The sequence below is a fragment of the Streptomyces sp. NPDC088116 genome (genome assembly GCF_044741745.1).
In the GTDB taxonomy this organism is placed as follows: Bacteria; Actinomycetota; Actinomycetes; order Streptomycetales; family Streptomycetaceae; genus Streptomyces.
This window is the reverse complement of sequence record NZ_JBIUTF010000007.1, coordinates 1-57,671: the sequence shown is the minus strand read 5'-3', so window position 1 is coordinate 57,671 and position 57,671 is coordinate 1. Positions and strand designations below refer to the sequence as shown.

Genomic DNA, 57,671 nt, shown 5'->3' with positions numbered 1-57,671 from the left:
CCCTCGTCGCCGCGCATCGCGCCGGGCCCCGCGCCCGAACCGAAGGTGTTGGACTTCCCGCTCCCCCCGCCGGGCACCATGGGGCCTCCCGAGGAATACGCGCGACTGCGCGAGAGCTGCCCCGTGGCCAGGGTCGGGATGCCGATGGGCGCCACCGCCTGGTACGTCACCCGGTACGGCGACGTCCGGGACCTGCTCGCGGACCCCCGGCTCACCAGACCGACCATCAACGACTGGCCACCCCGACCCGACGAACCCACCGACCAGGGCCCCGCCCTCATCACGATGACGGAACTGGACGGCCCCCGGCACGCAGCGCTGCGCAAGGCGGTGGCCCCGGTGTTCAGCGCCAGGGCCGTCCGCGACCGCCTGCCGCGCATCCGGGAACTCGCCGATCAACTGCTGGACCGGCTGCCGCAGGAGTCCGCCGACGGGGCCGGCCACTGCGACCTGATCGCCGGATTCACCCGGCCGTTTCCCCTGCTCGTGATGTGCGACCTGGTGGGCATCCCCTACGAGGACCGCGACTACTTCCTGCCCGTACTGGACGACGCCCTCGCCGGGATGGTCACCTCGCAGGAGGGACGCAGGGTCACCGATCTGCTGCGCGAGTACGTCGCCGCACTGATCACGCGGAAGCGGAGCGCGCCCGGCGACGACGTCCTGACCCGGATGATCCAACTGTGCGAGGGCGGCGAGCTGCCCCATGAGGACGTGATGACCTTCGGGCTGTCCATGCTCGCTGTCGGCTTCGGCATCAGCGACATCTTCCTGGCCAACTCGCTGCATACCCTGCTGTGTGAGCCGGAGCGGTACGCCCGCCTGCGCGACGATCGGCGGATCCTGCCCGGTGCGGTGGAGGAATTCCTGCGCTACATGCCCGTGATGAACGGAGTCGTCATCCTCCAGGCGGCCGAGGACATCGAGTTGCACGGCCGTACGATCCGCGCGGGCGAGGCCGTACTCCCCGTGATCGCCTCCGCCAACCGCGACGACACCACATTCCCCCACGCCGACCGGCTCGACCTCAACCGCACAGGCAACAACCACCTCGCCTTCGGCCGAGGAGCCCACAACTGCCCCGGCTCACACCTCGCACGCGCCGAACTCACCGTAGGACTCGAAGCACTCCTCGACCGCTACCCCCACCTCCACCTCACCAAAGAACAACCACCCACCTGGGACGACGAATCCCTGACCAAGTCACCGCTGACCCTCCCGGTCAGCTGGTGAACCCGGCCACCGGGTCCAGCGGCGAAGGACCGCGACCGGACCCCGCCGTGAGCGGTACCCGACAACTGCCCGGAGAGCCGCCGGTTCCCCTCGTCGAACCGCCAGAACCCGTGATCGACATGCCCGTCCCGCCCCCGGGAAGCATGGGACCGCCCGAGGAATACGAGCGGCTGCGCCGCGAGTGCCCGGTGGCCAGGGTCCGGCTCCCGATGGGCGCCACCGCCTGGTACGTCACCCAGTACGGCGACGTCCGGGACCTGCTCGCGGACCCCCGGCTCACCAGACCGACCATCAACGACTGGCCACCCCGACCCGACGAACCCACCGACCAGGGCCCCGCCCTCACCACCATGATGGAGCTGAACGGCCCCCAGCACATGGCACTGCGCAAAGCCCTGGCCGAGCCGTTCAGCGTCCGGACCATCCAGCGCCGGCTGCCACGCATCCGGCAGGCCGCCGACCGCCTGCTGGACGCGTTCGCCGACGGCGGCCGGCCGGGCGAGCTGGTCGGCGGATATCTCGAACCCTTCCCGCTCCTGGTGATGTGCGAGCTGGTGGGCATCCCCTACGAGGACCGCGAATACTTCCTGCCCATGGCGGACGCCGCCCTCGGCGCCCTGGTCACACTGGAAGAGGGACGCGAGGTCACCCACCGGCTACGCGAGTACGTCCGCGCGCTGTTGGACCGCAAGCTGCGCGAGCCGGGCGACGACATGCTCACCAAGCTGGTCCGTGAGTGTGAACCTGACGCTCTGCGCGAAGAGAGCGTGCTGAGCTTCGGACTCTCCATGCTCGTCGCCGGGTACCGGACCAGCACGATGTTCCTGGGCAACGCCGTGGTGACCCTGCTGACCAAGCCAGGACGGTACGCCCGGCTGCGCGACGACCGCGCCCTCATGCCGGCCGCCGTCGAAGAACTCCTGCGCCACATACCGGTGATGAACGGAGTCGTACTCCTTCAGGCCGTCGAGGACATCGAGTTGCACGGCCGGACGATCCGCGCGGGCGAGGCCGTACTCCCCGTGATCGCCTCCGCCAACCGCGACGACACCACATTCCCCCACGCCGACCGGCTCGACCTCAACCGCACAGGCAACAACCACCTCGCCTTCGGCCGAGGAGCCCACAACTGCCCCGGCTCACACCTCGCACGCGCCGAACTCACCGTAGGACTCGAAGCACTCCTCGACCGCTACCCCCACCTCCACCTCACCAAAGAACAACCACCCACCTGGGACGACGAATCCCCGAGCAAATCGCCGCTGACCCTCCCGGTCGACTGGTGACCATTCGGGAAGCTGGCGACTACTCGCCTTCTCCTTGAGGATTGTGCGGCCGGGGCCACAGGATGTCCGGAGGAAACGGGCGAGGTGGCGCCCCTCCGCCCGCAGGACGATGGTGGAAGAGGAGAGGGCCGTATCCGTACATCCGTATATCCGTACGGAGAACAGCGACATGAGGACACAGAGTCACAAGGACACGCAGTCACGGGACACGGAGGCCGGAGGCGCGGTGGCACTGGAGTGGACTGATCACGACGTGGACGGGCTGCTGGTCCGCGAGGTGCGCGACCCCGCGGTGATCGAGGAGCAAGGCCGAATAGTCCTGGTGCCCGGCTCGCTGCACGGCTGGTGGGCCTTCGAACGGTGGATGCCGATGTTCGCGGAGTCGGGCTGGACGGCGCTCGCCATGTCCCTGCCGAACCACACCGGCTCCCGTACCCTGGCCGACGCGGAGTATCTCGCCCGTACGCCCGAGGACTACGCGACCGACGTACTGACCGTCCTGGACCACGCGGCCCCGCCGGCCGTCCTGCTCGGCCACAGCATGGGAGGCCTGGTCGCACAGCTCGTGGCGGAGCGGCACCCGCTCGCCGCGCTGGTGCTGGTCTCATCCGTCGGGCCCGGCCAGCTGGGGCCGATGCGCTCGACGTCGTTCCCGACGGACCGGCCGGTGACCATCACCCGCGAAGAGGCGCGTGAGCAGTGGTTCCAGCACATATCCGAAGCGGATCTCGACACCGTCATGGCCCGCCTGAGCCCTGAGTCCCCCACCGTGGTCAACGACTACAGCTCGGGGACGATCCACATCGACACGGGTTCCATCCACTGTCCGGTACTGGTCGTCGGCCCCGAGAAGGACCACACGCCGGTTCACGACACACGGAGTGTCGCGAGCCTGTACGGGGTAACTCCCGTGCTCGTACCGGACGTCGGCCATGACCTGATGCTGGAGGACGCGGGTCTCCCCACGGCCTCCACGATCACGCACTGGCTCGACGGCCACGCCCGACGCTGAGGGACGGGCTCTCGGACCGGTGCGGGGACCGCTGGATCACCGGCGACCCGAAGCGGGAGGGCGGCTTTCCCTCCGGAGCCTTTCTCGTGTCACACCGAGGAAGGCCACAGCATGCGGAGACACAACACTGGCGACTACAGGCCGGCCAAGAGAGCCGCGACCTGGGGCGCGATACCGGCTACCGCACCAAGCAAGATCCCGACCACACTGTCGAGCAAACCGCCAATGACGGGCAGGCCCATGACCACTCCTTCAGATTGTCACTTCACCATTACCGACGGTGAACATACCTGCTGAATCGACCCTCAAGGCCGTGTCGCCGAACCCACTGGACTATTCGGCCGCCGCGACGGCCATCACGACACGGGAGTGGTCGAACGCACGGGGAACCGGACGTTGGTGCACCGGATGTGGGGCCATCGCCCCGCCCGTCGGACCCCCGGGGCTCAAGCCCCGCGCTCCGAGCCCTCTTTGTGAGGATCGGTAGGAGGGTTTCAACCCACCCACCCTCCCTGCCCCGGCTGTTGACTTTTCGTGACCGGCTTGCCACGCAGGGTTGCGACGCTCTAGCGTGCCCACGGGACGAGAACCAGAAACCAGGGTTCGAGCAAGCCCGCGCAACAAATCAGCCCCCGCCGGTGCGCCAAACACCTGCGAGGGCCTGACCAACAAGATCAACGCCTACACGAAAGGCGATCCCATGGCTGTCACCCAGCCTAGTGCCGCCCCGCGCCCCGCGCACGTACCTCCGCCGATGTCCCACCCGATGGCCAGCCCCGGCTACGGCAAGCGTTCGACACCCGGCCAACTGCCCCGTACAGCAACCGATTTCGCGCACCTTCCGCCCCGCGAGGCGGCCGTCGCCGCGTTCATCGACCGGCTTCCGGACGGTACGGACATGTCGGTGAAGGCCCTCGCCAAACTGCTCCCGTACGGCCAGTGCGCCCTGCGTACCGCCCTGCGCCACATCCAGACCGCCGGTCATCTGCGGCGCGGCAGAGAGCACTTGACCGGCTCGGGCAGCGCGCTCTGGGTGACACGGACGTGGTTCTCCCGGACCGCGCGCGGCAACGACTGGTGGGCGGCGTTCACTTCGGGCGCCGTCCCGGACGAGAGCGCGGGCGACGTACGGGACGGGAGTTCAGGCACGGTGCCGGACGGGACCGCCCCGTCACCTCGGCCGCCAACACAAGCCCCGGCCCCCACCCGCTCCCGCGCCTTCATCCTGCTCGCCGCGCTCGGCCGCAGCGTGCCCGCCATGTCGCTGTCCGCCGCCGACTGCGTGGCCCTGGAGCCGCTGGCCGCCGCCTGGTTCGAGCGGGGCGCCACCGAGAAGGACGTCCTGAACGCCCTCACCGCCGGACTCCCCGTCCCCGTCCACCACGCGGCCTCGCTCGCCCGCTCCCGGCTGACGTCCAAGCTCCCGCCCGAGCCGATCCGCGTCCCCCGCCCGGCGCTGCGCGTCCTGGAGTGCGCGAAGTGCGGCGTCCCCGGGCGCCCCGAGGCACTTCTGGACGGCGAGTGCGCCCCCTGCCGTGGCGAACCGGCCCCCGCACCCCGTACCACCGCACTCCCACCCACCCAGGTCCGCACCCTGGCCGCCGAGGCCCGCGCGGCCGTCCGCCCCGTTGTCCGCCCACCCGAAAGGACTCGCGTATGACCGTTCAGTCCCCCAGCACTGCTCGGCGCGCCCAAATGTCCACCGAGGACTTCGAGCAGGTCGCCCGTACAGCCCCCGAGACGGTGAAGTTCGAGTTCATCAATGGAAGGGTCGAGGTCAAGCCCATGTCTGACCAGCTCCATAAGGCCATGATCATGTGGCTGTTGACGCAGTGCATGCGGCAGCGTCCGGAGCTGCTCATCGACCGCGACACGGAAGAACTCGTGCTGTACAGCGATCCGCGAGAAGGCGTATACGAGAGCCGCACCTTGCATGCGCTCGGCGCCACGGTCAAGCTCCCGGACCCGGTCCTGATCACCCTGGAAACCGAGAAGCTCAAGGACTACACCCGCTGACGAAGCCGCCGAAACGCCCGAAGGCGGCACCCCCGTAACAGGGGTACCGCCCTCGGTCACTTCAGACCATGGACCAGGTCCGAGCCGTCAGGCTCAGAAGTCCATGTCACCGCCCGGCATGCCGCCGCCGGCCGGGGCCGCGCCGGCCTTCTCCGGCTTGTCGGCGATAACAGCCTCGGTGGTGAGGAACAGCGCCGCGATGGAGGCCGCGTTCTGCAGAGCGGAACGGGTCACCTTCGCGGGGTCGATGATGCCCTCGGCGATCATGTCGACGTACTCGCCGGTCGCAGCGTTCAGGCCGTGACCGACCGTCAGGTTGCGGACCTTCTCCACGACGACGCCGCCCTCAAGACCACCGTTGACGGCGATCTGCTTGAGCGGGGCCTCCAGCGCGAGCTTGACGGCCTGCGCACCGGTGGCCTCGTCGCCTTCGAGCTCCAGCTTCTCGAAGACCGAGGACGCCTGGAGCAGAGCCACGCCACCACCGGCGACGATGCCCTCCTCGACGGCGGCCTTGGCGTTGCGCACCGCGTCCTCGATGCGGTGCTTGCGCTCCTTCAGCTCGACCTCGGTCGCGGCACCGGCCTTGATGACGGCCACGCCGCCGGCCAGCTTCGCGAGGCGCTCCTGGAGCTTCTCGCGGTCGTAGTCCGAGTCGCTGTTCTCGATCTCGGCGCGGATCTGGTTCACGCGACCGGCGACCTGGTCGCTGTCACCGGCACCGTCGACGATGGTGGTCTCGTCCTTGGTGATGACGACCTTGCGGGCGCGGCCCAGCAGGTCCAGGCCGGCGTTCTCGAGCTTGAGGCCGACCTCCTCGGAGATGACCGTGCCACCGGTGAGGATGGCGATGTCGTTGAGCATGGCCTTGCGGCGGTCACCGAAGCCCGGGGCCTTGACGGCGACGGACTTGAAGGTGCCACGGATCTTGTTGACGACCAGGGTCGACAGCGCCTCGCCCTCGACGTCCTCCGCGATGATCAGCAGGGGCTTGCCCGACTGCATGACCTTCTCCAGCAGCGGAAGGAGGTCCTTCACGTTGCCGATCTTGGAGTTGACGATCAGGATGTACGGGTCGTCCAGGGACGCCTCCATACGCTCCATGTCGGTGGCGAAGTACGCCGAGATGTAGCCCTTGTCGAAGCGCATACCCTCGGTGAGCTCCAGCTCCAGACCGAAGGTCTGGGACTCCTCGACGGTGATGACGCCTTCCTTGCCGACCTTGTCCATCGCCTCGGCGATGAGCTCGCCGATCTGGGTGTCGGCGGCGGAGATGGAGGCGGTCGAAGCGATCTGCTCCTTGGTCTCCACGTCCTTGGCCTGCTCCAGCAGGGCGCCGGAGACGGCCTCGACGGCCTTCTCGATGCCGCGCTTGAGGGCCATCGGGTTGGCGCCGGCGGCCACGTTGCGCAGGCCCTCACGGACGAGAGCCTGGGCGAGCACGGTCGCGGTGGTCGTACCGTCGCCGGCGACGTCGTCCGTCTTCTTGGCGACTTCCTTGACCAGCTCGGCGCCGATCTTCTCGTACGGGTCCTCGAGCTCGATCTCCTTGGCGATGGAAACACCATCGTTGGTGATCGTGGGGGCGCCCCACTTCTTCTCAAGGACGACGTTGCGCCCCTTGGGACCAAGGGTGACCTTGACGGCGTCGGCGAGCTGGTTCATCCCGCGCTCGAGACCGCGCCGTGCCTCCTCGTCGAACGCGATGATCTTGGCCATGTGAAGTGGTCCTCCCGGACAGATGGGGTCTCCCCTGCTCGAGTTGAGCTGAGAGCTTGGGGAAGGATTGCTCCGGACCGCGCTGGCGCCCGCGACGGACGGCCTGAGAGCCTGTGGTTCCTTGCTCCACCGGCTCTTCGGGCCTCACCGACCCGGTCCTTAAGTTGTCACTCTCACTTGCAGAGTGCTAACCAATAATTAGCACTCGACCCCCGAGAGTGCAAGCGCCTCGCAGAGGCATCGTCGAGGGGTGGTGGCCGGGCGACGGGTGGGCGCAAGCGCCTCGCAGAGGCATCGTTGGGGCGCGGGGGCTCGGCACGCGGGGCCGGGAACCGGGACGGGAACGCACGAGGGGTCCGTACCCCATGTGCTGGGATACGGACCCCTCGGCGTGAGTGCGTCGGTGGCCGATCGCGCCGGGATCAGACGGCGAGCTTGACCATGTCCGCCTGCGGACCCTTCTGGCCCTGCGAGATCTCGAACTCCACTCGCTGACCTTCTTCAAGGGTGCGGTAGCCGTCCATCTGAATCGCGCTGTAGTGGACGAAAACATCCGCACCACCGTCTACCGCGATGAAGCCGTAGCCCTTCTCCGCGTTGAACCACTTGACGGTGCCCTGAGCCATGCCTAACTCCCCTAGTACTGGCCCTCGGGAGGGCCACACTTCGCGCCGTAACGCGTCGACCGCGGCTGAATGTATCCGCCCAACTGCCCTCTGCAACAGGTCAATCGGACGAGAAATCCGGGCATGGCTGAACACGCATAGTGATCAATTCACTGCGTTCCGGGGCAAGTCGGGCCGGGCAAAGTGCACGTACGGCACAAAGGGCACCAGGACTTCACCCCGATGTTGTCGCGTTCTCGATTGCGCTCGGGGCGAGAAAAATGGGGGCGTTCCCATACTCTACCGTGCTCAACCATTCAGAATGGCCCCCTCCGCTTCTCGTGCGGAGAGGGCCATTCCGGTGGTGCGACACCGCGCCAGGAGGCGTCGGGTCAGCCTCCGGCGACCGCCGGGATGATCGAGACGCCGGCGCCGTCCGGGGTGGCGGTCTCCAGGCCCTGCTCGAAGCGGACGTCGTCGTCGTTGACGTACACGTTCACGAAGCGGCGCAGCTTGCCCTGGTCGTCCAGGACGCGGGCGGCGATGCCGGGGTGGTCCTTCTCCAGGGACTGGATGACCTCGGAGAGGGTCGCGCCCTCGGCCGCGACCTCGGCCTGGCCACCGGTGTACGTACGGAGGATGGTGGGGATGCGGACCTTGACGCTCATGGTGGGGCCTTTCTTCAGTACGAGGTGCGAGTGCGGGGGCGCGGCCACGAAGGTGGCCGGCGGCGAACGGCGCCGGCGCTCAGTGGGCCAGACCGGCGGCGCGGAACGCGTCCAGGCTCGGGCGGATGGTCGCCGAAGGCCCGGTCGTCGGTGCCACGGCGTCCAGCGTCTTGAGCCCGTCGCCGGTGTTGAGGACCACGGTCGTCAGCGTCGGGTCGAGCAGACCGGCTTCGATCAGCTTCTTCGTCACGCCGACGGTCACACCGCCCGCCGTCTCCGCGAAGATCCCCTCGGTGCGCGCCAGCAGCTTGATCGCGTCCACGATCTGCTCGTCGTCGACGTCCTCGACCGCGCCGCCGGTGCGGCGGGCGATGTCCAGGACGTACGGGCCGTCGGCCGGGTTGCCGATCGCCAGGGACTTGGCGATGGTGGCCGGCTTCTGCGGCCGTACGACATCGTGGCCCGCCTTGAAGGCGGTGGACACCGGGGAGCAGCCCTCGGCCTGCGCGCCGAAGATCTTGTACGGCTTGTCCTCGACCAGGCCCAGCTTGATCAGCTCCTGAAGACCCTTGTCGATCTTCGTCAGCTGCGATCCGGAGGCGATCGGGATGACCAGCTGGTCCGGCAGCTGCCAGCCGAGCTGCTCGCAGATCTCGTACGCGAGGGTCTTGGAGCCCTCGCCGTAGTACGGGCGGAGGTTGACGTTGACGAAGCCCCAGCCCTCGCCCAGCGGGTCGCCGATGAGCTCGGAGCAGAACCGGTTCACGTCGTCGTAGTTGCCCTCGATGCCGACCAGCTCACCGCCGTAGACGGCGGCCATGACGACCTTGCCCTGCTCCAGGTCGTGCGGGATGAACACGCAGGAGCGGAAGCCGGCACGGGCGGCGGCGGCGCCGACGGCGCCGGCCAGGTTGCCCGTGGAGGAGCAGGAGAGCGTGGTGAAGCCGAAGACGCGGGCGGCTTCGACGGCGATGGCGACGACGCGGTCCTTGAAGGAGTGCGTCGGGTTGCCGGAGTCGTCCTTGATGTGCAGGGAACCGGTGACACCCAGCTCACGGGCCAGGTTGTCGGCCTTGACGAGCTTGGTGAAGCCGGGGTTGATGTTCGGCTTCGTGGCCACATCGGCCGGTACGGGCAGCAGCGGGGCGTAGCGCCAGATGTTGTCCGGGCCCTCCGCGATGCGCTTCTTCAGCTCTTCGGGGCTGCCGCTCGGCAGGTCGTACGCGACTTCGAGCGGCCCGAAACAGCTGGCGCAGGCGAAAATGGGACCGAGGTCGAAACGCTCTCCGCATTCGCGGCACGAGAGGGCGGCGGCGGGTCCGAGATCGACGGACGCTTCGTTGTTCGCGTCGGTGTTGTCGTTGGGGACAGTCTGCACAGCCATGGAGGCGAGGCCCTTTCTCCTCATCTTCCTCGCGACGTACTTCGCCACAAGACGGAATTGGCACCTTCCCCACCGTGACCTCTGCATGGTCGGCGGGAGGGTTGCCGGGACTTCAACGGGCCGTTCCCTCAGTCCCTCTGGATGAGCGCTATGGCACCGGAACCTGGATCCGATGCGTTTTTGGCGTGATGACCCCGGCATGCGGTGGTCATACGCGTTGTTCAAGACTGTAACCGAAGGGGCGGAGGGTGGAGCTAGTCGTCCGCACCGCGAGATGGATCACGTTCATGGCACACGCTCAGGGAGTTTCGATCGTGCTGGAAGAGGTGGAGCACTGGCTGACCAGGCGTTCCTGGTCAGCGGCTGACCGTACGCTCGACCGGCTTCTGGCGGCGAAAGCCGCGCGCGGCACCACGGTGAGCGTGGTGCTGCCTGCGCTGAACGAGGAGGAAACGGTTGGCGAGATCGTCTCCGTCATCCGGCGCGAGCTGATGGAGAGGGTGGCGCTCGTCGATGAACTGGTAGTGATCGATTCGGGTTCCACCGACCGTACGTCCGAGGTCGCCGGGGCGGCGGGCGCGCGGGTGGTGCACCGGGACGGCATCCTGCCCCGGCTGCCCGCGCTCCCGGGCAAGGGCGAGGTGCTGTGGCGGTCGCTGCTGGTGACGAGCGGTGACATCGTGTGCTTCGTGGATGCCGATCTGAAGCGGTTCTCGCCGGACTTCGTGTCCGGGATCGTGGGGCCGCTGCTCACGGATCAGGACGTGCACTTCGTGAAGGCGATGTACGACCGGCCGCTGGGCGGGCCGGGTTCCCCCGCTTCCTCGGGTTCTCCGGGTTCTCCGGGTTCTCCGGGTTCTCCGGGTTCTCCGGGTTCTCCGGGTTCCGCGGGGGTTGCGAACGGGCAGGGCGGGCGGGTGACCGAGCTGATGGCACGGCCTCTGCTCAATCTGCACTGGCCGCAGCTGGCCGGCTTCGTACAGCCCCTGGGCGGGGAGTACGCGGCTCGGCGCTCGCTGCTGGAGCGGCTGCCGTTCCCCGTCGGCTACGGCGTGGAGCTGGGGCTGCTGGTGGACACGCTGCACACGGTGGGGCTGGACGCGATGGCGCAGGTCGACGTGGGCGTACGGGTCCACCGCCACCAGGACGACCGGGCGCTGGGGCGGATGGCCGCGGCGATCTACCGTACGGCTCAACTCCGGTTGTCCCGTGGGCACTTGATACGTCCGGTGTTGACGCAGTTCGAGCGGGGCGAGGACGGTTTCGTACCGCGTACGCATTCCGTGGACACGGAGGAACGGCCGCCGGTGAGGGAGATCGCGGAGTACACGGCCGGGCGCGCGGCGTAGGGAGTACGCCACTGCTCGGGCGCGGGCCCGGCGCCGTATGGGCGGACTCACGCGCACCGGGCAGCGCCCGTACGTTTGAGCGTTTCCCGGACGGGCTAGGTTTCGGCACATGGCCTCAGAGCAAGCCGCCCAGGTTCTCGTCGCGTCCAACCGCGGCCCGGTCTCGTTCACGCTGCGTGACGACGGTGAGCTGACCGCGAAGCGGGGCGGAGGCGGGCTGGTGTCCGGCCTGTCGGCCATCGGGCCCGATACGGACGCGGTGTGGGTGTGCGCGGCGCTCGGGGACGGCGACCGGGAGGCCGTACGGCGCACGGGCGGCCGGCTCGACACCGCCGACACGGGCGGACAGCGCGTCCGCATGCTGGGCATCGCGCCGGACGTGTTCGCCGACGCCTACAACGGGGTCGCCAACTCCACGCTCTGGTTCGTCCACCACCTGCTCTACCAGACCCCGCTGGAGCCGTCCTTCGGCCCGGAGTTCCGCGCGCAGTGGGCGTCGTACGAGACGTACAACCGCGCCTTCGCCGAGGCGCTGGCCGACGAGGCGGGCGAGGGCGCGGCCGTGCTGGTGCAGGACTACCACCTGGCGCTGGTGCCCGGAATGCTCCGGGCACTCCGGCCCGATCTGCGGATCGGACACTTCTCGCACACGCCGTGGGCGCCCGTCGACTACTTCCGGATGCTGCCCGACGACATCGCGCGCCAGCTGCTGCGCGGCATCCTCGGCGCGGACCGGGCGGCCTTCCTGACCCAGCGGTGGGCGAACGCCTTCACGGCCTGCTGTACGGAGCTGCTGGGCGGGACCGGCAACACCCGTATCGGCGTGCACGGCCTGGGCGCCGACGCCGACTTCCTGCGCGAGCGGGCGCACCGCCCGGACGTGGACGAGCGTCTGGCCGCGCTGCGCGAGCAGATCGGGGGCGGACCGGGAACGGACGCGGGCGCGGACCGGGGCGCGGACCGGAAGGTCATCGTCCGGGTGGACCGTACGGAACTGTCGAAGAACATCGTCCGAGGCCTGCACGCCTACCGTCAGCTGCTGACCGACCGTCCCGAATGGCGCGAGCGCGTCGTCCACATCGCGTTCGCCTACCCGTCCCGGCAGGACCTGAAGATCTACCGCGACTACACCGCCGAGGTGCAGCGCGTGGCCGACGAGATCAACGCCGAATTCGGCACCCCGGACTGGCTCCCGGTCATCCTCCACGTCCAGGACGACTTCGCCCGCTCCCTGGCCGCGTACCGCCTGGCGGACGTGGCCCTGGTCAACCCGATCCGCGACGGCATGAACCTGGTCGCGAAGGAGATCCCCGTCATCTCGGAGCGCGGCTGCGCGCTGGTGCTGTCGCGGGAGGCGGGCGCGTACGAGGAGATGGGCGAGGACGCGCTGGTGGTGAACCCGTACGACATCACGGCGACGGCGGCGGCGCTGCACGAGGGCCTGAACATGCCGGCGGAGGAACGCGCGGAACGCTCGAAGCGCTTGGCGGCGACGGCGACGGCGCTCCCGCCGCAGCAGTGGTTCCTGGACCAGCTGACGGCCTTGCGCGCGTAGCCTCCCGGGGGGTGCGGTGACGCTTGTGGTGGGTGCGGGTGCCGTTGCGGGTGCCTGGTGGGCGCGGGCGCCGGGGCCTCCGGAGGAGCATGTCCGGACTGCATGATTTACGCCGCGTGCGGGTTGGTTTTCCGGGTGCGGGTTGCCGTACGCCACACATCACGCTTTACGTCCGGACACGTCACCTCCTGCGACCCCGGCCCCCTCCCGCCGGTTCCCCGTCTGCGGCCCGGTGGCAGCCGACCGCTTAGCTCGCCGTCGCCGCCAGCGTCGCCAGGAAGTCCGCCAGCGCCGCCGGGCCCGGGAGTACGAGGTCGGCGCGGTCCGCGATTTCGGGGACTTCGGCGCCGCTGCACACGAGCAGGCCCGGGTGGCCGTCCGAGCGGAGTTTCTCGACCGCCGCGTAGGCCGGGAGGTCGCCCAGGTCGTCGCCCGCGTAGAGGATCGTTTCGGCGCCGACCTCGCGTACGTACTCGGTCAGTGCCACGCCCTTGTCCATGCCGGGCGGGCGCAGTTCGAGGACCATGCGGCCCGGTTCGACGATCAGGCCGTGGCGGGCGGCCAGTTCGTTCAGGGGGTCGCGCAGGGCTTCGAAGGCGGCCTGCGGGTCGGAGGAGCGGCGGGTGTGGACGGCGACCGCGCGGCCCTTCTCCTCGATCCAGGTGCCGCGCCAGGCGCCGATCCGGTCGAGGAAACCGGGGAGTTCGGCGCGGACCGATGCCACGCCCTCGTGGGCGGCGGGGGCCTTGACCGTGCCGCTGACGGCGTCCCAGCGCTCGGCACCGTAGTGGCCGAGGACGACGAGGTGGTCCAGCCCCGGCACTCCGGCGAAGCCGCCGTACCGTACGGCCACCCCGGCCGGACGGCCGGTGATCACCGCGACGGACGCGACGCGTGGCGCCAGCGCGGCCAGGGCGGGGAGGGTGCGCGGATGGGCGCGGGCCTGTTCGGGGTCGGGGACGATCTCGGCGAGGGTGCCGTCGAAGTCGAGGGCGACGACGGCTTTCCCGGGCCGGGCCAGGAACGCGGCCAGGCCGTCGGCGCCGGCGGAAGTGGTCGGATTCGGCAGGGGATGCGGATGACTGCTGCCCATGGCCCCGAGCCTATCGGGGATCCCTGTGCGCGGGGTGCGGACGGCTGTCACGAGGGTGTGAAGGACCCCTCTCCTCGGAAACGGCCGGATGACGCCGGGCCGTTTGTTACGTGACGTCCGCGTAGGAGGGGAGGGTGAGCGCGGAGTGGACGGCCCGTCCCCGGTCGTCGGGGAGGAGGGCGGGGTCGCGCAGGGCGTGGTCGCGCTGGGCCAGTTCGTCGGCGGTGCGGGGAAGCAGGGTGGCGCCCCCGGCGGTGGCGAGCGCCTGGTTCTGCTCGGCGAACTCCCGTGTCCGGTCCTCGTACGCGGCGAAGGCGGCCGTGTGACTGCCGTGGGAGGCCAGTTCGCCGGCCAGGACATAGGCGCTCACCAGGGCCAGGCTCGATCCCTGCCCCGAGATGAACGAGGTGGCGTGGGCGGCGTCGCCCACGAGAGCGACGCGGCCGGTGGACCACCGGGGCATATGGATCTGGCTGACGGTGTCGAAGAACAGGTCGTCGGCGGTGCGCAGGGCGTCGACCATGCGGGGGATCTCCCACTGGTCGTCGGGGAAGAGCGCGGCGACGAGATCGCGCTGGGCGCCGGGGTCGCGGAACGCTTCGAAGGGCGGTTCGGGGCGGGCGAAGTTGAGGAAGGCGTGGACCTGGTCGCCGTCGCCTGCGGCGTAGAGGACCGCGGCCCTGCCCGGGACGTTCCACGTCACGCCCTCGTGGGAGAGGCCGAGGTGGTTGGGCATGGTGAATCCGGCGAAGCAGTAGCCGAGGTAGCGGTGGTACCGCTCCTCGGGGCCGAAGGCCAGGCCCCTGGTGTGGGAGTGGAGTCCGTCGGCGCCGATGACCAGGTCGAAGGTGCGCCGGGCGCCGCCGCGGAAGGTCACGTCCACACCGCCGTCGTGGTCGTGGAGGGTGGCGATGGAGTCGTCGAAGAGGAACTCGACGTCCTGGCGGGCGGCGTCGTGGAGGGCGTCGGTGAGGTCCCCGCGGCGTACTTCGAGGTCGCGGCCCTCGACGCCGCCGGTGATGGCCTCGGGCCTGACGGAGGCCACCGGGCCGCCGTCGGCGTTCAGGAAAGTGATCAGACGGCTGTCGACGTGCGCGGCTTGGAGCCGTGGGAGCAGGCCCATGCGCGTGACCACCTCCAGCGCGGTGCCGCGGATGTCGATGGGGTAGCCGCCGCCGCGTATCGCGCCGGCCTTCTCCACGACCGTGACCTGGAAGCCGTACTGGTGGAGCCAGTAGGCCAGCGTGGGTCCCGCGATGCTGGCGCCGGAGATGAGGACCGACCGACCGGTTGCCGTGTTCATGGATACTCCTTCTCCCGGCCGGGCTCGGAGCAGCCCTGCCGGACACATGACGGATACGTAATTTAGGTACCTTTATTCACGGTGCGACGCGCCCCGGTCGAACGCACCACCCGAGATGACTATATACCTAACGTAGGTATTTAAACGAGGAGCCGACATGGATCGCCAGCAGCCGGACCCGGCCGCCGCAGGACGGGCCGGAAGCGACGGCAGTGAGAGCAGGAAGAGCAGTGACGGCAGTGACGGCAGCGGCGATCAGGACGTGCTGGCCGTGCTCCCCCGGCTGACGCAGCTCAGCAATGTCCTGAACCGCGGCCGTCTGATCGAACGCGCCATGGAGACAGCCGCGATCCACGTGGACCGGCCGGCGATGTCGGTGCTTCTCTCGCTGCACACGGCCGACGGGCCACTGCGGATCGGCGAGATCGCCGCGCGGATGCAGGTCGTCGGACCGCACGTCACCCGGCAGGTGAACGAGCTGGAGCGACGCGGCCTGGTCGTGCGCGTCAAGGACCCCGATGACCAGCGGGCCCGCCTCATCGAGGCGACCCCCGACGGCGCGGCGGCGGCCGGACGCTACATGCGGACCATCATCGGATGGTTCACCGACGCCCTCGCCGACTGGCCCCAGCAGGACCGCGAGAACTTCGGCCGCCTCCTCGGGCGCTTCGCGGACGACCTCACCGGCCACCTCGCGGCCCTCGACGACCAGCCGCCGTCCGGCGCAGGCGCGCCCCGGTGATGACCCGGCCCCGGCTCAGCGGCGCTCGCGCCTCGCCTGCCGGACCCTTCGCAGCCTGTTGACCGTCACAGGATCGTGCTCCGCGGCCCGGGGGTCGTCCAGCAGCGCGTTGAGCAGCTGGTAGTAGCGGGTCGGCGAGATGCCGAGCTGTTCCCGTACGGCCCGCTCCTTGGCGCCGGGCCCCGGCCAGCCGCGGGCTTCCACCGCGAGAACGGCGCGATCCCGCTCGGAAAGCTCCCCGGGCCCGCGGCGTACGCCGTCGGCATCCGGCGCGCCCGCGGGCGCCGGGGCCTCGGGCTCCGCGTGCGCGGGCTCCGGGGCCGCGGAGGCCACGTGCGCCGGGGCCGGGGCTCCGGAGCCCGGCTTCTGCGGTGCGAGGTCCCGGGGGCTCGGCTCCCCGGGACCGGCTGGGTGCGCGGTCATAGGAGCCGTACGTTACTCCGCGGACTCGGCGGCCTCCGCGGTCTGCGCGTCCCGCGCGATCCCGCTGAGGACGTTCGCCGGGCTCGAACCCGGTGCGACCGCCTTGCCGATGTTCTTCCTGATGCTCTCGCTGACGATCGACCAGGACGTCTTGTCGTACGGGAAGAGCTCGGAGTTGTTGAGCGGTGTCTGGAACTTGGTCAGGTTCCGGTAGGCCCGGTTCGCCGACATCTTCTCGTTCGCCGTGTAGGTGACCGGCAGTTGGTCGTAATTGCCCACGAAGGTCAGGACGTTCTGGTCGTCGAACGTGAAGTCCATGAACTTGGTGATCTCGTTCTGGTGGTCGTTCTGCTTGAAGGCCACCGCCCAGTCGGCCACGCCCATCGACGACTCGGCCTTGCCCACGACGCCGGGCAGCGGCACCGTACCGACGTCGACGCCCCGGTCCTGGGCCGCCACCAGCAGCGACGGGTTGCCGTTCAGCATGCCGACCTGGCCGGAGGTGAACGCCTGGAAGGCGGTGGCGCGGTCGAGGTTCTTGGGGGCGATCGGGCCGGTCAGCCCTTCCCCGACAAGGTCCTTCAGCCACGAGAAGGTCTGGATGTTCTGCGACGAGTCGAGGCTGTACGAGCCGTCCGCCGTGTCCGTGTAACCGCCCTCGCCGCTCAGCAGCCACATCAGGGTCTCGGTCTGCGCCTCCTCGGACCCCAGCGGCAGCGCGAGTGGCGTGGTCACACCCTGGCCCTTGAGGGCCTGAGCGGCGCTCTTGATGTCCGCCCAGTTCTTCGGGGCGCTCAGACCGGCGTCCCTGAAGAACTTCTTGTTGTAGAAGAGCAGCCGGGTGGAGGCGGTGAACGGCACCCCGTACTGGATGCGGTTGACCGTTCCGGCCTCGGTGAGCTGGGTGAGGAAATTCGCCTGGGTGGGAACGGAGAGGACCTCGTCGGCGGTGTAGAGCTTGCCGCTCTTGGCGTAGTCGGCGTAGGAGCCGACCTGCGCGATGTCGGGGGCCCTGCCTTCCTTCACCATCTTGGCGACATCGGAGTCGATGGTCTTCAACGGGCGGATGTCGATGTCGATCTTGATGCCCGGATTCCGGGACTCGAACTCCGCGACCATCGCCAGCCAGTACCGCTCCGTGCTGTTGGCCGCACTCGATCCGTACTCGGCGGCGACCAGCTTGAGAGTGACGTCCCCGGAGTCACCTGTGCTGCCGCAACCGGCAAGCGCAATTGTCATGCCCAGTGCAGATATCGCCGCGGTCACACTCAAAGAACGCTGTCGCACTGCTCAGATCCCCGCTCTTGATCTCACTACCTCAACGAAGTTGAGATTTTGTCTCATCCGGAGCGGTGCGGTCCACAGGGGGCCGGTTTCGCTTCAGCAACGCACGTTACGCCACCCGGTCCAACAAATAGGGAACAGTGGACTAGACCTCTCCCGGGTCTACGCGCGACACTGTCCCCGTGAGACACGTCATCGCCCTGGATGTGGGCGGCACCGGCATGAAGGCCGCCCTCGTCGCGGCGGACGGCACGCTGCTGTACGAGGCACGGCGGGCGACCGGCCGGGAGCGCGGCCCGGAAGCCGTCGTGGAGGGCGTCCTCGGCTTCGCCGCCGACCTGCGCGCGTACGGCATCGGGCAGTTGGGCGAGAGCGCCGTCGCAGCCGGGGTCGCCGTCCCGGGGATCGTCGACGCGGAGCACGGCATCGCGCTGTACGCCGCCAACCTCGGCTGGCGCGACGTACCGATGCGCGACCTGCTCGGCGAGCGGCTCGGGGGCGTACCGGTCGCGCTCGGGCACGACGTACGCACCGGCGGCCTCGCCGAGGGGCGGCTGGGCGCGGGCCGGGGCGCCGACCGGTTCCTGTTCGTCCCGCTGGGCACCGGGATCGCCGGGGCCATCGGTATCGGCGGCGCCATAGAGGCCGGCGCGCACGGATCGGCGGGCGAGATCGGCCATGTCGTGGTCCGCCCGGACGGTCCCGAGTGCGGCTGCGGGCAGCGCGGTTGTCTGGAGACGCTCGCCTCGGCGGCGGCCGTGACCCGCGCCTGGGCCGCGGCGAGCGGCGACCCGTCGGCGGACGCCGCCGACTGCGCGAAGGCCGTGGACCGCGGTGACACCGTGGCCGTACGGATCTGGCTCGACGCGGTCGACGCGCTCGCCGCCGGGCTGGTCACCGCGCTCACCCTGCTGGACCCCGGCACGCTGATCATCGGTGGCGGCCTGGCCGGGGCCGGGGAAACATTGTTCACGCCCCTGCGGGCCGCGGTCGAGGCTCGGGTGACGTTCCAAAGAGTCCCCGAGATCGTCCCGGCGGCCCTCGGGGACACGGCGGGATGCCTGGGCGCCGGTCTGCTGGCCTGGGACCTGCTCGGCGTGGCCGCCGCCGGTCACGGCCCGGACGGCGGCACCGGGGGCCGCCCAGACGGCTCAGAGGGCCCGGGTGGCCCGGACCACCGCGCGGGCTCCGTCAGCACCACCGGTACTACCAGTTCCACCGGCACCACCAGTCCTGCCAGTTCCACCAGTTCCGCCGGTTCCGCCGGTTCAGCCGGTTCCGACCACTCCGACCGTCTCTCCACGGAGGTAACCACCTGATGGCCACACGCGCCGAAAGCACCGTTCTCACCGGTGCCCGGGTGGTCCTGCCCACCGGAACCGTGGACGGCGGGCGGGTGATCGTCGAAGGGCGCCGCATCGCCGGCGCCGCCCCGGCCGACGCCGTCGCGCTGGATCTCTCGGGACACTGGGTCGTCCCCGGCTTCGTGGACACGCACAACCACGGTGGCGGCGGGGCCTCGTTCACCTCCGGCTCGGTGGAGGACGTCCTCAAGGGCGTCCGTACGCATCGGGAGCACGGCACCACCACGCTCGTCGCCTCGACCGTCACCGGCGAGATGGACTTCCTCGCGCACCGCGCCGGGTTCCTCTCCGAACTGGTCGAGCAGGGCGATCTGGCGGGCATCCACTTCGAGGGCCCGTTCATCTCCCCCTGCCGCAAGGGCGCGCACAGCGAGGCGCTGCTGCGCCATCCCGACCCGGCCGAGGTGCGCAAACTGGTCGACGCGGCGCGCGGTACGGCCAGGATGGTCACGCTCGCCACCGAACTGCCGGGCGGCGTCGAGTCCGTACGGCTGCTGGCGGAGCACGGCGTGATCGCGGCGATCGGGCACACGGACGCGACGTACGAGCAGACCGTCGAGGCCATCGACGCGGGCGCGACCGTGGCGACGCACCTCTTCAACGCGATGCCGCCGCTCGGGCACCGGGCACCGGGGCCGATCGCCGCGCTGCTGGAGGACGAGCGGGTCACGGTCGAGCTGATCAACGACGGTACGCATCTGCACCCGGCCGCACTGGAGTTGGCGTTCCACCGCGCGGGCGCGGGGCGCGTGGCGTTCATCACGGACGCGATGGACGCGGCGGGCTTCGGCGACGGGCGGTACCAACTCGGCCCGCTCGCCGTCGAGGTCAGGGAAGGCGTCGCCCGGCTGGTGGAGGGCGGCTCGATCGCGGGCTCCACGCTGACCCAGGACACGGCCTTCAGACGGGCGGCGACGGTGGACGGGCTGCCGGTGGAGGACATCGTCCAGGCGATCTGCGTCAACCCGGCGAAGCTGCTGGGCATGTACGACAGGATCGGTTCGCTGGAACCGGGCAAGGACGCGGACCTGGTGGTGCTGGACGCCGGTTTCGCGGTCAAGGGCGTGCTGTACAAGGGCGATTGGGTGGTCGACCCCCGGGTGAGCTGACTCTCAGGTGGGGTGAGGTCCTGGGTACGGAGCGGGTACAGGGCTTGTACTGGACGCGTACGGCACGTGTCCTCCCCGGGGCGAGTCCGTACGAAGGCGGTCGGCCCGGGGGCTGGGCCAACCGCCTTCTTTTTGACATGATCGTTTCGATAATCGGCCGACAGCGCTTTCCCCAGGGGTGCGACGGATGATTCTGACGGTCACGCTCAATACCGCGCTGGACATCACGTACCGGACGCCCGAGCTGATCCCGCACGCCACGCACCGCGTCGGCGATGTCGTCGAACGCGCCGGCGGCAAGGGCCTCAATGTCGCGCGCGTGCTGGCGGCGCTGGGCCACGAGACGGTGGTGACGGGGTTCGCGGGCGGCCGTACGGGCGATGTGGTGCGGGAGTTACTGGGCGGGTGCACGGCCGGCGGCCGGGCGGGCTCGGCAGGCCGTACGGGATCCGGGCACGCCCGTACGAGACCCGGCGGCCGGGCAGGCTCGGCAGGCGGCCGGAGCGCCCCGGCCGCACCCACGCGACCGGTCGACGCGCTCGTACCGATCGCCGGGGCGACCCGCCGGACCATCGCCGTCGTCGACGAGAGAACCGGCGACACCACCCAGCTCAACGAACCGGGCCCGCTCGTCTCGGCCGCCGAGTGGACGACCTTCCTCGGCAGTTACGACCGGCTGCTCACCGGCGCCGACGCCGTGGCCCTGTGCGGCAGCCTGCCGCCCGGTATCCAGGTCGGGGCGTACGCCGAGCTGATCCGCCGGGCGCGCGGCGCCGGCGTCCCCGTACTGCTCGACACCAGCGGCGAACCTTTACGCCGGGGCATCGCGGCCCGTCCCGACCTGGTCAAGCCGAACGCCGACGAACTGGCCGGACTCACCGGCTCCCGCGAGCCCCTGCGCGCCAGCCACGACGCCCGCCGCCGGGGCGCCCACGCCGTCGTCGCCTCACTCGGCCCGGACGGCATCCTCGCGGCCACCAAGGACGGCGTCTGGCAGGCGACCCCGCCCTCCCCCGCGAAGGGCAACCCCACCGGCGCGGGCGACTCGGCGGTGGCCGGGCTGCTCTCGGGCCTGGTGGAACACCTCCCCTGGCCGGCCCGGCTGACCCGCGCGGTGGCACTGTCCATGGCGACGGTCCTGTCCCCGACGGCGGGCGACTTCGACGCCGAGGCGTACGAGGAGTTACTGCCGCGCATCACGGTGACGGAACACCCGGCGGCATGAAACCCGGGAGCACCGGAACAGCACGGACGTTCAGAACAATCACGCGGTCATGACGGCCGCGACAACCAGGACAACCGCGAGCGGGGCCGGGGACCTCATCGGTCGACGGTGTGAATAACTCCGCAACTGATTGCACCGAACGTAGTCCGGCCGGGTATTCCTGAAAAACGGCAACACTACCCGCACGGTCGGAACACAAAACTCAACGACTGCATCGAATACATTTTGACCGGATCGCAATTTCAGCCACATCGCCGACCACACTTCCCCCTCGGCCAATCGTTCCGGTAAATTACCTTTCGAACAAAAAGAACAGGGAGGGGATTTTGATGAAAAGAGCTTAATCACTGCGGCAGCCGCAATCACCTTGACATTGACAGCTTCGGGCACAGCGCAGGCAGACGGCTTCGAGGGCACGCTCGCGTGCAGCACCGCGGGAGCCAAAGGCTCGATCTATTACAACAACTGGCACGGACCGGACGCCGCCATCAACCTGTCGATCAGCCTGAACGACACGGCTGCCGACGGGCATCACGCGAGGGTCAGATTCCTCTCGAAAAATACATTCGGAACGACAAAGTACTGGGGGTGGCGTTCCGTCACCGGGGGCAGTGGAACTGGTAACGCCTGGTACACAACAGCATCAGACAGTGGTGGACTCTTCGATATCGGCGTACAGGTTGCCACATTCGAAGGCGACCGGATGCTCAACTCATGCACAGATGTGACTTGGTAAGTGACAGCCCTGAGCTGCCGCTGAACCTTGGCATGAAATAGACGCTACCCGCCCCGGATTTCTCGCGGCGAGAACGCAGTGAATGAACGTAGCGAATTAAATTTCGCCCCACCGGCGCGCCGGTGGGGCGAAATTTAGTTCAGTCTCCGGAGAATCGTGCGCGAACGACCACTTCGCCGTGCGAGTTGCCGCGTGTTATCCCTTGACGTGACCGGCCTTGAGCTGGAGCTGGTCGAGATTCGCCTCGCACTGGTCACCCTGCTCGCAGGAGATCTTGATCGTGTTCGATCCCTTGTCGAGGTTGATGTAGGCAAAGGTGTTCGTCCAGCCCTTGGCCCAGTCGCCCTCGGCGGCCCGCGCGAAGTTGGACATGTTGAGGGACTGGATTTTGCCGCCGTTGTAGCTCAGCGAGGTCTTGGCATCCTTGCCGGGCACTCCGTAGGTGACGGCGAGGGTGTACGGCCCGGCCTCGGGGACATCGACAGTCCACGTGGTCGACGCTCCGACGCCGTTCAGCGACACATAGGCGCCGCTCTCACTCTTCGCTCCGGCGATGTCCGTGGCGGCCGCCGCAGGCGGAGTGAGCTTGAGAGTCGCCGCATCCTGCTTGGGCAGGTCGACGGGCGCCTTCTCCTTGTCCGTCGCCGCGTCACTCGGCTTTCCCGCGTCCTCGGTCTGCCCCGCCGACGGGGACGCGGACGGCCCCGCCTCGGCGCCGGTCTTGTCGTCGCTCGTGGCCAGCGCTATACCGATGCCGACCACGACCACCGCGACCACCGCGAGCGCGATGCTCAGCAGGACCTTGGTGTTGGGGCCGCCGCGCCCGCCTGAGCCGTTGCCGCGCTGGGCCGGGACCTGGCGGGTGGAGGAGCCGCCGCCGCCCGGCTGGGTCTCGGGAGCCGCGTAGTGCGCGTTGGGCTGCTGCCCCTGCTGCCCTTGCTGGCCGTAAGGAGCCTGGCCGTAAGCCTGCTGTTGCCCGTAGGTCTGCTGCTGGCCGTACGGCGCCTGCTGCGGGACCTGGGCCTGCTGGCCGTACTGACGCTCGCCGACCGTCCTGACCTGGTTGTACGAAGTCCGGGGCACGCCGGGCTGCGCCGCCGGGCCCGGGTAGCCGTAGCCGCCCTGGCGCCGCTGCTGATTGCCGCCCGCTGCCTGTCCGTCCTCGTACAGATAACCGAACGGATCGTCGTCCTCGGGCGTGCTCGCGCCGTTGTTCCCGGCCGTCATCCCTGGTCACTCCTTACCATCTCGCCAGCGTCGCCGACCGGCCGAGCCTACCTCGAATGCGTAAGCCTACGGACGGGTCTTGACGGGTGGCAGCCAGTCTGCGGCCGCCGGGTGAACAACGGGTCGCTTCCTTGTCCCAGCCCTGTCCCGAACGTTGCCGGGCGGGCTCCCTGAGACCTGGGGCTCATCTGTGACTCTGTCCCGCTGCCTCTCCGTACCTACCGCTTTGTCCCTCCACATGCCTCTGCGTGCCCCTGCGTACGCCTGCCCCGAGTGCCGGCCCCGATGTGCCGACCTCGATGTGGCGCTTGTCGCTGTCCGGCTGCCCCGGTTCCGCCGGGTCACCCCGCCGCCGTCGTCACGACCGTCGTCATCCCGCCCGCCGGTGGACCTTGCTCCGCGAGCGCTTCTCCACGTACATCCGCTGGTCAGCGGATTGCAGCACTTCCTCCACCGACATCCCGCAGGCAGCCCAGCTGATGCCGAAACTCGCGCCGACCCGGACGGCCCTGCCGTCGACCCTGATCGGCGGGATGATCGCGTTCCGCAGCCGTACGGCGAGGTCGGCGGCGTCCGCCGCGCCCAGGCCGTCCGCGAGAACGACGAATTCGTCACCCCCGAGCCGTGCGACCGTGTCCCCGTCCCGTACGCCCGTGGTAAGCCGTCGCGCGACCTCGATCAGGACCTCGTCGCCCGTGTTGTGCCCGAAGCGGTCGTTGATGGACTTGAATCCGTCGAGGTCGCAGAAGAGCACCGCGAGGCCCTTCGTACCGTCGTCGGCCTTGCCGTCACCACCGTCACCACCGGGCGCGATCATGTGCTCGTGGTGGTCGAAGGGCCCGCCGCCGACCAGCTGACCGGGCCCGGCCCCGCCACGGATCCCTCCGCGTTGGCCCGCCCGCTCCTCGTACCCGTCGTATCCGTCATAGCCGTCGTACGCGTCGTACCCGGGCTCGTACAGGACCGTGCCCTCGTACCCGCCGTACGCCGCGTCCAGGGCCTCGACCGCCGTCTCGCGCGTGGCGCCGGGGTGCGAGCAGAGCCGGGCGGCGAGGCGGGAGCGCAGTTCCGCGCTGTTCGGCAGGCCGGTCAGCGCGTCGTGCGAGGCGCGGTGGGCGAGCTGGAGCTCGCGGCTCTTGCGCTCCTCGATGTCCTCGACGTGGGTGAGCAGGAGGCGGGGGCCGTCCGTCGTGTCCGCGACCACGGAGTTGCGCAGCGAGACCCAGACGTACGAGCCGTCACGGCGGACCAGTCGCAGCTCGGCACGGCCGCCTTCGGCGGAGGTACGCAGCAGCGTCCCGATGTCCTCGGGGTGGACGAGGTCGGAGAACGAGTACCGGCGCATCACGGACGTCGGGCGGCCGAGCAGCCGGCAGAGCGCGTCGTTGGTCCGCAGCAAGCGGCCGTGCTGGTCGCCGCCCATCTCGGCGATGGCCATGCCGCTGGGCGCGTACTCGAAGGCCTGGCGGAAGGATTCCTCACTCGCCCGCAGCGCCTGCTGCTCACGCTCCAGGCGGACCAGGGCACGCTGCATGTTTGCTCGGAGGCGAGCGTTGCTTATCGCAATCGCCGCCTGCGACGCGTACATCTGGAGGGCTTCCTGCCCCCAGGGCCCGGGACGGCGTCCGCCGCGCGGCTGGTCCACGGAAATAACGCCCAGCAGCTCACGTCCGCCGCCCACCGCGTGCGCGGGCGGGTCCTTGCGTCCCGACGCGTACATCGGGGCATAGAGACGGTCCTGCGGGTGCCACTCGTCCTCGAAGCGGGGTTCGGGGCCCTCCGTGTACCACTGCGGGACGTCGTCCTCCAGCAGGACCCAGCCCTCGGTGTGGGGTATGAAGCGCAGGTCGCCCCAGCTCTCGCCCATGCTGAGACGGCGCTCCCAGGAGGCCCGCGAACCGACCCGGCCGGTGATCAACGACTCGGCCGCCGCGCTGCCCGCGAAGGCCGCGACCACGAGATCCCCGTCGGCCTGGACGACGTTCACGCACGCGAGTTCGTATCCCAGCCCGGAGACGACTCCGTCCGCGACGGTCTTGAGGGTGTCCGCCAGGCTCCGGGCGGTGTTGAGTTCGGCGACGGCCTCATGCAACTGCCGAAGGGTCGCAAGACGGACGTACGGCTCCGACTCGGTCTCCATGCGCTCGCTCTCCCCGAGACCTCGACAGCAACTCCAGGATTCTGATCGACACTCGTGCTGCATTGTCCTCGCAACTGAATCACAGCGAGCTGTTCGCTCGGTACACAGGGTCAACAAATACCCCGCTCTGTGAGTCAAGTCACATCACCTGATCAACGTCTGATTCATGGAGGGAGCGCCTCATGAGAGCGGCTCCTGGGCCTTTTTGAACGCAAATCACGGGCGCCTGTGCGGGGGCGGCGCCCGGGTCCTTCAGTGCGCGGCCGGGTCCTCGGTGCGCGGCCGCGCACTGAAGGACCCTTGGCCGGGTGGTCGGCGGTCGGCCGAACTGCCGGGTCGGCCGGTCCAGATCACCGCTGGGTCTGCGGCGGATGGTCGACGGCCGCAGTTCCGGTCCGGTCCACCGCTGGGTCTGCGGTCCGGTCCCGCCGGGTCTGCGGTCCGGTCCACCGCTGGGTCTGCGGTCTGGTCCACCGCCGGGTCTGCGGTCCGGTCGACCGCCGGGTCTGCGGTCTGGTCGACCGCCGGGTCGGCTGCGTGGTCGGCTGCCGGGTGGTCCTAGGACCAGGCTGGTCCCCTGGCCCGATGCGGGCGCGGGACGGACGAGACTAGCGTCTCCCCTGTGCCCCAGACGACCCCTGCTTCCCAGTCCGCTTCACGTTCCGCCACCCACGGGGCTCTCAGCAGCGCCGGCGAGGCCATCCCGCATCCTGAAGGGGTGAGTAAAGACGAGTTCCGCGCCGCCCTGTCCCGACTCGCGGCGGGTGTGGTGCTGGTGACGGCGCATGAACCGGCCCTGAGCCCGGACGGACCGCGCGGCGAGGACGCCGGCATGACGGCGACCGCCTTCATGTCGGTCTCCCTGGACCCGCCGCTGGTGCTGGTCAGCGTGCGCAACGGCTCCCGTATGGACGACCTGCTCCTCGAACAGCCGCTGTGGGCCGCCTCGCTGCTCGGCGAGAACCAGCGTCAGATCGCGGGCCGGTTCTCGATGAAGGGCAGGATCAGCGACCGGCTGCTGTTCCAGGACCTCCCGTACCGGCGGGGAGAGGTGAGCGGGGCACCCCTGGTCGAGGGGTCGCTGGCGGTGCTGGAGTGCCGTACGGAACAGCGGGTCGAGGCGGGCGACCACACGCTGGTCATCGGCCGGGTACTGACGGCGGATCTGCCGCTCGCCGAGGGCGGCCCGCTGACGTACTTCAAGGGGCGGTACCGGCAGTTGGGGCAGAACTAGCGGCGGTGGACGAGCGGGTGCTTATGGGCTTATGGGCTTACAGGCCTACGGGCTTACAGGGCTTACGGCCTACGGGCCCACGGGCTTATGTCCAGCCTCGGCCCGTGCGGCCGCGCTTGGTCTCCGAGCGCTGCTTCTTCTCCCGCAGCCTGCGTTCGTTGATACCGCGCGGGATCTTCGACTTCCGGCGCGCCCTCGGGGGCGGGGCCGTGGCCTCAGCGAGCAGGGACGCGAGCCGCACCGCCGCCGTCTCGCGGTTGCGCCACTGGGAGCGGTGCTCAGAGGCGGTCACAGTGATCACGCCCCCCACGAGCCGGCCGTCGAGCCGCTCCAGCGCCCGCTCCTTCCACACCGGAGGGAGAGATTCCGTCTTCGCCAGATCGAACCGGAGCTCCGCCTTCGAGTCACTGGTGTTGACGTGCTGGCCACCGGGTCCCGAGGAGCGCGAAAAACGCCACATCAGCTCGGCCTCCGGCAGGGAGACCGAACCGCGGATGACATAAGGAGGCCCGGACATGCCTCCATGGTCGCGTGCCCGCGCCACTGCCGTCACCCTCTTTTCCCGAGCGCGTCCGCAGACTCGGTAAAGAAAGTAAAGGGGGCTGGAACCTCTCGGACCTCTGCCTGCGTTATGTCGGGTGACGGTAGCTTCGGGACGACTCGGAGCCCGCACTCGACAACGAAAGGGACATCCCCATGGCTGTAAGCCTGTCCAAGGGCGGCAACGTCTCGCTCACCAAGGAGGCACCGGGCCTGACCGCCGTCACGGTCGGCCTCGGCTGGGACGTCCGTACCACCACCGGCACCGACTTCGACCTCGACGCCTCGGCGATCGCGGTGAAGGTGGACGGCAAGGTCTTCTCCGACGGCCACTTCGTCTTCTTCAACAACAAGTCGACGCCGGACCAGACGATCGTCCACACGGGTGACAACCGCACGGGCGAGGGCGCCGGCGACGACGAGGCGATCAACGTCAACCTGGCGGGCCTGCCCGCCGAGATCGACAAGATCGTCTTCCCGGTCTCCATCTACGACGCCGAGTCCCGCAGCCAGAACTTCGGCCAGGTGCGGAACGCGTACATCCGCATCGTCAACCAGGCCGGTGGCACGGAGATCGCGCGCTACGACCTGAGCGAGGACGCCGCCACCGAGACCGCCATGGTCTTCGGCGAGCTGTACCGCAACGGTGCGGAGTGGAAGTTCCGCGCGGTCGGCCAGGGTTACGCCTCGGGCCTGGCGGGCATCGCCACGGACTTCGGCGTCAACCTCTGACCCGTACGTACACCGCGAGTACGTCGCGTTGAGAGCGGGTGCCCCCCGGCCCAGCCCGGGGGCCACCCGCCCGCACACCCTGCCGACGCGGCGCGCGGGGTCGGACCGGCGTCCGACCGAGGTCAGATGACGGTCGGCCTGCTGTCGCCGTACAGCCAGGCGTCCCACACCCCACGGAGATCCTGGCCCGACTCCTTCTCCACGTACGCCGTGAAGTCGTCGGTGCTGACATTGCCGTGCCGGTACGTGCGCAGCCAGCCGCGCACGATACGGAAGAAGGCCTTGTCGCCCACGGCCACCCGCACCCGGTGGAGGACCATCGCGCCGCGCCCGTACACCGGCGAGTCGGAGATGTTCGCCGCGGAGGGCGGACGGGCCGGCGGGAAGGCCCAGTTGTCGTCGTCGGCGTACGCCTCGTCGAAGCTCCGCTGGACCGGTATGTCGTTGGTGTGCTCCTCCCAGAGCCATTCCGCGTACTCCGCGAAGCCCTCGTTGAGCCACATGTCCTGCCAGGTTCTGGGGGTCACGGAGTTGCCGAACCACTGATGGGCCACCTCGTGGACCAGCGTGCCGACGCTGGTCGGGCCGGGGAGGAACGGCTTGGTCTGGGTCTCCAGGGCGTATTCGGAGTCGTCCTCGCGACCGATGATCACTCCGGCGGAGGAGAAGGGGTACGGACCGAAGGTCTTCGTCTCCCAGTCGATGATCCCGGGGAGTTCCGCGAGCAGTTCCGCGCCGTCCTCGGCGACGGTCGGATCGACCGCCGTATAGAGAGGCACCACCGGCACCGCCGCTTGCCCCTTCGTCCCCTCCTTCCTCTTCTCCTTCCTCTTCACCTCGTGCGTCTTGTACGGGCCGATGGCCACCGTGGCCAGATAGCTCGCCATCGGCTCCGCCGAGTGCCAGGCGAACGCGGTGCGGCCGGCCGACGTTCGCTCGCTCCTCAACTCACCGTTGGAGATGGCCTTCACGCCCTCGGGCACGGTGATCCGGATGTCGTACGACGCCTTGTCGCTCGGATGGTGGTTGCCCGGGAACCACGCCATCGAGCCCGTCGGCTCCCCCAGCCCGACCGCCCGGTCCCCTCTCCTGAGCCAGCCCTCGTGCGACTCGTCGGGGTCGGTGATGCGACGCGGTACGCCGGAGTAGCGGACGACCGTACGGAACGTCTCGCCACGGGTGAGACCGGCGCGGGGGCGCAGCGTGAGTTCCGTACCGGACCGGTGGACCGTGGCCCTCCTGCCCCCGACGGTCACGGAATCGACGGTCATCCCGGCGAAGTCGAGATTGAAGGAGCTGAGGTCCTGTGTGGCTCGGGCGGTGATCTCGGCGGTGCCCTTGAGCCGGCCGGTGGACGGGGCGTAGTCGAGGGTCAGGCCATAGTGCTGGACGTCGTAGCCGCCGTTGCCGAGGCGCGGGAAGTAACGGTCGCCGACGCCGGCAGCGCCCCGCGTGCCGTGCTCGGCGGCGTCAGCGGCACAGCCGACGAGGAGGAGCAGCGCGAGGGCCGTGACGGTCGCTGTGGCTGCCGTGCCGAGTGGAGCTGCTGGGACTGCTGGAGCTGCCGGAGTGCGCTGGTCCACGCAGCGATCGTAAGTCCACCACGACGGACCTGCGCCCCGGCTCGGGCCCGTCCCGGCCTCAGCCCAGACCCCACCCCTTGTCGCCCGATCTCCCCCAGGGGTTGAGTACGTCGTACAGCGCGGCGAGTCCTTCGTCGGAGAACGCGTGATCGACCACGTCCCGGAGCGTGCCACGAAGGCGAAGGGGCGTGAAGGCCGGAACTCGCCGTGCTGCGGCGGCGCCGGGGAGGATTCCACAACCGGTCACCCAAACGCGTAAGCGATCACGTTTCCGCAGGTCAGTGGCGTTCGGCCCGGTCCACGGCCGCTGGCATTGCTCCATCCGTGACACCATCTAGCCCGTGCTCGACATCGGCTACTCCCTCTCCCGCCGCTTCCCCGATCCCCCGCAGACCGACTACCGCCTCGCGGACGTCCAGGCGCTGCGGCACGACCTCTTCTGCGGGGACGTCTATCTCGCGGACACCCACGCGGACCGCGAGGTGTCCACGGCCTGGGGATGGGTGCCGGTGCTCGACTTCGCGTGGGCGCTGTGCGACATCGTCGAGCAGCTCGACCGCGACCCGCGCGGCAGCCGTGCGGCCAAGCCGCAGTTCGCCGAGCTGGACTTCACCGAGTCCTCGGACCGCATGCTGTTCCAGCGGCGCTTCGGCTGGGTCGATGTGGAGGCCGACTGGATGCCCGGCGACGAGCCCCCGCTGACCTTCAGCCACCGGCTGCTGCGCCGGGAGGCCCGCGACTTCCTGCACGATCTGATCGCGGATCTCGCCGACATGCACGAGGGCCTGGCCGACAACCCGATCGTCTGGGACCTCCAGGCCCGCTTCGCCCGGGTCTGAGCGCGCTTCTGAACACGCGTCTCAACGCGCCTCTGAGCCGGAGCCGGAGCCCGATCCGGAGCCCGAGCCGGAGCCTTCACGCCGGTGCCAACGGTCAGCGTCGGGACGGCCCCTGGCTCTGCGCAGCCATGTCTCAGTCCTCCACCCGCACCCCTATCTGCGCCGCGAACGCCGGTGCCAGTTGCAGCAGTTGCGCCGAGTTGATCACCGCGCCCGCCAGCCGGTCCAGGCCGCGCGCGATATCCAGCTCGGCGACCGTGCGCAAATCGACGTCCTTCATCCGCACCCCGCTCAGGTCGGCCCTTCTCAGCACACAGTCGCGGAACTCCACCCGAATCAACTCCGCGCCCCCGAAGTCCGGTTCGGACAGGACGCAGCCCTCGAACACCACGTCCTTCAGCCGGGATTTCCGGAGATTCAGATAGTCGATCTTCCCGCCCCGGATCAGCACCCGCTCCAGCACCGCGCCGTGCAGCTGCACCCCGCCCAGACGCGCGTCCACGATCTCGACGTCACGCAGCGACGCCCCCGCCAGGTCCGTACCGACCCCTCGGACACGGCTCAGTACGGAATCGACGAACCGCGCCCGCCCCAGCGCCGTCTCGTCCAGCCCGCAGCCGTCCAGCGAGCAATCGATGAATCGCGCCCCAGGCCCCTCCTGCCCCGTCAGGTCGAGGTCCTTGAACTCGAGCCCGTCGTAGTCACCATCCGGATCCAGCCCGCCGCCGTAAGGACTCAGCGGGGGCAGCAGCACCTCCGCCCGCTTCGGCGACACTCTCAGCGCGGCTCTCGCCGATCCCCTCGCTGAAGCCGCGCCCGCACCACTCTCCGTCGTCGCCTTTCGTGCCATGTCCCCATGGTGACTCACGGCACTGACAACGCCCCGCCGTCACATCCAGTTGGCAAGCACTCGTCACGTAATCAGCCCGCACATGCGAACGAATGAGCGAAAGGCGGGCGAGACGCGGACATGAGGGCTCCTCCAGCGTGCCGGAGCGTAAAGCCGCGAGGGGCGAAGCGACCTGATTCATGGTGTTCTGGGCGGAGGTCTGTCAGCGATCCGACGGAGATCCACTGCGAAGGAAGATCTCTATGAGCGACCCAGCCACACCCGACGTCCCACCCGGCACCGAGGCGGAGAGCGAACAGGACGCGCACCGCTGGTGGGGCCTGGCCGTCATCGCCATGGCCCAGCTGATGGTCGTACTCGACGCCACCATCGTGAACATCGCCCTGCCGTCCGCCCAGCGCGAACTCGGCCTCGGCAACGGCAACCGGCAGTGGGTCATCACCGCCTACACCCTCGCCTTCGGCGGTCTGCTGCTGCTCGGCGGCCGGGTCGCCGACCTCGTCGGCCGTAAACGGACCTTCATCATCGGGCTCATCGGCTTCGCCGCCGCCTCAGCGCTGGGCGGCGCCGCGCAGAACCCCACCATGCTCTTCGCGGCCCGCGCGCTCCAGGGCGCCTTCGCCGCCGTCCTCGCCCCCTCCGCGCTGTCCCTGCTCACCACCACCTTCAGCAACGGCAGGGAACGCGCCAAGGCCTTCGGCGTCTACAGCGCCATCGCGGGCGGCGGTGCCGCGATCGGCCTGCTCCTCGGCGGAATCCTCACCGAGTACCTCTCCTGGCGCTGGTGCCTGTACGTCAACGTCCCGATCGCCGCCCTCGCCGTCCTCGGCGCCCTCACCCTGCTGCACGACCGGGCCGCTCACCGGGAAGTACGGCTCGACATCCCCGGTGTGATCCTCGGCTGCGGCGGACTGGTGGCCCTCGTCTACGGGTTCAGCGAGGCCGAATCCCGTGGCTGGTCCGCCCCGCTGGTCCTCGGCCTGCTCTGCGGCGCCGTCGTACTCCTCTCGACCTTCGCCTGGTGGCAGACCCGCGCGCCGAGCCCCCTGCTTCCTCCGCACATCATCGGCAACCGCAACCGGGGCGGCTCCGTACTCACGATGTGTCTGACGATGATCGGCATGTTCGGGCTGTTCCTGTTCCTGACGTTCTTCCTCCAGAACATCCTGGGCTACTCACCCCTCAGGACAGGGATCGCCTTCCTTCCGATGTGCGCCGCGATCATCATCGCGTCGACGCAGGTCGCCGCCCGCCTGCTGCACTTCGTACCGCCACGGCTCCTGATGGGACCCGGGCTGCTGCTCGCCGCCGGCGGGCTGTACACCCTGACCTTCATCGACACCCACTCCAGCTACGCCACCCACATCCTGCCCGGCACGCTGATGCTCGGCTTCGGCATGGGCCTCACCTTCCTGCCGGTCATGTCCGTGGCCACGTCCGGAGTCGCCCCGAAGGACGCCGGTGTCACCTCGGCGACCGTGAACACGGCGCAGCAGGTCGGCGGCTCCATCGGTACGTCCCTGCTCAACACCATCGCGACGACCACGACGAGCACCTACCTCGCGAGCCACCTCGCCGAGGCCGCGCGGCAGGGCGGCCTGACCCCGGCCGAGAAGGCCCGCATCGTGGCCACGGGCACCGTCCACGGCTTCACCGTCGCCATCGGCTGGGCGGCGATCATCCTGCTGGTCGCGGCGATCCTGGCGATGGTGCTGGTGACGGCCCGCTCCCCGCGCCGGGGCGAGGAGACCGTCCCGGTCTGACCTCCGGCGCGCTCGGTGACACAGCGTCCCGACAGCCATGAGCCCCGCCGCTCCGAGGAGAGAAACAGCGGGGCTCCGCTCGCCCGACGGGCCGCGCGTACGGCTCAGTCGTGGGACTTGGCGAAGGCCACCAGCCCGGCGAAGCCTTCGGCGGTCAGGGTCAGGTGCGGGCCGTTCGGGACCTTGCTGTCACGGACCTTGAACTCACCCGTCACCGCGGCGTGCTCCGGTGCCCACTCGACGCACTGGCCACCGTTGTCGCTGTATGAGGACTTGAACCAACGGAGGGAATCGGTCGTCACGGGGTGCCCTTTCGTAACTGGCTGATCATTGCCACAGATGCCGCCTGCGAGGGCGCTTCGGCCTGTAGTTGATGGTAGGCCGTCAACATGGGCACGACTAAGGTGTTGTCCCGTTCGAGATGCCCCCGCTGGGAGGACTCCGCGTACGACATGAGCGAGCGGTCCGGCAGTGTCAGTACGGTTATCGGCAGGTTGAGCGGTCGGCGCTCCCCCATCTCGAACGGGGCGATCTGGAGCACGGTATTGGGCAGCTCGGCGAATTCGATCAGTCGCTCCAACTGCGCGTCCATGACGGCGGGCTCGCCCATGGGCCGACGGATACAGCTTTCGTCCAGCACCACGAAGATCAAGGGCGGAGGCGTCCGGAGGAGCGCAGCCTGTCGCTCTGCGACGAGCGCGACCCGCTCGCTTGCCTGCTCGGCCGTGATCGCTCCCCGCTTGACGCCACTTCCGGCGAGTACGGACGCGTACTCCGGCGTCTGGAGCAGACCAGGGACGACGCCCACTTCGTACAACCGGATTTCGACTGCCCGGCCCTCACGCCCGAGGTACTCGGGGAAACCCTCCAGCAGACTGCCGTGCCGGATCTCGCGCGACTGACGCTCGAAGGTCTCACCGGTCGCGGTACCGAAGACGAGGTCCGCACGGCGCGAAAAACGCAAGGTCGGAAACTTCCGACCAGTTTCGACCGATGAAATATGCGTGCTGGAATATTCCATCGCCTTGGCAAGATCTTCTTGCTTCCAGCCACGCGCTTCCCGCGAGCTGCGCAGACGTGCCCCGAAGGCGGCTTGTGGACTGCGCTCCGGCTCCAACTCCTTGCGGTTCAAAGAATTATCACCAACCTTCCGTCCCGACCTGAAACATTGAATGGCCTCCCACCGTAGGCCACGCTGAGCACCCCCGGTAGTGAAACCACTACGGAGAGGAGCGGACGTTGCCCCGGAAGCACACTGCCCCCGAGCCCTTTGACGCCCAACACTCAAGCGGTACGGACGAGTTGGTCACACGCATAGCGACAGGGGAGTTCCACCGGCTCAGGCTCACCCCGCAAGAGGTGGCCCAACGGCGGTCCGAACGCTGGGAGAACGCGTCCGACGAGACGTGGCTGCCGGCATGGACACCGCTCCCCGCCGGCATCCACCGGGGCCCGTACGCCCCGCCGACACGGACCAACCTGGAAAGGACTCTGGCCGGTCTGGAAAGGCTGCGAGCAGCGATCCAGCGTGAGGAAGCGACGGACGAGGGGGCGGAGACGTGGACGGAGACGTGGACGGAGACGTGAATGGACATGTGAACGCCGACGCCCCCGAGGGGGCCGACCTCACACCCCGTTCCGCCCTCGAATTCCCACCCTGCGTCTGCGGTCATCCCAAGTGCCCCGACACGAACACCCCGAAGGCCGCCGACGAGCCGAAGCATGACCGTCCCGACGACCGGTCGTTCAGCCCGGTCATACAAAGGCTGCGGCCGAAACTCGAAGAGGAGAACGCGCGTTGGGGCTGGCGGCATTGAAGACTCGGGTGTCGCTGACCCCGAGAATCATCGCGAATCACGCCGGACAGGGAGGCTGTGCCCGCCCCATCCTGGTCGGGACCTGTACGCCGGCAAGAGAGGAACGGCAAATGGCACGGCGACTGCGACTGGTGGGCTCGCATGTCGAGGTGTCGCGTATTCCTCGTTGAGGCCGTGCCTGGTGTCACCGTGTGTGGTCGCCGGAGGCGTATCGGCTCCAGGTTCCATCGGCTTCAGTGACCGGGCGGGTGGCTGTCTTGTCGTGGGTAGCCGAGCGTCTTCGCGATGACGGGCCGGGGCTTGGAGGACGAGTTGGCGGATCGCGGAGGTTCTGCCGCGCTGTGGCGGGACGCCGATCTCCCGCAAGTGGGCTTGGAGACTGCCCGGATCCACGGGGGCGGAATCGGCGATTGTGCTCCCCAGCCGTCCCCATCGCGGTCATTGACGTTCCGTCGTTGCTGGAGGCGCCGGCCGAACGCGCGGCCGCCCGCGCGGAGCGGCACCTTCACCTCGATGCTCCTGACCGGACGGGTGCAGGGCTCGACGCGCCGCGAGTCGCACTGACACAGATCGTCAACTGATTGATTCTCACGGGTCTGGTCGCTGTCCCGGTCCTGCGTAGGGTTTCAAGAAGACGGCAGTGCGGCATTTGCGCACTCGATCTGCCGCAGCGCCGAGTGTTCAGGCGCACCCACGAGAGAAGGAAACACACCCCTTATGCGCGCCCTTGTGGTCGATCACAGTGAGGCCGGACCCGTCCGGTTCGCCGATGTCGATGAGCCCGTACCGTCCGCCGGTGAGACGTTGGTGGAGATACGGCACATCGGTCTCAACTTCGGAGAGCTGAATTACGTGGACCAGTGGCCAGCCGGCGCTGTGCACGGTCACGACGCGGCCGGCGTCGTGGTGCGCGCCGCATCCGACGGCTCGGGGCCGCCCGAAGGTACGCGCGTCGCAGTGGGAATGGCTCCCCACGCGTGGGCGGAGCGGGTGGCAGTCAGCCCCGCCTCGCTCGGCACCGTCCCCGAGGGCGTGGACCTGGCCGACGCCGCCGCGCTGGGGATCGCCGGAGTCACCCCATTCCGGGTGCTGCGCAAGCGTTCCCTGCTGGCGCGCAACGTTCTGATCACCGGCGCCAGCGGGGGCGTGGGGCACTTCGCCGTCCAGCTGGCGGCGCTGGCGGGCGCCCGGGTGACGGCACTCGTCGGTTCGCCGGAGCGGGCCGTCGGACTCCGTGAACTCGGCGCCGACAAGGTCCTGACCGACTTGGCCGAGACCGGGGACCGGTTCGATCTCGTCCTGGACACGGTCGGCGGACCACTGGTGGCCCAGGCCTGGAGTTCCCTCGCCGAGGGCGGCACCATCCACCTGGTCGGTTACTCCTCGGGACAGGAAACCACGTTCCCGTCAGGGACCTTGTTCGGCTTCGGTGAACCCCGCAGCATCGCCACCTACGGCGACATGACGCCGACCAGCGCGGAGTTGACGGACCTGCTGGGCCTCATGGCCGCCGGGAGGCTCTCGGCACCGGTCGGACTACGAGGCGACTGGCAGGACGTGGACGACGCCGTCCAGGCGCTGTTCGCGCGGAAGGTGCACGGAAAGGCCGTTCTTGACGTGGCCTGACGCTGTGGACGAGGACACACGCGCCTCGCCCGCCGGTGGGCGGTTCGCCGGGGTGGACGAGAATGGACCCATGGATGTGCTGGCGGAGGTCTTGCGTGTTTCGGGTGCGCGTGGGGCGCTCGGGGTCATGCTGAAGGCCGGAGGAACCTGGGGCCTGCGGCTGGACTCCTCTCCAGGAGCGGCACTGCACGTGGTGTCCCGCGGCACCATGTGGCTCCACATCCCAGGTGAGAAACCTCTTCAGGTGCAGGCCGGAGACGCCGTCCTGGTGTCGCCGGGCACCGCACACGGGATAGCCGGCGGCGCCGGCGTGACAATGGGTTCCTGCGACCGTGAGGCGGCGGCCCGGTCTTTTGGCGATGGCCGAGCCCTGCGTCTGGGCTCGGCGCCGGTGCAGACGGAAGTGATCGTGCTGCACTACGAGCAGGACCGGGAGGTGCGCACCCCGGTGCTTACCTCCCTCGCTCGGCCGATGCACGTCACAGCCCGGGAGAACGCGCAGCTCGGAAGAACCGTCGAACTTCTCGCCGCGGAGCTCGCGCAGCCGCAGATCGGCACCACCGCCGCCATCAACAGCATCATCGACCTTCTGCTCGTCCAGTTCGTACGCGCCTGGCTGGCCCGCCACCCGCAGGAACAGTCCGGCTCATGGCTGGGAGCGATGCGTGATCCGGTCGTGCGCGACGCCCTGGCATGTGTCCACGCCCAACCGGAACACCCCTGGACCACGGAGACCCTGGCCGCCGCGACGAGCGTCTCCCGGGCGACGCTGTCCAGGCGCTTCCGGTCCGCCCTCGGACAGACGCCGGGCGCGTACGTGACGCAGTGGCGCATCGACCTGGCGTCCGTCCGGCTCCGCGATACCGATGAGCCGGTCGAGTCGATCTCCGACGCGGTCGGATACGGCTCTCCGCACGCTTTCAGCCGTGCCTTCAGACGTGCCCGAGGCACGGCCCCTGGCGAGTACCGTTCTCGACTTCGCAAGTGATCCGGCCCCGGTACTGGTATGGGCTCGTATTCAACTGTCGCCAGTTCCCCGAGGAACCCAGCCCGCTGGTGACCTTCCGTGATCCCCAGCGGCGTCCGGTTCCCCGAGCCGCAGGAGTACCGCCTCTCCGTCCCGGATCACGTCGTCGACGGTGAGCCGGACGATCCGGGTGAGGGGCTGGGCATAGAGGAGCACGATGACGCCGGCGACGCGAAGGCCGTTCGGCGTATCCGGATCGGTCAGCAGCCGGCCGAGCACGTCCAGACGTTCGTCTTCGCCGAGCGCGGCCCGCCGGGTGAGCTTCAGTGCGGGCAGGGAGAGCGGGCGTCGGCAGTGGCGGCTCTGTAGGACCCAGTTGAGGAAGGCCCGCAGGCAGTTGCGGTTGTGCTGTGGGAGGCCGCGCTCCGGGCTCTCGTGTGCCCTCCCGCCGTGCTGGCCGCACAACTCGACCGGCTGGCGGGCGTCCTCGGGCTGGACACCCTCTCCCTGGGCATCATCCCCTTCGGTGCCCCTCTCAAGATTCCCCCGGCCAACGGGTTCTGGCTGTACGACGACCGGCTGGTGATCGCGGAGGACTGGCACGCGGAACTCTGGCTGGACGACGCGGACAGTGTCGGCGTCTACCGGAGGGCGTGGCAGACGCTCGCCGATTCCGCGGTCTACCGGCTCCCCGTAGTCATGCTGAAGCACATTCCGCGACCGGAAGGCTGCAACGGTGACGCACCCCGTACGTGAGGGCGTGGCAAAAGCGCAACGCTCCGCCGTACATCCGTCAGATACGCGACAGCTGCACCCCGGACGACCTCGAGTCCGCCCGTCGGCGGGCTGGTCACCGGTAGGGCAACGACCCCGCGGAGCTGCCCGAGTGGTGGGGACCTGAGCCCTGACCGGCCCCGGTCCTCCGCTCCCCCGTGGCGGATGGCCGGTGCCGCTTCCGGCGGGGCCGCCTTCCTACCCGGCCGACTCCGGCGTACCCAGCCTGACCAGTGCGTCGTCCGTCAGGCGGTTCACTGTCCACTCGTCCATCGATACCGCTCCGACTGATCGGTAGAAGTCGATGGCGGGCGCATTCCAGTCCAGGACCGACCATTCGAGCCGCTCGTACCCGCGCTCGACGCAGATCCGCGCCAGCTCCGTCAGCAGCGCCTTGCCGTGGCCGCCGCCGCGCCGGGCGGGGCGTACGTACAGGTCCTCCAGGTAGATGCCGTGGACCCCGCGCCATGTGGAAAAGTTGAGGAACCACAGCGCGAACCCCACGACTTCGCGGTCCCCGGTCCCGTCCCGGTCCCCGTCGTCGTCCGTCTCCGCGATATGCGCGTATACGGCGGGGTGCTCCCCGAACAGCGCCTCGCGCAGCTGCTCCTCGGTCACACGCACCTCGTCCGAGGACTTCTCATACGCGGCCAGTTCCCGGATCATCGCGTGGATCACCGGGACATCGGCTGCCGTGGAGTTACGAATCATGACCGCAGCCTGCCTTCTCACCGGCCTACGGCGCCAGCAGCGACCGGGCGATGGACACCTGGTCCGGGTCCAGCGAGCGCTCCCCGTCCAGTACGTGCCACAGGCTGTTCTGGAGCACCCGGCCCAGCGTCCACGCCCGCGCGCGCTCGCGGTCCAGGCCCAGCGTCTCCGTCATCAGATCGAAGCGCCACAGGGTCTCCGAAGCGTCGAAACGGTTGTCGAGCGCCGGCATCAGGTCGAAACCCGGGTCGCCCGCCAGTGGTTTCGGGTCGATCGCCAGCCACGGCTCCCGGTCCGACGCCAGGACGTTCTCGTAGTGCAGGTCCCAGTGCAGCAGCCGGTCCCCCGGTTCGTCCGCCACCTCGCGCAGCGCCGCAGCGCAGTCCCGCAGCAGCCGTCGTTCGCTCTCGTCCGGCAGTGACTTCGACACCAGCGGTACGTCGTCGATCATCCGCGCGGCGATGTCGCCCAGGGTGCGCATCCCCGGCGGCGCCTCGAACGCGGTCAGGTGGGCCAGCAGTTCCGCCAGAATCCGGACCGCCTCCCGGGAGTCCACCCCGTTCAGGTCCCGCGTGTGCAGCCGCTCCAGCAGCATCGTGCCCGTCACGTCGTCGGACCTCAGCAGCCGTACCGCACCGTCGCCGTCCCACACACGCAGCGCCACCGGCTCGCCGTCCGACTCGCCGTCCAGATACTGGAGCTTCAGCATCGCGGGCGTACCGTCCGCGCACTCCACCGGCAGCACCAGCGCGCACATGCCGTGCATCGAAGGTCCGGTGAGCCGCAGCTCCCAGCGCTGAAGGAAGTCCGCCGCGCGGCCCGGCAGCGCCCGGATGAACGCGCGACCCGCCTCCCCGAAGAACTTCGACTGCGTTTCCGCCAGCTCCACCGGAATGTCAATCACGCCTCCGATCCTACGACCGTGGGTGAATCGGCCCATGCGCCGCTTCCTCCGTACGGTCCGCACCTGGATCACGAGCGCCCCCGGCACCTACCTCTGGCTGGCCGCCCTCTTCGTCACCACCGTCGCTCTGCACCGCATGTCGCCGGAGTTCGAGAGGGAGTTCCTGCTCCAGCGCTCGACCAACATCCACGAGCTGTCCACCAACCCCGTCCGGGTGCTGATCGCCAGCGCCTTCTGGATCGACGGCGGCTCCTGGATCCCGTACGCCCTGCTCTACACCGTCTTCCACGCCCCCGCCGAACACTGGCTCGGCACCGCGCGCTGGCTCGCCGTCGCCGCGCTCGCCCATATCGGCGCCACGCTCATCAGCGAGGGCGTCCTCAACTGGGCGATCCTCCACGGCCACGCGCCGCAGTCCGCCGTCAACACCCTTGATATCGGGGTGAGTTACGCTCTTGCGGGGGTCATCGGCGTCCTCACGTACCGGGTGCCCCGCCCCTGGCACCTGCCGTATCTCGGCGCCGTCCTGATCTTCTACGGCATCCCGCTGATCACCGGCCGTACCTTCACCGACCTGGGTCACTTCACGGCCGTCCTGATCGGACTGGCCTGCCACGCCCTCACGCCGGGCCGCGGCCCGGACACGGACGGCGGCGGGCGTAACGCCTGTCGCGGTGCCGGCCGGAAGCCCGGGTAGCTGCGCTACGAGGGCTTCCGGCCGGCTTGCGATCAGACACACCTGAACTCGGCGGTCCTGGAGGTCGGTTCTCGACGTCAGTCCTGGATGTCAGTCCTCGACGTCAGTCCCTGATGCCAGTCCCTGATGCCAGTCCCTGATGCCAGTCCCTGACGTCAGTCCTTGATGTCCGCACCGACACGGACGAGAAAGCCCGAGCCGGGGCACGCACGGCTTGTCGTCTTGCCGTTTCCGACCCACGGGCCATAGACAGTGGTCTCCACGCCTCGGACATCCGTGCAAACCACCTTGGCCCGAAATGCACCGACAACTCCGAGTCCGGAGCAGTAGGCATAGCCGGTTTCGCCCTTGGACCATGTGTTGCAGTCCACCGACCGAACGCCGGACTCGGCCGCCACGGCCGAAGGCGCGGCCAGGCCGGCGCCCATGATTACCGCCGCAAAGACCAAAGCGGCCTTCTTCTTATTCATTGTTCCCCGTTCCCCGTAGTTCCTGAAGTTCCTGTAGTTCCTTTAGTTCCCGCAGTCAATGAGTACTGATACTCAGTGTGCGAGACCTCAGCCCAGTTCGACTTGGAAGCCGACATGGTAGAAGAACCCCGAGCCGGGGCACGTCTTGCTCGACCACTCACCGCTGCGACCGGGCTTCCAGGGGCCGAAGAAGGTGGTCTGCACGCCGCGGATGTCCGTGCAGATCACCTTGGCCCGGTAGCGGTCGACCGTCGCCAGGTCAGCGCACTTGGCGGAGCCGGTGTTTCCCGAATGCGATGTGGTGCAGACGTAGGTCGCCCTCGCGGAGGCGCTGGGCGCCACGACCACACCCGCGGCAACGGTGGAAGCCACAATGGCGAGTACCGTTCCGACTTTCTTTCGCACTTTTCCCCCTTTTCGCGGGGGCATGGGCAAGGATTCCCATGAATCCACATCCGCCCCCGGTTTGGATCGCGAGTTGACCTCGCGGCCGTTACTCTAGGCACGCCGCCCCGCCCCCGCAAGCGATCTCCTGAGAATTTGTCGACAGGACGGCCATTAGTGCCGCGACCGGCCCCAGGGTCCCTAGTAGGAGGCGTGCGCGCAGGTGATCAGGGTGCGGAGTTCGACGTTGAGGTAATTGCCGTGTGCGAGCAGTTCGGTGAGCTGTCCGAAGGACGCCCACCGGAAACCGGGCGGGCAGTGCACGGGGATCTCCGATCCCGCCTCGATCACCAGATACCGGTTGCGCGCGTGGTAGAAGCGCCCGCCCTCCTCGGACTGCACCACGTCGTAGCGGATCCGGTCGGGCCCGGCGGCCCGTACGTAGTCGAGGTACGGGGATGCCTCGTCGGGCGGCTCGGGCGACCTGAGCTGTACGGTCGGCCCGAACTCGGCGACGTTGAGCGTGCCGATGTCCGACCGGGCCGCCACCAGGGCGTGCAGTACGCCGTTGATCCGCCGGGCGATCAGGGCCACCAGGCCCTGGGAGCACGGCCGCAGCAACGGCTGGGTCCACGAGGCGACTTCGCGCTGCTCCGCGGTGACATCGACGGCCATGACCTCGAAGCCCCGACCGCTCTCGTGCCCGATCGTGGTCGGCGTGCGGTGCCAGCCGTCCTCGTACGCGCGGTTCAGCGGCACGCTCTGCTGGCGCAGTACGCGCAGCGCCTGGACGTCGGTGAGGCAGCTGGTGATCGCGTGCAGATCGTGCAGCGGGGCGCCGTTTCCGTAGAAGGACCGCCGCAGTGCGGCCGGCCACCCGTCGTCACCGGCGTCGTCCCCGGGTTCGGCATGCGCGGTCGGCAGGCAGGCCAGCACACTGCGGGTGTCCATGTTGACGAGGTCGTCGTCCATCATCAGCCTACGGATCTGACCGAGCGTCAGCCATCGGAAGGAGTCGTCGGCCGCCACGTCCGCGGCGACCTCCACGACCATGTTCCGGTTGCGCTTGTGCAGGAACCAGTCTCCCTGTTCCGACTGGATGGTGTCGGCCAGCACCCGGCGGCCCGGCCGGTGGATGAAGTGGTCGAGGAACGGGGTCGGGCGGCCGTGGTGCACCTCGTCGAAGTTGCTCCGGGTGGCCTGCACCGTGGGGGACAGCTGGAGCCCGTTGACGTTGCCGGGCTCCGGCTTGGCCTGCACCAGGAAGTGCAGCACCCCGTCGAACTCGCGGGCCAGGATGCCCAGCAGCCCCACCTCGGGCTGCACGATGATCGGACAGACCCGGTCGGCGGGGGCGGTGTCGGAGCTGCTTCGCAGCCCTTCGATGGAGAAGAAACGGCCGCTCTCGTGGCGCAGATTGCCGGTGCCGGGTTCGAAGTGCCAGTGCTGGAGCCTCTCGAACGGGATGGGCTCGGCGTGGAAGTGGTGGGCCCGCCCGTACTCGGCCAGCCAGCCGGGCACCCCCGCCATCGGGGTGACCCGGCTGTCGAGCGCGTCGGCCGACGCGCGTACCCGCTCCGCCGTACGCCGCCGGTCGGCGTAGTCGGCATTGGCGACGGCCCCCGGCGCGAGGGGTCTTGTCCCTCTGGTGCTGTCGTCCGGGAGCAGTGGGGCGAGCGCGCTGACGATGGCCGCGCACACCTCGGCCGTGCGCTGGTACAGGAAGAAGTGCCCGCCGGGGAAGGTACGCACATGGGCCCTGGCCGCCACGTCCCGCCATGCCGCCGCCTCTTCCACGGTGACGTCGGGGTCGTCGACACCGGTGAGCACGGTCAGCGGGCACGCCAGGGGCGCCCCGGGGCGGTGCACGTAGTGGCCCACCGCCCGGTAGTCGTTGCGGATCGCGGGCAGGACGAGTTCCAGGAGTTCCGGGTCGGTGAGCAGGCTCTGGTCGGTGCCGTCGAGCGAGCGGAGTTCGGCTATGAGCCGCTCGTCGTCGTACAGGTGCACCGCGGTGCGCCGGCTGGTGGTGGGTGCCCGGCGGCCGGAGACCACCAGGGCGGCCGGACCCGTCCCGCGCCGCTCCAGCACCCGGGCGACCTCGTAGGCGACGGTGGCCCCCATGCTGTGCCCGAAGAGCACCAGGGGGCGGTCGGACTGGGCCCCCAGCACGTCGGCCAGCGGCCCGACCAGGCTCTCGACGTTGTCGATCAGCGGCTCGGCCCGGCGGTCCTGGCGGCCGGGGTACTGGACGGCCAGCACCTCGACCTCGTCCGGCAGCTCCCGGACGAACGGCAGGAACGAGCTGGCCGAGCCACCGGCGTGCGGGAAGCAGACCAGTCGCACCGCGGGCGCGGCGCACGGACGATACCGGCGGAGCCAGAGGTCGGACAGGTTACGCAGATCCACAGATGTCGACACGAAAGTCATCGTCCTTTCCTAAGGGGCTGCTCCTGAGGGGCTCCCACCAGGCGCGGTTCTCGCGATACCAGCGCACGGTGTCCGCCAGTCCCTCGTCGATATCGACCCGCGGCGCGTAGCCCAGTTCGGTGGATATCTTGGTGAAATCAACCGAATAGCGCCGGTCGTGGCCCTTGCGGTCAGGCACCTGCCGTACCGCCGACCGGTCGGCTCCGCACAGTTTCAGCAGGCGATCGGTCAGTTCGGCGTTGGTCAACTCCGTACCACCGCCGACGTTGTAGACCTCGCCGGGACGTCCGCCCAGGGCCACCAGCGCGATGGCCCGGCAGTGGTCGTCCACGTGCAGCCAGTCGCGCCGGTTCTCGCCGTCGCCGTAGAGCGGGACGGTCCCGCCGTCGAGCAGGCCGGCGGTGAACAGCGGAATGATCTTCTCCGGGTACTGGTACGGCCCGTAGTTGTTGGAGCAGCGGGTCACACACACCGGCAGTTGGTGCGTGCGGTGGTACGCCAGCGTCAGCAGGTCGGACGACGCCTTCGACGCGGCGTAGGGGGAGTTGGGGCTCAGCGGCCGGTCCTCCGTCCAGGACCCCCGCGGGATCGAGCCGTACACCTCGTCCGTCGAGACGTGTACGAACCGGCCGGGGCGTACCTTCAGCGCCTCCTGGAGCAGGGTCTGCGTGCCCAGCACGTTTGTACGGACGAAGGATCCGGCGTCCTGGATCGATCGGTCCACATGCGACTCGGCCGCGAAGTGGACCACCAGATCGGCCCCCGCCATGGCCCAGGTGACCAGGGAGCGGTCGCAGATGTCGCCGTGGAAGATCCGCAGCCGGGGTGAGTCGCCGACCGGGGCGAGGTTGGCGAGGTTGCCGGCGTAGGTGAGCGCGTCCAGGACCGTCACCTCCGGATGGCCGAACTCCGGTAGCGAGCCGTCCAGCAGCAGAGTGACGAAACGCGAGCCGATGAACCCGGCGCCGCCGGTCACCAGGATCCGGCGGGGCGCCTCAGACGGCTTCGGGGGCACGGGACGCCACCTCCGTCAGATAGGCGCCGTATGCCGACGTACCGAGTTCGCGGCCCAGTTCGTGGAGTGCGTCCGCGTCGATGAAGCCCATGTGCAGTGCGATCTCCTCGACACAGGCGATCCGCACCCCCTGACGCTGCCCCAGCAGCTGGACGTACTGGCCCGCCTGGAGCAGTGAGTCGTGCGTGCCCATGTCCAACCAGGCGAATCCGTGGCCCAGTTCGATCAGCTGGGCGCGCTTCTGCTCCATGTAGACCCTGTTGACCTCGGTGATCTCCAACTCGCCGCGCGCGGAGGGCTGGATGCTCCCGGCGATGTCGACGACGTCGTTGTCGTAGAGGTAGAGCCCGGTGACGGCGAGGTTGGAGCGGGGCTGGGCGGGCTTCTCCTCCAGGGAGAGCAGCCGCCCCTCGCTGTCGATCTCACCGACCCCGTAGCGCCGTGGGTCGGCCACCGGGTAGCCGAACAGCACGCAGCCGTCCAGGTGCCGGATGCTGCCCTGCAGTACGGAGGAGAACCCGGGACCGTGGAAGATGTTGTCGCCCAGGATCAGGGCCACCGGGGAGTCGCCGATATGGCGGGCGCCGATGGTGAGGGCCTGGGCGATGCCCCCGGGCTCGGGCTGCGCCTCGTAACTGATGTCGACGCCGATCCGGGACCCGTCGCCCAGCATCAGCCGGAACATGTCGATGTGTTCGGTGGAGGAGATGACCAGGATCTCGCGGATACCGGCCAGCATGAGCACGGACAGCGGGTAGTAGATCATCGGCTTGTCGTAGACCGGCAGCAGTTGCTTGGACAGGGACCCGGTCAGCGGCCGCAGCCGGGTGCCTCCGCCGCCGGCCAGGATGATCCCCTTCATCGGGTTCCTCGGGGGGCGCCCTGTCGTGGTCTCGGTCATCTGTTCTCCGTCGTTGGAGGGAGACGGCGGCCGTCGGGGGGCGTTGACGCTGAGTGCCGGGTCGTTGCCGGTCCGTCGGGGGGCGTTGACGCTGAGTGCCGGGTCGTTGCCGGTCCATCAGGGGACGTTGACGCTGAGTGCCGGGTCGTTGCCGGTCCATCAGGGGGCGTTGACGCTGAGTGCCGGGTCGTTGCCGGTCCATCAGGGGACGTTGACGCTGCCAGTCCGTTCTGCGTTGGCCCGTAACCGGGCAGTCCCACGGCCGTCGTACGGACCGCCTGCGCCACGGAGTCGATCTCGTCGTCCCGCAGGTGCGGTCCCATCGGCAGGCTGAGCACCTCGGCCGCCAGGCGTTCGGCGCGCGGATGGCTGCCGTCCGGTCCGCCGGCCGGGTCATCGGCGTAGGCCAGCGACCGGTGTGGCGGGACGGGGTAGTGGATCAGGGTCGCCACCCCGGCCGCCTGGAGCCCGCGTTGCAGGGCGTCGCGGTCCTGACAGCGGATCACATACTGATGCCACACCGGGTCGGCCCACGGGGCGGTGACCGGGACGCCGATTCCCGCGACGGAACCCAGGGCGCGGGTGTAGCGGGCGGCGGCCCGCACCCTGCGGGCGTTCCAGGCGTCCAGGCGCGGCAGTTTGGCCCGCAGTACGGCGGCCTGGAACTCGTCGAGCCGGGCGTTGGTGGCACGTATCTCGTGCTGGTACTTCTCGCGGGAGCCGCAGTTGCGCAGCATCCGTATCCGCTCGGCCAGGCCGGCGTCCGCGGTGACCACCGCGCCGGCGTCGCCCATGGCTCCGAGGTTCTTGGCGGGATAGAAGCTGAAGGCGACCACCTGACCGGAGCCGATCCGGCGGCCCCGGTAGCGGGCGCCGTGTGCCTGCGCGGCGTCCTCCACCACGGCCAGCCCGTGCCGTTCGGCGATCGCCAGCAGCGGGTCCAGGTCGGCGGGGTGACCGTACAGGTCGACCGGCATCACGGCCCTGGTGCGGGCGGTGATGGCCGCCTCGACCAGCGCCGGGTCCATGGACAGCCCGTCCGGGGACGCGTCGACGGGGACCGGCTGCGCCCCGCTGGCGGAGACGGCCAGCCAGGTGCCCGTGAAGGTGTGCGCCGGAACCACCACTTCGTCACCGGGTCCGATCCCCAGCCCGCGGAGCGCCAGTTCCAGCGCGTCGCATCCACTGCCGACGGCGACGCAGTGATCGTTGCCGCAGTACGCGGCGAACTCCTCCTCGAAAGCCGCCAGTTCCTCACCGAGCAGATAGCGACCGGACGCGGCCACCCGGCGCAGGGCCGCGTCTATGTCGGCCCGCAGCTCCCGGTAGACCGCTTCCAGATCGAGGAAGGCCACATTCACTTCAGACTCCATGCGTCGCGCAGGAAGGTGTCGTAGTCGCGGTAGTAGTCGGACTCCTCGTAGTGCCGTGAGGCGAGGACCAGGGCGACCGTCTCCGGGGCGAAGTCCTTCAGGACCCGCCACACCATGGGACTGATGTAGAGCCCGGCTCCGGGCTCCTCCAGCCGGTAGGTGGTGTGCTGGAATCCGTCGTCGAGGGTGATCGAGAACCCACCGTGCACGGCGATGACGAGCTGTTCCAGGGTGCGGTGCGCGTGCAGGCCGCGAGGTGGCGAGGACTCGGGCTGACCGTGCATGTAGTAGACACGCTCGATGGCGAAGTCCACGGTCATGCCGGACTCGACCACGGAGAGGCTGCCACGCGGATCGATGTGCTGCTCCAGCCTGATCAGCCGGCACGGCTTGATCCTGCCGACCTGACCGGCGTTGGAGGACTCAGCTGTCTTCTCGGCGATTTCGGCGCTCCTCTCGGGACGGGCGCGGTGCCGCGACCGGTACGGATCGCGGCCCTTGGGGCCGACGGCTCGGGTCGGGGACTCGGCCGGGGACTTCGGCCGGGGTTCCGGTCGGGGGCTCCGGCCAGGGACTTCGATCGGGAACTTCGACCGGGAAATTCGACCGGGAAATTCGACTGGGAACTTCGACTGGGGACTTCGACCGGGGACTTCGACCGATGGCCCCGGTCGGGGACTCCGGTCGTCGGGGACTCCGACCGACGGCTCCGGTCGGGGACTCCGGTCAGCGCCACTCGATGTGGACGGGCAGGTACTTCGCGGTGAGTTGATCGGCTTCGTAGAAGCGCGCACCACCGTGGTCGATACGGAAACTCTCGATCCGGTCCAGCATGAGTTCCAGCATCACCTTGCCCTCCAGCCGCGCCAGAAAGGCGCCCAGGCAATGGTGGATGCCATGTCCGAAAGCCATGTGCCGAGTTCCGCCGGAGCGTCGGATATCGAATGTGTCGGGGTCGGGGAAGTGCTCGGGGTCGCGGTTGGCCGACTGGCTCCACGCGATAATCATCTGCCCCTTCTTCATGGTGGGGCCGAGAATTCCGGTGTCCTCTTTGAGGAACCGGAAAATGTTGTTGAAGGGGCTGCGATAGCGCAGCGTCTCCTCGATCGCACCCGGCACCAGTTCATGGTCGGCGCGGAGATCCGTCAATGCCTGCGGATTCTCCTCCAATACCAGGAAAAGATTGCTCAGCAGCGTGCTGGACGACACGTGCCCGGCGGTGAGCAGCAGGGCGACGATATTGACGATCTCGACGTCGGTGAGCCGGCGGCCCTCCTGTTCGGCCTGGGCCAGGCCGCTGATCAGGTCGTCGACCGGGGCCTCGCGCTTGGCGTGGATATGACCCAGGAGATATTCGGTCATCTCCCCCAGCGCGGGCGCGATCGTCTCGCCGAAGTTGTCCGGGAGGTTCGGGTACTCCAGGCCGTCGTTGGTGAGCAGCGTGTCGACCCAGCCGCGGAACACATCGCGGTCGTCGGTCGGGATACCCAGCAGTTCCGCGATGACGATCACCGGCAGCGTGTAGGCGATGTCGCCGACCACATCGATGGTCTCCCGGCCGCGTACCCGGTCGAGCAGTTCCCCGGCGATGACCCGGATCCGCGGCTCCTGGGCGGCCATCCGCTTGGGCGTGAACGCCTGGCTGACCAGCTTGCGCATGGGGCCGTGGGCGGGCGGGTCCAGGGCGCCGATGGTGCCGGGACCGATGATCATCTCCAGCTCGGGCGGGGTCGTCGCGATCTCGTTGAAATCGGAGGAGAAGAACTGCGGATTGTTCGAGACCGTCAGGTAGTCGTCGTACCGGAAGACCTGCCAAGCCTGGCGGCCCTCGTCCCAGAAGACCGGGTGATGGGTCCGGTTGAAAGCGAACCATTCCAGAAGCTCCTGAGCGTTCGCCTCCTTGCTGAGCTCCAACGGCTCTGTCATGGCCTCGGCCATATACCTGCTCCTTGACGAAAGTAGTGTGGGCGAATCCGGCTGCGCTACGCGGAAGTGGTACGCGGGGGAGATGACCTCTGGTGATGGCCTCTGGTGATGACCTCTGGTGATACAGAGCCACTCAGGTTCTTCTCAGGTCCTTCTCAGGTCCTTCGACGTCGGCGAAGCGTACGAAGCGCGAAGTTCACCGCCAAGACGAACCTGACATAATTTCCGCCCCGCCTGGATTCCCCTGGACGCGCTCTGGTTCACGCCTCCAGGAAACCGGCACGGTGCACACCTCCAGGAAACCAGGGCACCTGACCGGGGACTTGACACATTCAGCCGCTGATCGTTGACCTCTGCTCTCCCACGGCTTTCCGTTGCACCGACAGGGAGGTAGGAATTCTGTGACAGGGCATGGTGACTCGCGAAGAATGCCGGCGTCCGAAGGCCTCATGGCGAAAGGCGGTGACGGCCGGACCGATGCCGTCGCCGTCATCGGCATGTCCTGCCGCTTCCCGGGCGCGCCCGGGATCGGGGAGTTCTGGGAGCTGTTGAGGTCCGGAGGCGAGGCGATCGGCCGGGCGGCCGACGGCCGGCGGCGCGGCACCATCGACGGAGCCGGCGACTTCGACGCCGCCTTCTTCGGCATGTCACCACGTGAGGCGGCCGTCACCGACCCGCAGCAGCGCCTGGTGCTGGAGCTGGGCTGGGAGGCGCTGGAGGACGCCGGGATCGTGCCGGGGTCCCTGCGCGGCGAGGCGGTGAGCGTGTTCATGGGGGCCATGAACGACGACTACGCCACGCTGCTGCACCGGGCCGGCGCGCCGGTCGGCACCCACACCGCCACCGGACTCCAGCGCGCGATGCTCGCCAACCGGCTGTCGTACTTCCTCGGCACACGTGGCCCAAGCCTGCTGATCGACACCGCGCAGTCGTCGTCGCTGGTCGCTGTGGCGCTCGCGGTCGAGAGCCTGCGCGGCGGGACGTCGCGGCTCGCCCTCGCCGGAGGCGTCAACCTGATCCTCGCCGAGGACGGATCGGCCGCCATGGAACGGCTCGGCGCGCTCTCCCCCGACGGCCGCTGCTACACCTTCGACGCCCGTGCCAACGGTTACGTTCGCGGAGAGGGCGGAGCCGTCGTCGTACTGAAGCGCCTCGCCGACGCCCTGGCCGACGGTGACCGGGTGTACTGCACCGTACGCGGCGCCGCGACCGGCAACGACGGCGGTGGCCCCGGGTTGACCGCCCCCGACCGCGCGGGCCAGGAGGCGGTGCTCCGGGCGGCCTGCGACCAGGCCGGGGTACGCCCCGCGGACGTGCGCTTCGTCGAACTGCACGGGACGGGCACTCCGGTGGGCGACCCGGTCGAGGCACATGCCTTGGGTGCGGTGTACGGCCCCGGGCGGGCGGCGGACTCGCCACTGCTGGTGGGTTCCGTGAAGACAAACATCGGTCATCTGGAAGGCGCCGCGGGCGTCGCGGGGCTGGTCAAGGCCGCGCTGTGCCTGCGTGAGCGCACCCTGCCCGCCACCCTGAACCATGACACCCCCAGCCCGGCCATCCCGCTGGAGCAACTCCGGCTGAAGGTGCAGACGGCCCGCGCCGAACTCCGCCCAGGTCCGGACGGCGCCCCGCTGCTGGCCGGGGTCAGCGCGTTCGGCATGGGCGGAACCAACTGCCATGTGGTGCTGGAGCAGGCACCGGAGGGGCCAGAGACTCCTCAGATGGGGGCGGCGGCGCCGTTGGAATCGGCTGTGCCGTCGGTGCCGTCGGTGCCGTCGGTGACGTCGGTGACGGCGGTGCCGCTGCTGTTGCTGTCGGCTCGTTCGGGGACGGCATTGCGGGCTCAGGCGGAACGCCTGCGTGCACATCTGACGCGTACCGGCGCGGCCCCACGGGATGTCGCGTATTCACTGGCCACCACCCGCACACTGTTCGAGCACCGCGCCGCACTGCCCTGCGGCGACACCGAGCAACTTGCCACCGCCCTCGGCAAGCTGGCGGACGGCGAGATCCCGGCGGGCGGGCGGGTCGGCGCAGCCGACCTGGGTGGCGGAACAGCGATGATGTTCGCGGGCCAGGGGGCGCAACGCGCCGGAATGGGGCAAGAACTCCACGCCTCGGATGCCGAGTTCGCCGCTGCCTTGGACGAAGTCTGCGCGGAACTCGACACCCACCTCACCAACCCATCGCTGTCTCTGCGTGACGTGATGTTCGCACCGTCACCGGCAGACCTGCTGGACCAGACCGTATACACCCAGCCCGCGCTCTTCGCGCTGGAGACCGCCCTCTACCGGACCCTGACCAGGCGGGGTGTCCGGCCGGACATGCTCCTCGGCCACTCCGTCGGCGAAATCGCCGCAGCCCACGCCGCCGGCATCTTCTCCCTCAGCGACGCCGCACGACTGGTCACCGCACGAGGCCGACTCATGGGCGCGCTACCTCCGGGTGGAGGCATGCTCTCCGTACGGACAACGGAAGAGCACGTCACCCACCTGCTCACCGAGACCGGGCAGGCGGCTGGGCCGGTGTCGATAGCGGCCGTCAACGGCCCGACGTCAATCGTCCTGTCCGGGCAGACCGCAGCGCTGGAGACGATCTCCGGGCAGCTCACCGCACAGGGCATCCGCACCACCTGGCTGAAGGTCTCCCACGCCTTCCACTCCGCCCTCATGGACCCCGTACTCCACCAACTCCGGCAGACCGCCGAAACCATCCACTACCACCCACCCCACACCCCCTTCATCCCCAGCGCCGTCACCCACCACGCCCCCATCACCCCCGACTACTGGGTCGAACACGCCCGCACCACAGTCCACTTCACCAACGCCCTCCACACAGCCCAGACCAACGGCGCCACCATCTACCTCGAAATCGGCCCCCAAGCCACCCTCACCGCCATGGCCGATCAGAACCTCGAGACCACCAACGCACCACCCCTCCTCCTCCCCACACTCCGCCGCAACCGACCGGAGTGGGATTCGCTGCTGGAGACAGTCGCGACCATCGGCGTACGAGGAGACGACGTCGACTGGTCAACCCTCTACGAGCGAAGCGGAGCCCAGCGAACCGACCTGCCGACCTACGCCTTCCAACGCAGCCGCTACTGGGCAAAGGCGCTGGACAGTGATCAGGCTGCCCCTGCGGGGGCACACACCGCCGATGTACCCGACTCGCTCCCGGACGTCCCTGCCGACGAACCACGCCTGACGGCCGAGCCGAATTCGGTCGATTCGCCTGAGCGGCTGCTCCGACTGGTCGTCGAGACCACGGCGACCGTTCTGGGGCACGACAGCTCCGAGGAGGTCGTGCTCGATCGGACCTTCACTTCCCAGGGGCTTGATTCCGTGACCGCGGTCGAGCTGTGCGACCTGCTGGGCGCGGCCCTCGGCCGTACGCTCGCCCCCACGCTCGTCTACAACCTGCCCACGCCACACGTCCTGGCCGACCACCTGGCCGGCACTCCGCACAGCGAGCCCTCGGTCGGCCAGGCCACCCCGGTCACCGCAGCAGCCCCGGCTGATGACCCGATCGCCATCGTCGGCGTCGGGTGCCGCTTCCCCGGAGGGGCGGACTCGCGCACGGGCCTGTGGGACCTGGTCGCCACGGGTACGGACGCGATCTCCCCGTTCCCCACCGATCGCGGCTGGAACGTGGAAGAGCTGTACGACCCCGAACCCGGCATCCCGGGCAAGAGTTACGTACGCGAGGGCGGATTCCTGCACGGCGCAGCCGAGTTCGACCCCGAGTTCTTCGGCATCTCACCCCGCGAGGCCACCGCCATGGACCCCCAGCAACGCCTGCTGCTGGAAACCTCATGGGAAGCTCTGGAGGATGCCGGGGTCGTCCCCGAGTCGCTGCGGGGCGGCGACACCGGCGTATTCGTCGGCGCGGTCGCGCCGGAATACGGGCCAAGGCTGCACGAAGGAGCGGACGGCCACGAGGGGTACCTGCTCACTGGCACCACGGCGAGTGTGGCCTCGGGCAGGATCGCTTACGTACTCGGCACGCGCGGCCCGGCGTTGACCGTGGATACGGCCTGTTCGTCGTCGTTGGTGGCCTTGCATCTGGCGGTGCAGTCGCTGCGCCGGGGCGAATGCACCATGGCTCTGGCAGGCGGCGCCACGGTGATGTCCGGGCCGGGCATGTTCGTGGAGTTCTCCCAGCAGAGGGGGCTCGCGCCGAACGGCCGGTGCAAGCCGTTCTCGGCCGATGCCGATGGCACCGCGTGGTCGGACGGCATCGGGATGCTGGCACTTGAACGCCTCTCGGACGCGCGGCGTCAGGGGCATCGGGTGCTGGCGGTGGTACGGGGCAGCGCGGTCAACCAGGACGGTGCCAGCAACGGACTTACGGCCCCGAGCGGGCCCGCCCAACAGAAGGTCATCCGTGAGGCGCTGGCCGATGCGGGACTGGCCCCCGGGGACATCGACGCCGTGGAAGCCCACGGAACCGGCACTCCGCTCGGCGACCCCATCGAGGCCGAGGTGCTCCTCGCCACCTACGGCAAAGACCGCCAGGACACGCCCGTATGGCTCGGTTCGTTGAAGTCCAACATCGGGCATACGCAAGCGGCTGCCGGAGTCGCCGGCATCATCAAAATGATCCAGGCGATACGCCACAGCACGCTGCCCCGTACCCTCCACGTCGATGCCCCGTCCTCGCGTATCGACTGGAACGCCGGCGACCTCCAACTCCTCACGCAGGCGCGGCCGTGGCCCGTACGCGAAGACCGTCCACGCCGGGCCGCCGTCTCCGCCTTCGGCGTCAGCGGCACCAACGCCCACCTCATCCTCGAAGAACCACCACCACCGTCCGATACGGCGACCACCACCGCTGAACCGCCCGCCCTCCTGCCATGGTTGCTATCGGCCCGCTCCGAAGAGGCATTGCGCGGCCAGGCCGCCCGGCTGCGCACCCATCTGGAACACACCGACGCCGATCCCTTGGATGTGGCCTACTCGCTGGCCACCACCCGCTCGTCCTTCACCGAACGAGCAGTCGTCCTGGGACGCGACCGCACACAGCTGCTGACCGGGCTGGACAGCCTCGCCCAAGGCCACCAGACCCCCGACGTCATACACGGCACCGCAACACGCGGCCACCGCACCGCCATGCTCTTCGCAGGCCAAGGAGCGCAACGGGCAGGAATGGGACGCGAACTCCACGCTTCGGATCCCGAGTTCGCGACCGCCCTGGACGAAGTCTGCGCGGAACTCGACACCCACCTCACCAACCGGTCCCCGTCTCTGCGTGACGTGATGTTCGCACCGTCACCGGCAGACCTGCTGGACCAGACCGAATACACCCAGCCCGCACTCTTCGCGCTGGAGACCGCCCTCTACCGGACCCTGACCAGGCGGGGTGTCCGGCCGGACATGCTCCTCGGCCACTCCGTCGGCGAAATCGCCGCAGCCCACGCCGCCGGCATCTTCACCCTCCACGACGCCGCACGACTGGTCACCGCACGAGGCCGACTCATGAGCGCACTGCCTCCCGGCGGGAGCATGCTCTCCGTACAAGCAACCGAAGAACACGTCACCCACCTGCTCACCGAGACCGGGCAGGCGGCTGGGCCGGTGTCGATAGCGGCCGTCAACGGCCCGACGTCAATCGTCCTGTCCGGGCAGACCGCAGCGCTGGAGACGATCTCCGGGCAGCTCACCGCACAGGGCATCCGCACCACCTGGCTGAAGGTCTCCCACGCCTTCCACTCCGCCCTCATGGACCCCGTACTCCACCAACTCCGCCAAACCGCCGAAACCATCGACTACCACCCGCCTCACACCCCCTTCATCCCCAGTGCCGTCACGGAACATGACCCCACCACCCCCGACTACTGGGTCGAACACGCCCGCACCACAGTCCACTTCACCAACGCCCTCCACACAGCCCAGACCAACGGCGCCACCATCTACCTCGAAATCGGCCCCCAAGCCACCCTCACCGCCATGACCGATCAGAACCTCGAGACCACCAACGCACCACCCCTCCTCCTCCCCACACTCCGCCGCAACCGACCGGAGTGGGATTCGCTGCTGGAGACAGTCGCGACCATCGGCGTACGAGGAGACGACGTCGACTGGTCAACCCTCTACGAGCGAAGCGGAGCCCAGCGAACCGACCTGCCGACCTACGCCTTCCAACGCAGCCGCTACTGGCTGAACCCTGCCCTTGCCCCCACCGCCCGTGACGTATCCGGGACGAGCGAGGCATCGGTGACGGACCGACTGCGTTACCGCGTTGCCTGGCAGGCCGCGGCCGAGAAAGGCACCGTACGCTCGGCGGAGCGGTGGCTGATGCTCGTACCGGACGACCCGGCGGACGCCGGACTCACCGTCGGTATCGAGCGCGAACTCACCGCTCGCGGGACCGATGTCCACAGCGTGGGGATTCCGGTCGGTGCCGACCGGGAGACGATCGCGCGGCTGCTGCGGACGGCTGAGGCGGGCGAGGCGGGCGAGGCCGGTGACGCGGTCACCCGGTGCACGCGCGTTCTGTGGCTCGCCACCGCCGCGCCGCGCCTCGTCGACGCCGTGGCCTTGGTCCAAGCCCTGGCGGAGGCAGGGCCGATGGCCCCGCTGTGGATCGCCACGCGTGGTGCGGTCGCCGCCCAGCCGGGCGAAGAACCCTCCGTCGCCGGAGCGCAGCTTTGGGGACTGGGTCAGGTCGCGGGCGTGGAACTCGCCGAGCGCTGGGGCGGTTTGGTGGATCTGCCCGTCGATCCGGCCCCTGCCGCGCTTCGCGCGCTTGCCGGCGTGCTGGTCGCGGATGCCCCGGACAACCAGCTCGCGGTGCGCGCCTGCGGCGCTTTCGTCCGCCGTGTGGTGCCCGCACCCGGACGGCCCGTGCGGCGCGACTGGAAGCCCTCCGGCACCGTCTTGATCACCGGTGGCACCGGCGCGCTGGGCGCGCAGGCAGCCCGCAGGCTTGCCCGCGCCGGAGCACCGCATCTGCTGCTGGTCAGCCGCCGGGGAGACGCCGGCCCCGGAGTGAACGACCTGGTCGAGGAGTTGACCGTACTCGGCGTCGAAGTAACCGTCGCGGCGTGCGATGTCGCGGACCGGAACGCGCTGACCGCCCTGCTCGCCGGTGTTCCCGACGACCGGCCACTGACCGCCGTGCTGCATACGGCAGGGGTGCTCGGCGACGGAGTCCTCGACGGGCTCGGCCCCGAGCGGATCGATGACGTCCTGCGCGCCAAGACCACTGCCGCACGCCACTTGGACGAGCTCACCGCCAACCTTCCGCTGGATGCCTTTGTGCTCTTCTCCTCGATCGTCGGGGTGTGGGGCAACGGCGGTCAGGCCACCTACGCGGCCGCCAACGCCGCGCTCGACGCGCTCGCACAGCGGCGGGCGGCGCGGGGACAGCGCGCCACCTCGATCGCGTGGGGGCCGTGGGCCGGCGCGGGGATGGCGGCCGGAACGGGGGCGAGGTCCTTCGAGCGGGACGGTATCGAGGGGCTGGCCCCGGAGCAGGCCCTCGACATCCTGGACCAGGCGGTCTGCGCCGACGAGACCTCCCTGATCGTCGCCGATGTGGACTGGGCCGCCTTCCTGACCCGATCGGCATCCCGGCTGTCCCGGCCACTGTTCGACGGTGTCCCGGCGGCGCGTGCCGCGCGGGCGGAGGCGGACCAACCTGTCGGGGCAAAGGAGCCGGCCGGCGGACACACCTGGTTGTCGGAGGGGTCGGGGGCTTCAGGGCTCTCGGGGCTCTCGGGGCTCTCCATCGCGGAACGACAGTGGGAACTGCTGGACCTGGTGCGTGCCAAGGCCGCCGAGGTACTTCGGCACGGCTCGGCTGCGGCAATCGATCCGGAAACGGCGTTCAGGGAAAGCGGCTTCGACTCCCTCACCCTCCTTGAACTGCGCAATCGATTGACCGCCGCCACTGGGCTCAGCCTCCCCAGCACCCTGCTGTTCGACCGCCCGACTCCGACCGCTCTGGCACGGCACCTGCACGACGAACTATTCGGCGCCGACACGAGCGCGGCAGGTTCGGCAGGGACGGCCATCCGGCCCGTGGCCGATCCCGAGGAGCCGATCGCGGTGGTGGGTATGGCGTGCCGCTATCCCGGCGGAGTGGCCTCTCCGGAGGAGTTGTGGGACCTGGTGGCCACGGGTACGGACGTGATCTCCGCGTTCCCCACCGGTCGCGGCTGGGACGTGGAAGAGCTGTACGACCCCGAACCCGGCACCCCGGGCAAGAGTTACGTACGCCAGGGCGGATTCCTGCACGAGGCAGCCGAGTTCGACCCCGAGTTCTTCGGCATCTCACCCCGCGAGGCCACCGCCATGGACCCCCAGCAACGCCTGCTGCTGGAAACCTCATGGGAGGCACTGGAGCGGGCCGGAATCAAACCGGAGATGTTACGCGGAACCCGCACCGGCGTGTTCTCGGGCGCTTCCCAACAGGACTATGCCGGCCAGTTGCACGACGCCGCCGAAAAGTTCGGCGGCCACCTGCTCACCGGCAACCTGACCAGCGTGATCTCGGGTCGGGTGGCTTATACGTTGGGCCTGGAAGGCCCGGCCCTGACCGTGGATACGGCCTGCTCGTCATCGCTGGTCGCCATGCACCTCGCCATCCAGTCACTGCGCCGGGGCGAATGCGACCTGGCCCTGGCAGGCGGCACCACCATCATGGCCACCCCCACCGT

Annotated in this window: 45 protein-coding genes, 2 pseudogenes and 1 riboswitch (1 of these 48 running past the window's edge); of the genes and pseudogenes, 22 read left to right on the top strand and 25 right to left on the bottom strand. The window is 69.2% G+C overall.

The genetic code is table 11. The features are described 5' to 3' along the window. The 5 genes from ACIOJD_RS26535 to ACIOJD_RS26515 form a co-directional block, all read left to right on the top strand. Nucleotides 1-1,233 carry the 3' portion of a cytochrome P450 gene (locus ACIOJD_RS26535; protein WP_401918820.1) on the top strand. It extends 3 nt beyond the left edge of the window, so the window shows 1,233 of its 1,236 coding nt (coding positions 4-1,236); its start codon lies beyond the left edge, outside the window; its stop codon occupies nucleotides 1,231-1,233. A gap of 143 nt (nucleotides 1,234-1,376) precedes the next feature. After that, nucleotides 1,377-2,519 carry a cytochrome P450 gene (locus ACIOJD_RS26530; protein ID WP_401918123.1) on the top strand — a complete coding sequence of 381 codons (1,143 nt, stop codon included), beginning with the start codon at nucleotides 1,377-1,379 and terminating at the stop codon, nucleotides 2,517-2,519. A gap of 169 nt (nucleotides 2,520-2,688) precedes the next feature. Next, the gene (locus tag ACIOJD_RS26525) at nucleotides 2,689-3,531 is read left to right on the top strand and encodes an alpha/beta fold hydrolase (RefSeq protein ID WP_401918121.1); all 843 of its coding nucleotides are present in this window, start codon (nucleotides 2,689-2,691) and stop codon (nucleotides 3,529-3,531) included. 754 nt (nucleotides 3,532-4,285) lie between these two features. Beyond that, nucleotides 4,286-5,191, top strand: coding sequence for a hypothetical protein (locus ACIOJD_RS26520; RefSeq protein WP_401918119.1), 906 nt, complete (start codon nucleotides 4,286-4,288; stop codon nucleotides 5,189-5,191). Next, nucleotides 5,188-5,547, top strand: a complete 360-nt coding sequence (locus ACIOJD_RS26515; protein WP_401918118.1) for a hypothetical protein — start codon at nucleotides 5,188-5,190, stop codon at nucleotides 5,545-5,547. The genes ACIOJD_RS26520 and ACIOJD_RS26515 overlap by 4 nt, the downstream gene beginning before the upstream one ends. 93 nt (nucleotides 5,548-5,640) lie before the next feature. Here ACIOJD_RS26515 and groL read toward each other — a convergent pair whose 3' ends face one another. From groL to thrC, 4 genes are all read right to left on the bottom strand, one after another. Beyond that, entirely contained in the window at nucleotides 5,641-7,266 is a 1,626-nt protein-coding gene (gene groL / locus ACIOJD_RS26510; RefSeq protein ID WP_401884731.1) for a chaperonin GroEL, read from the bottom strand. A 422-nt stretch (nucleotides 7,267-7,688) separates the two neighbouring features. Continuing rightward, nucleotides 7,689-7,892 carry a cold-shock protein gene (locus ACIOJD_RS26505; protein ID WP_005315736.1) on the bottom strand — a complete coding sequence of 68 codons (204 nt, stop codon included), beginning with the start codon at nucleotides 7,890-7,892 and terminating at the stop codon, nucleotides 7,689-7,691. A gap of 371 nt (nucleotides 7,893-8,263) precedes the next feature. Continuing rightward, complete coding sequence (locus tag ACIOJD_RS26500; RefSeq protein ID WP_401918116.1) at nucleotides 8,264-8,539, bottom strand: ubiquitin-like small modifier protein 1; 276 nt, start codon at nucleotides 8,537-8,539, stop codon at nucleotides 8,264-8,266. Nucleotides 8,540-8,618: 79 nt separating this feature from the next. Continuing rightward, nucleotides 8,619-9,923: a threonine synthase gene (gene thrC, locus ACIOJD_RS26495; protein ID WP_401918115.1), complete on the bottom strand. Its 1,305-nt coding sequence runs from the start codon at nucleotides 9,921-9,923 to the stop codon at nucleotides 8,619-8,621. 17 nt (nucleotides 9,924-9,940) lie between these two features. Continuing rightward, a riboswitch (SAM riboswitch) is annotated at nucleotides 9,941-10,071 on the bottom strand. A gap of 166 nt (nucleotides 10,072-10,237) precedes the next feature. Between thrC and ACIOJD_RS26490 the strand changes: the two genes are divergently transcribed. Continuing rightward, nucleotides 10,238-11,272: a glucosyl-3-phosphoglycerate synthase gene (locus ACIOJD_RS26490; RefSeq protein ID WP_401918818.1), complete on the top strand. Its 1,035-nt coding sequence runs from the start codon at nucleotides 10,238-10,240 to the stop codon at nucleotides 11,270-11,272. Nucleotides 11,273-11,381: 109 nt separating this feature from the next. After that, on the top strand, nucleotides 11,382-12,827 hold the full coding sequence (locus ACIOJD_RS26485) for a trehalose-6-phosphate synthase (RefSeq protein WP_401918113.1): 1,446 nt from the start codon (nucleotides 11,382-11,384) through the stop codon (nucleotides 12,825-12,827). Between the two features lie 247 nt (nucleotides 12,828-13,074). Here the strand turns inward: ACIOJD_RS26485 and otsB are convergent, their stop codons facing one another. After that, nucleotides 13,075-13,920: a trehalose-phosphatase gene (gene otsB, locus ACIOJD_RS26480; RefSeq protein WP_401918111.1), complete on the bottom strand. Its 846-nt coding sequence runs from the start codon at nucleotides 13,918-13,920 to the stop codon at nucleotides 13,075-13,077. A 106-nt stretch (nucleotides 13,921-14,026) separates the two neighbouring features. Further along, nucleotides 14,027-15,223 (bottom strand): FAD-dependent monooxygenase, encoded by a 1,197-nt coding sequence (locus ACIOJD_RS26475; RefSeq protein ID WP_401918109.1) that lies wholly within the window; start codon nucleotides 15,221-15,223, stop codon nucleotides 14,027-14,029. Nucleotides 15,224-15,380: 157 nt separating this feature from the next. Between ACIOJD_RS26475 and ACIOJD_RS26470 the strand changes: the two genes are divergently transcribed. Then, nucleotides 15,381-15,965 carry a MarR family winged helix-turn-helix transcriptional regulator gene (locus ACIOJD_RS26470; protein WP_401918108.1) on the top strand — a complete coding sequence of 195 codons (585 nt, stop codon included), beginning with the start codon at nucleotides 15,381-15,383 and terminating at the stop codon, nucleotides 15,963-15,965. Nucleotides 15,966-15,980: 15 nt separating this feature from the next. On the opposite strand, the gene ACIOJD_RS26465 is transcribed toward ACIOJD_RS26470, so the two are convergent. Both ACIOJD_RS26465 and ACIOJD_RS26460 read right to left on the bottom strand, forming a co-directional pair. Continuing rightward, a complete protein-coding gene (locus tag ACIOJD_RS26465) occupies nucleotides 15,981-16,298 on the bottom strand; it encodes a DUF3263 domain-containing protein (protein WP_401918816.1) in 318 nt (105 codons plus the stop codon). A gap of 102 nt (nucleotides 16,299-16,400) precedes the next feature. Continuing rightward, on the bottom strand, nucleotides 16,401-17,627 hold the full coding sequence (locus ACIOJD_RS26460; RefSeq protein ID WP_401918107.1) for an ABC transporter substrate-binding protein: 1,227 nt from the start codon (nucleotides 17,625-17,627) through the stop codon (nucleotides 16,401-16,403). 266 nt (nucleotides 17,628-17,893) lie between these two features. On the opposite strand from ACIOJD_RS26460, the pseudogene ACIOJD_RS26455 reads away from it, so the two are divergent. The 3 genes and pseudogenes from ACIOJD_RS26455 to ACIOJD_RS26445 form a co-directional block, all read left to right on the top strand. Further along, nucleotides 17,894-18,766, top strand: a pseudogene (locus ACIOJD_RS26455) (ROK family protein); the annotation flags it as partial. A 224-nt stretch (nucleotides 18,767-18,990) separates the two neighbouring features. Continuing rightward, entirely contained in the window at nucleotides 18,991-20,145 is a 1,155-nt protein-coding gene (nagA, locus tag ACIOJD_RS26450; protein ID WP_401918106.1) for an N-acetylglucosamine-6-phosphate deacetylase, read from the top strand. Between the two features lie 187 nt (nucleotides 20,146-20,332). Continuing rightward, the gene (locus ACIOJD_RS26445; protein WP_401918105.1) at nucleotides 20,333-21,370 is read left to right on the top strand and encodes a 1-phosphofructokinase family hexose kinase; all 1,038 of its coding nucleotides are present in this window, start codon (nucleotides 20,333-20,335) and stop codon (nucleotides 21,368-21,370) included. A 931-nt stretch (nucleotides 21,371-22,301) separates the two neighbouring features. On the opposite strand, the gene ACIOJD_RS26440 is transcribed toward ACIOJD_RS26445, so the two are convergent. Then, a complete protein-coding gene (locus ACIOJD_RS26440) occupies nucleotides 22,302-23,333 on the bottom strand; it encodes a carbohydrate-binding protein (protein ID WP_401918103.1) in 1,032 nt (343 codons plus the stop codon). 370 nt (nucleotides 23,334-23,703) lie between these two features. Then, nucleotides 23,704-25,473: a diguanylate cyclase CdgB gene (cdgB, locus tag ACIOJD_RS26435; protein WP_401918102.1), complete on the bottom strand. Its 1,770-nt coding sequence runs from the start codon at nucleotides 25,471-25,473 to the stop codon at nucleotides 23,704-23,706. Between the two features lie 718 nt (nucleotides 25,474-26,191). On the opposite strand from cdgB, the gene ACIOJD_RS26430 reads away from it, so the two are divergent. Further along, nucleotides 26,192-26,707: a flavin reductase family protein gene (locus tag ACIOJD_RS26430; protein WP_401918100.1), complete on the top strand. Its 516-nt coding sequence runs from the start codon at nucleotides 26,192-26,194 to the stop codon at nucleotides 26,705-26,707. Nucleotides 26,708-26,792: 85 nt separating this feature from the next. Here the strand turns inward: ACIOJD_RS26430 and arfB are convergent, their stop codons facing one another. Beyond that, nucleotides 26,793-27,224, bottom strand: a complete 432-nt coding sequence (gene arfB, locus ACIOJD_RS26425) for an alternative ribosome rescue aminoacyl-tRNA hydrolase ArfB (RefSeq protein WP_401918099.1) — start codon at nucleotides 27,222-27,224, stop codon at nucleotides 26,793-26,795. A gap of 179 nt (nucleotides 27,225-27,403) precedes the next feature. On the opposite strand from arfB, the gene ACIOJD_RS26420 reads away from it, so the two are divergent. Beyond that, nucleotides 27,404-27,979, top strand: a complete 576-nt coding sequence (locus ACIOJD_RS26420) for a TerD family protein (RefSeq protein ID WP_401918097.1) — start codon at nucleotides 27,404-27,406, stop codon at nucleotides 27,977-27,979. A 122-nt stretch (nucleotides 27,980-28,101) separates the two neighbouring features. Here the strand turns inward: ACIOJD_RS26420 and ACIOJD_RS26415 are convergent, their stop codons facing one another. Continuing rightward, nucleotides 28,102-29,562: a M1 family metallopeptidase gene (locus ACIOJD_RS26415; protein ID WP_401918096.1), complete on the bottom strand. Its 1,461-nt coding sequence runs from the start codon at nucleotides 29,560-29,562 to the stop codon at nucleotides 28,102-28,104. Nucleotides 29,563-29,903: 341 nt separating this feature from the next. Here ACIOJD_RS26415 and ACIOJD_RS26410 point away from each other — a divergent pair, with 341 nt between their 5' ends. Beyond that, a complete protein-coding gene (locus ACIOJD_RS26410) occupies nucleotides 29,904-30,401 on the top strand; it encodes a hypothetical protein (RefSeq protein WP_401918094.1) in 498 nt (165 codons plus the stop codon). Nucleotides 30,402-30,534: 133 nt separating this feature from the next. On the opposite strand, the gene ACIOJD_RS26405 is transcribed toward ACIOJD_RS26410, so the two are convergent. Then, nucleotides 30,535-31,251 (bottom strand): pentapeptide repeat-containing protein, encoded by a 717-nt coding sequence (locus ACIOJD_RS26405; protein ID WP_401918092.1) that lies wholly within the window; start codon nucleotides 31,249-31,251, stop codon nucleotides 30,535-30,537. 242 nt (nucleotides 31,252-31,493) lie between these two features. Here ACIOJD_RS26405 and ACIOJD_RS26400 point away from each other — a divergent pair, with 242 nt between their 5' ends. Then, nucleotides 31,494-33,014, top strand: coding sequence for an MFS transporter (locus ACIOJD_RS26400; RefSeq protein WP_401918091.1), 1,521 nt, complete (start codon nucleotides 31,494-31,496; stop codon nucleotides 33,012-33,014). 104 nt (nucleotides 33,015-33,118) lie between these two features. Here ACIOJD_RS26400 and ACIOJD_RS26395 read toward each other — a convergent pair whose 3' ends face one another. Continuing rightward, nucleotides 33,119-33,316, bottom strand: coding sequence for a DUF397 domain-containing protein (locus ACIOJD_RS26395; RefSeq protein WP_401918089.1), 198 nt, complete (start codon nucleotides 33,314-33,316; stop codon nucleotides 33,119-33,121). Next, complete coding sequence (locus ACIOJD_RS26390; protein ID WP_401918088.1) at nucleotides 33,313-34,146, bottom strand: Scr1 family TA system antitoxin-like transcriptional regulator; 834 nt, start codon at nucleotides 34,144-34,146, stop codon at nucleotides 33,313-33,315. Before ACIOJD_RS26390 ends, ACIOJD_RS26395 begins: the two co-directional genes overlap by 4 nt. Before the next feature lie 170 nt (nucleotides 34,147-34,316). Here ACIOJD_RS26390 and ACIOJD_RS26385 point away from each other — a divergent pair, with 170 nt between their 5' ends. The 5 genes and pseudogenes from ACIOJD_RS26385 to ACIOJD_RS26365 form a co-directional block, all read left to right on the top strand. Further along, nucleotides 34,317-34,601, top strand: a complete 285-nt coding sequence (locus tag ACIOJD_RS26385; RefSeq protein WP_401918086.1) for a hypothetical protein — start codon at nucleotides 34,317-34,319, stop codon at nucleotides 34,599-34,601. Between the two features lie 947 nt (nucleotides 34,602-35,548). After that, nucleotides 35,549-36,457 carry a zinc-binding dehydrogenase gene (locus tag ACIOJD_RS26380; protein WP_401918084.1) on the top strand — a complete coding sequence of 303 codons (909 nt, stop codon included), beginning with the start codon at nucleotides 35,549-35,551 and terminating at the stop codon, nucleotides 36,455-36,457. Nucleotides 36,458-36,527: 70 nt separating this feature from the next. Continuing rightward, the gene (locus ACIOJD_RS26375; protein ID WP_401918814.1) at nucleotides 36,528-37,445 is read left to right on the top strand and encodes a cupin domain-containing protein; all 918 of its coding nucleotides are present in this window, start codon (nucleotides 36,528-36,530) and stop codon (nucleotides 37,443-37,445) included. 78 nt (nucleotides 37,446-37,523) lie between these two features. Next, nucleotides 37,524-37,793, top strand: a complete 270-nt coding sequence (locus ACIOJD_RS26370) for a hypothetical protein (protein ID WP_401918082.1) — start codon at nucleotides 37,524-37,526, stop codon at nucleotides 37,791-37,793. 33 nt (nucleotides 37,794-37,826) lie between these two features. After that, a pseudogene (locus ACIOJD_RS26365) lies at nucleotides 37,827-38,180 on the top strand (Scr1 family TA system antitoxin-like transcriptional regulator); the annotation flags it as partial. A gap of 216 nt (nucleotides 38,181-38,396) precedes the next feature. Here the strand turns inward: ACIOJD_RS26365 and ACIOJD_RS26360 are convergent. Together ACIOJD_RS26360 and ACIOJD_RS26355 are read right to left on the bottom strand one after the other, a co-directional pair. Beyond that, nucleotides 38,397-38,909, bottom strand: a complete 513-nt coding sequence (locus ACIOJD_RS26360; protein ID WP_401918081.1) for a GNAT family N-acetyltransferase — start codon at nucleotides 38,907-38,909, stop codon at nucleotides 38,397-38,399. A gap of 25 nt (nucleotides 38,910-38,934) precedes the next feature. Continuing rightward, the gene (locus ACIOJD_RS26355; RefSeq protein ID WP_401918079.1) at nucleotides 38,935-39,849 is read right to left on the bottom strand and encodes an aminoglycoside phosphotransferase family protein; all 915 of its coding nucleotides are present in this window, start codon (nucleotides 39,847-39,849) and stop codon (nucleotides 38,935-38,937) included. Here ACIOJD_RS26355 and ACIOJD_RS26350 point away from each other — a divergent pair. Next, complete coding sequence (locus ACIOJD_RS26350) at nucleotides 39,848-40,510, top strand: rhomboid-like protein (protein ID WP_401918078.1); 663 nt, start codon at nucleotides 39,848-39,850, stop codon at nucleotides 40,508-40,510. The two genes, ACIOJD_RS26355 and ACIOJD_RS26350, sit on opposite strands and share 2 nt — an antisense overlap. 155 nt (nucleotides 40,511-40,665) lie before the next feature. Here the strand turns inward: ACIOJD_RS26350 and ACIOJD_RS26345 are convergent, their stop codons facing one another. From ACIOJD_RS26345 to ACIOJD_RS26310, 8 genes are all read right to left on the bottom strand, one after another. Next, a complete protein-coding gene (locus tag ACIOJD_RS26345) occupies nucleotides 40,666-40,980 on the bottom strand; it encodes a hypothetical protein (RefSeq protein WP_401918076.1) in 315 nt (104 codons plus the stop codon). Between the two features lie 87 nt (nucleotides 40,981-41,067). Then, a complete protein-coding gene (locus ACIOJD_RS26340; RefSeq protein WP_401884764.1) occupies nucleotides 41,068-41,385 on the bottom strand; it encodes a hypothetical protein in 318 nt (105 codons plus the stop codon). A gap of 180 nt (nucleotides 41,386-41,565) precedes the next feature. Continuing rightward, on the bottom strand, nucleotides 41,566-43,785 hold the full coding sequence (locus ACIOJD_RS26335; protein ID WP_401918074.1) for an alpha/beta fold hydrolase: 2,220 nt from the start codon (nucleotides 43,783-43,785) through the stop codon (nucleotides 41,566-41,568). Continuing rightward, nucleotides 43,760-44,809 (bottom strand): dTDP-glucose 4,6-dehydratase, encoded by a 1,050-nt coding sequence (gene rfbB, locus ACIOJD_RS26330; protein ID WP_401918072.1) that lies wholly within the window; start codon nucleotides 44,807-44,809, stop codon nucleotides 43,760-43,762. Before rfbB ends, ACIOJD_RS26335 begins: the two co-directional genes overlap by 26 nt. Further along, nucleotides 44,790-45,671, bottom strand: coding sequence for a glucose-1-phosphate thymidylyltransferase RfbA (gene rfbA / locus ACIOJD_RS26325; RefSeq protein ID WP_401918812.1), 882 nt, complete (start codon nucleotides 45,669-45,671; stop codon nucleotides 44,790-44,792). Before rfbA ends, rfbB begins: the two co-directional genes overlap by 20 nt. Before the next feature lie 35 nt (nucleotides 45,672-45,706). Further along, a complete protein-coding gene (locus ACIOJD_RS26320; RefSeq protein WP_401918070.1) occupies nucleotides 45,707-47,071 on the bottom strand; it encodes an aminotransferase class I/II-fold pyridoxal phosphate-dependent enzyme in 1,365 nt (454 codons plus the stop codon). Beyond that, complete coding sequence (locus ACIOJD_RS26315) at nucleotides 47,068-47,877, bottom strand: WxcM-like domain-containing protein (protein WP_401918068.1); 810 nt, start codon at nucleotides 47,875-47,877, stop codon at nucleotides 47,068-47,070. The genes ACIOJD_RS26320 and ACIOJD_RS26315 overlap by 4 nt, the downstream gene beginning before the upstream one ends. Further along, complete coding sequence (locus ACIOJD_RS26310; RefSeq protein ID WP_401918067.1) at nucleotides 47,810-49,021, bottom strand: cytochrome P450; 1,212 nt, start codon at nucleotides 49,019-49,021, stop codon at nucleotides 47,810-47,812. The genes ACIOJD_RS26315 and ACIOJD_RS26310 overlap by 68 nt, the downstream gene beginning before the upstream one ends. A gap of 416 nt (nucleotides 49,022-49,437) precedes the next feature. On the opposite strand from ACIOJD_RS26310, the gene ACIOJD_RS26305 reads away from it, so the two are divergent. Beyond that, the coding region (locus ACIOJD_RS26305; protein WP_401918065.1) for an SDR family NAD(P)-dependent oxidoreductase at nucleotides 49,438-57,671 on the top strand (8,234 nt) is incomplete at its 3' end.

Coding starts and splice junctions, on each gene's coding strand:
- ACIOJD_RS26530 (WP_401918123.1), top strand. CDS start 1,377: ATGGGACCGCCCGAGGAATACGAGCGGCTGCGCCGCGAGTGCCCGGTG.
- ACIOJD_RS26525 (WP_401918121.1), top strand. CDS start 2,689: ATGAGGACACAGAGTCACAAGGACACGCAGTCACGGGACACGGAGGCC.
- ACIOJD_RS26520 (WP_401918119.1), top strand. CDS start 4,286: ATGTCCCACCCGATGGCCAGCCCCGGCTACGGCAAGCGTTCGACACCC.
- ACIOJD_RS26515 (WP_401918118.1), top strand. CDS start 5,188: ATGACCGTTCAGTCCCCCAGCACTGCTCGGCGCGCCCAAATGTCCACC.
- groL (WP_401884731.1), bottom strand. CDS start 7,266: ATGGCCAAGATCATCGCGTTCGACGAGGAGGCACGGCGCGGTCTCGAG.
- ACIOJD_RS26505 (WP_005315736.1), bottom strand. CDS start 7,892: ATGGCTCAGGGCACCGTCAAGTGGTTCAACGCGGAGAAGGGCTACGGC.
- ACIOJD_RS26500 (WP_401918116.1), bottom strand. CDS start 8,539: ATGAGCGTCAAGGTCCGCATCCCCACCATCCTCCGTACGTACACCGGT.
- thrC (WP_401918115.1), bottom strand. CDS start 9,923: ATGGCTGTGCAGACTGTCCCCAACGACAACACCGACGCGAACAACGAA.
- ACIOJD_RS26485 (WP_401918113.1), top strand. CDS start 11,382: ATGGCCTCAGAGCAAGCCGCCCAGGTTCTCGTCGCGTCCAACCGCGGC.
- otsB (WP_401918111.1), bottom strand. CDS start 13,920: ATGGGCAGCAGTCATCCGCATCCCCTGCCGAATCCGACCACTTCCGCC.
- ACIOJD_RS26475 (WP_401918109.1), bottom strand. CDS start 15,223: ATGAACACGGCAACCGGTCGGTCGGTCCTCATCTCCGGCGCCAGCATC.
- ACIOJD_RS26470 (WP_401918108.1), top strand. CDS start 15,381: ATGGATCGCCAGCAGCCGGACCCGGCCGCCGCAGGACGGGCCGGAAGC.
- ACIOJD_RS26460 (WP_401918107.1), bottom strand. CDS start 17,627: ATGACAATTGCGCTTGCCGGTTGCGGCAGCACAGGTGACTCCGGGGAC.
- nagA (WP_401918106.1), top strand. CDS start 18,991: ATGGCCACACGCGCCGAAAGCACCGTTCTCACCGGTGCCCGGGTGGTC.
- ACIOJD_RS26445 (WP_401918105.1), top strand. CDS start 20,333: ATGATTCTGACGGTCACGCTCAATACCGCGCTGGACATCACGTACCGG.
- ACIOJD_RS26440 (WP_401918103.1), bottom strand. CDS start 23,333: ATGACGGCCGGGAACAACGGCGCGAGCACGCCCGAGGACGACGATCCG.
- cdgB (WP_401918102.1), bottom strand. CDS start 25,473: ATGGAGACCGAGTCGGAGCCGTACGTCCGTCTTGCGACCCTTCGGCAG.
- arfB (WP_401918099.1), bottom strand. CDS start 27,224: ATGTCCGGGCCTCCTTATGTCATCCGCGGTTCGGTCTCCCTGCCGGAG.
- ACIOJD_RS26420 (WP_401918097.1), top strand. CDS start 27,404: ATGGCTGTAAGCCTGTCCAAGGGCGGCAACGTCTCGCTCACCAAGGAG.
- ACIOJD_RS26405 (WP_401918092.1), bottom strand. CDS start 31,251: ATGGCACGAAAGGCGACGACGGAGAGTGGTGCGGGCGCGGCTTCAGCG.
- ACIOJD_RS26400 (WP_401918091.1), top strand. CDS start 31,494: ATGAGCGACCCAGCCACACCCGACGTCCCACCCGGCACCGAGGCGGAG.
- ACIOJD_RS26380 (WP_401918084.1), top strand. CDS start 35,549: ATGCGCGCCCTTGTGGTCGATCACAGTGAGGCCGGACCCGTCCGGTTC.
- ACIOJD_RS26375 (WP_401918814.1), top strand. CDS start 36,528: ATGGATGTGCTGGCGGAGGTCTTGCGTGTTTCGGGTGCGCGTGGGGCG.
- ACIOJD_RS26360 (WP_401918081.1), bottom strand. CDS start 38,909: ATGATTCGTAACTCCACGGCAGCCGATGTCCCGGTGATCCACGCGATG.
- ACIOJD_RS26350 (WP_401918078.1), top strand. CDS start 39,848: ATGCGCCGCTTCCTCCGTACGGTCCGCACCTGGATCACGAGCGCCCCC.
- ACIOJD_RS26355 (WP_401918079.1), bottom strand. CDS start 39,849: ATGGGCCGATTCACCCACGGTCGTAGGATCGGAGGCGTGATTGACATT.
- ACIOJD_RS26345 (WP_401918076.1), bottom strand. CDS start 40,980: ATGAATAAGAAGAAGGCCGCTTTGGTCTTTGCGGCGGTAATCATGGGC.
- rfbA (WP_401918812.1), bottom strand. CDS start 45,671: ATGAAGGGGATCATCCTGGCCGGCGGCGGAGGCACCCGGCTGCGGCCG.
- ACIOJD_RS26310 (WP_401918067.1), bottom strand. CDS start 49,021: ATGGCCGAGGCCATGACAGAGCCGTTGGAGCTCAGCAAGGAGGCGAAC.